The organism is Sphingobium fluviale (assembly GCF_004122115.1).
In the GTDB taxonomy this organism is placed as follows: domain Bacteria; phylum Pseudomonadota; class Alphaproteobacteria; order Sphingomonadales; family Sphingomonadaceae; genus Sphingobium; species Sphingobium fluviale.
The window spans coordinates 1-56,109 of sequence record NZ_SBKP01000005.1 but is presented as its reverse complement, the minus strand read 5'-3'; the positions used below and the strand labels follow the sequence as shown (position 1 = coordinate 56,109).

Genomic DNA, 56,109 nt, shown 5'->3' with positions numbered 1-56,109 from the left:
GCGATGGCGCGATCCCGCCGCTTCACCGCCAGAACGCCGCCGCAGAAACTGCTTCACGATCCGGTCCTCAAGGCTGTGGAACGTCACCACCGCGAGCCGCCCACCGGGCGCAAGGATCGCTTCCGCCGCCTCCAGCCCGCGCTCCAGCTCGTCCAGTTCGCCGTTCAGATGAATTCGTATCGCCTGAAACGCGCGCGTGGCCGGGTCTTTCTTGTCATGCGGCTTGTGGCCGAGCGCCCGGCGGATCACGCCCGCAAGCTCTGCCGTGCGGGTGATGGGCCGCGCGGCTACAATTGCCCGCGCAACCCGGCGCGAGCGCGGCTCCTCGCCATAGCGATAGAGCACATCGGCTATATCCTCTTCCTCGGCGGTATTCACAAACTCGGCGGCGGTCATGCCCTCCTGCGCCATCCGCATATCGAGCGGGCCATCGGCCTGAAACGAAAAGCCGCGCTCCGCCCGGTCAAGCTGCATCGAGGACACGCCGATATCGAGCACCACGCCATCCACTTGGGCTGCGCCTGCCTGTTCCACCAGCGATGCCATGGCGGAAAACGGCCCTTCAACCAGGCGGATATCCTGCCCTTCGCGCGCGATCCGCTCCCGCCCCTCGGCAATTGCATCGGGGTCGCGGTCGATCGCGATCACATGGGCGCCCGCCGCCGCCATCGCGCGGGAATAGCCGCCCGCACCATAGGTGCCATCAACATGCGTCTCTCCGGGCCGGATCGCCAGCGCGGTAATCACATCATCGAGCAGAACAGGGATATGGGGTGCGGATTGAGACGGAGCGAGGGCGGAGGCGCTCATTTGCCCGCCCCTTTGCCTTTGCCTGCGCCGTTGCCTGCAAGGAACTGCTCCACCGCATACACGACGCGGCGGCTGCGGCCCTTATACTCCAGATATTTCTCAGGTGCCCAGATCTGGATATTCCGCCCGGTGCCGACGAACAGCGCGACATCGCCGATGCCCATCATGCCCCTGATATCGTCCGGCAGGAAGAAGCGGCCGCCATCGTCGAAATTCAGGTCTTCCAGATCGGGGAACAGCTTTTCACGCGCTGCCTCATCGTCAAACGCCTCGCCGCGGCTCCGCGCAGACCGCTGCTCCTCTAATATCTGATCTTCCAGCCAATATTTGTGAGAAAGCCCAAAGCCGACCGCGCAGTCATGCTCAGGATGAAGGGTGATGCAGAGCTTGTTGCTGTCGCCGCTGCTTTGCCGGGTGGCCTTGCGCATCTCCAGCGGCAGGGCAAAGCGGCCCTTGCCGTCCGCGACGCTGATGTCGTGCCCTGAAAAGAAGACGCCCTCGGACACAGTTGCACCAATCCCCAATCTCTGCGCTGCCCCAGGCCGCACGACACCGCCCGGAAAAGCGCATTGGGGAACGCCGATCCGCCACGGGAATCACACAGGTTGAACAGCCCCTAGTGAGGATGGTGTATCAAGACTCGATGTGGGAAAAAAGGGGAAAATTTGGGAAAAAGTGGGAATAGAGTCGTTTTCGTCTTATTTCCCTGCTTTTCCGAGGCAGAGAACACCAATCATCCGCCTCCCCCATGCCTACTAAACCCATGATTTTCTTGAGATTTACGCGTAACCCATCGATGCAGCCCAAAATATCCCAGCCCGGCCCAGCCAAAACCCGCCAGCAACGCCCAGCGCAGCGCGGCGATCAGCGCGGCATCGTCCGTCACCCGGCGCGGCGCGGCTTGTGTTGGCGCGGCGAGCGGATCGGCCACCCAGTCTTTCAGCAATGGCACAATGTCCGAGGCATAGGCCTCGCTCCGGGCCGCGTGGCGGGGGTCCGCCAGCCACAGCCGCTCGTCCAGCACGTCAGAGTCCGCAATCAACCGCACCCGCCCCTTGCCGATGCGACACAGCGCCATCAGGCCATCTTCCTCCAGCACGCAAGTCGTCTTGCCATGCGGCAAAAAGCGCGATGCGCCCGCCATCATCAGCATATGGCCGGTGGACAGCATCCGCCGGTCCACCCCGCCCCCGCCCTGCGCCGCCGGCGCCAGCATCAGCCCCCAGTGCAGCATCAGCGGATCGAGCAGGCTCGTAAGCGGCGGTCGGCGCGGGTCGCCCAGCGGCAGTTCACTCGGCCACGCCAGCAGCGGATCGGCAAAGATCACCGCCTTGCCCCCACGCCGGATCCAGTCATCCAGCATCACCAGCTCGGCGGGCTGGAGCAGCCGCGGCTGCGCAAGCACAAGCGCATCCAGCCCACGCAGCGATGCCGCATCGATATGATCGACCGGGCGCGGGTGTAAGTGATCGATGATCGCGGCAGGCCCGCTTTCGCCCGCGCCGGTCATCGCATTGCCCGGCGTAGCACCTTCGGCCCAGAACAAGGGGAGCGCACTCATCAGGCCTATGGTTCGCGGCGTGCTGCCCGCGTCCGTCCCAGCTTCATACTGCGGCTGATCCCGCGCGCCGCGCCAGCCGAACACCAGCACAGCACTCAGCATCCCCGCCAGCAACACGCCCAGCCACCAGCGCCGCGCGCGCGGCTCCATCCGCCAGCTTGCCAGCAGATACAGCCCCAGCGCACCAACACCCGCCAGCCACCAGCGAGAAGGCGCGACCTGCCCCGTTTCCAGCACACCGCCCGCCGCCAGCCCCAGAGGCATGACGAACGGCATCATCCCGGCAAACAGCACAATCACGATCAGCACAAACAAGGCGACGGCCATCGCAAGCCCCCGCCAGCGGCGACGCGCGTATGGGGGTTTTATGGAGATTTGCCACCGCCCGATGCAGGCGCACGGTCCATCGGCTTTTTGAGGTTGGGATCAGGCTTGAGGTCGGCGACAACAGAGCCTTGCGCATCCTCGTCTGCCGCAGGGGCCACGCCCAGCTCAGCCAGTGGCTCGCTCGGCACCGCATTTATGGCATCTTCCGGCGCCGCATTGGTCGCAAGAGATGCATCCGCCTCGGTCACATCATCGCGCCGCACCGTATCGACCACCACGCTGGCAAGGCCAACGAGCAGCGCAATGCCGAACAGCCCGGTCATTCCGGTCTGGATTCGTTGCATGGCTTCCTTGCGGCGTGCGGATGCTTCGGTCATTGGCCTCGTTTACCTCACGACCTGTCTTGCGGTCGCTCAGGCATCTGCCTTGTGCATGAGCCAGGGGAACACCGTCAAGCCCTTCATTTCCAGCCACTCTGCATTGTAAAGCGTGGAGAGATAGCGGAAACCGGTGTCACACAATATGGTGACGATGCGCTTGCCCGGCCCAAGCTGTTTGCCCAGCGCCACCGCACCGGCAACGTTGATGCCGCTGGACAGACCAAGGCACAGCCCTTCCTCGGCGAGCAAGCGGCGCACCCACTCCAGCCCCTCCTCGTCCGAGATGCGGAACTGCGTGTCTATCGGCGCGCCATCGAGGTTGCCGGTGATGCGCCCCTGCCCGATCCCTTCCGCAACCGATGACCCTTCGGCCTTCAGCTCGCCATGCGCGTAGTAATTATAGAGCGCCGCGCCATAGGGATCCGACAGCGCGATCGTGATCCCTTCGTCCTTCGCCTTGAGGCCCAGCCCCACGCCCGCGATCGTCCCGCCCGTGCCCGCCGCGCAGGTAAAGCCATCGATGCGGCCGTCCATCTGCGCCCAGATTTCCTCTGCGGTGCCAACGATATGCGCCTTGCGGTTGGCAATGTTATCGAACTGGTTGGCCCAGATCGCTCCCGGCGTTTCCTCCGCAATGCGGCGCGAGGTATGCACGAAATGGCCGGGGTTGGAATAAGGTGCTGCAGGCACCAGCACCAGCTCCGCACCCAGCGCGCGCAGCGTATCCATCTTTTCCTTGCTCTGCGTCTCCGGCATGACGATGATCGTCTTGTAGCCGCGCGCATTGGCGACAAGCGCGAGGCCGATGCCCGTGTTGCCCGCCGTGCCCTCGACAATCGTTCCGCCGGGCTTCAGCAAGCCGCGCTCCTCCGCATCGCGCACGATGAACAGCGCCGCACGGTCCTTTACAGAAGCACCGGGATTGGCGAACTCGCACTTGCCATAAATCTCGCAGCCGCTCTCCTCGGATGGGCCGACGAGGCGGACGAGAGGCGTGTTGCCGATGAGGGAAAGCGTGTCGGATATCGTTGTCATATCCGCCGAATAGCGCACCCCATGCCTCGTGCCAAGCGAGCGATGCTTTACGCCGCTAAAGCCCCGATGGGGCTTCGCGGGGCGGCCATAAAAATTTGTATAAATTTTTTTCGCGGCGTGGGAACCAACCGCGATGTGCCGTGTTTTACCTTTCGGATGGCGACCCTTTGCCCCCCGCAGAGCCATCCGAAACAAGAGCCCGGAGCGCACACCCCCAAGCCGCGTTCCGGGCTCAACCTTTTTCAGAAACCGCCAATGCCTTGTCTTCCGCGCCCCGTTTGCGATCGGTAAACCACATCGCGATCAGCGCCAGCTCATAGAGCAGCACCAGCGGCACAGCGAGCATGAGCTGAGACACGACATCGGGCGGCGTCAGCACCGCCGCCACGATAAACGCCACCACGATCATATAGCGGCGCAGCCCGACAAGCTGCGTGCGCGTCACCAGCCCGGCGTGATTGAGCAGCATCAAAAGCACCGGCAGCAAAAAGCAGATGCCGAACGCGAGGATGAACTGCATCACAAGGCCGAGATAGGCGTCGGCACTGGGCAACGCTTCCACCTGCAAGCCGCTGCTCGTCCCCTGATATTGAAGGAAAAAGTGAAACGCGGTCGGCATCACCACGAAATAGGCGAGGCTCGCGCCCGCGATGAACAGCACCGGAGTCGCCAGCAAAAATGGCAGCAGCGCCTTCTTCTCCTTGGCGTAAAGACCGGGCGCGACGAACGCCCAGAGCTGGTTGGCGATGATGGGGAACGAGAGGAAGAAAGAGCCGAACAGCGCCACCTTCACCTGCACGAAAAAGGCCTCGTAAAGCTTGGTGTAGACAAGCTTGCCGCCCGCCGGACCAAAGGCGTCTTTCAACGGATGCACCAGAATGGCGAACAGCGTGTCCGAAAAATAAAAGCACAGCGCAAAGCCGAGCACCAGCGCCACCACACACTTGAGCAGGCGGCTGCGCAGCTCGATCAGATGATCGAGCAGCGGCGCCTTGCTGTCATCCAGATCCTTCATGCGGGCTTTTCCGACGCGGTTGCGGGTGCGGCGGGCGTCACGGGCGCATCCCCCACTTCTCCCTCCGGCGCGGGCAGGCTTGCCGATCCGATGACCGTCGATGCGTCATATTCCGGCTCTTGCACAGCTTCTACCTGCGGATGCTGCTCCATAATCCGGCGGTTGTCGGCATCCCATTTTTTTTGCAGATCCTCCATCTCGGCCTCGCGGATCATCGCGTCTATGCCAGAGCGGAAATGGCGCGACATAGACCGCGCCTTGCCGAGCATTTGCCCCACCTTATAAAGCGCGCGCGGCAAGTCCTTCGGGCCAATGACCACGACGGCAACGATGACGATGAGCAACAGCTCGGTGGAGCCAATGTCAAACATGGGTCAAACCGCAGTGCGTAGGAAGCGGCGCGCGCTCAAGCCTGCTTCTGCTCGTCCTTGGTGGTGGAGGCAGTGGCGGAAACATCCGGCGCAGACTGGCCTTCGATACGGGTGGCCGGGCGCGCGGCCGTGGCGCTATCCTCGTCGTCGGCCATGCCCTTCTTGAACGCCTTGATGCCCTTGGCGACATCGCCCATCAGCCCGGAAATCCGGCCGCCGCCAAACAGCAGCACGATAACCAGCACCACCAGAACCCAGTGCATCAGCGAAAACGAACCCATCTAATATCTCCTCAGGGCGAAACCCCCATCAAGCGCCATACACTAGGCGTCTTCGCCTTCGTTTTCCAGCGCGGAATCGCCTTCTTCGCGCTCGAACAGGCCATCTATCGCAAGATCGATGGGATCGAGCAGACCGGCAGCGCGCAGATCGTCTATACCCGGCAAGTCGCGGCGGCTTTCCAGCCCGAAATGCGTCAGGAAATCGGGCGTGGTGGCATAGATGAGCGGCCTGCCCGGCACCTCGCGCCGCCCGGCGGGGCGCACCCAGCCCGCCTCCATCAGCACGTCTATCGTGCCCTTGCCCACCTGCACGCCGCGGATCGCCTCTATCTCCGCGCGGCTCACCGGCTCATGATACGCGATGATCGCGAGCGTCTCCATGCCCGCCCGGCTCAGCTTGCGCGGTTCTTGCCTGTCGCGCCGAAGCAGGTGCGCCATGTCCGGCGCGGTCTGGAAATGCCAGCGCCCGCCCCGCTCCACCAGATTGACGCCCCGCCCGGCATAGTCAGCCGCAAGCGCCGCGAGCGCTCCGGCAATATCCGGCGCATCGCCCAATATCTGCCGCAACTGCGCGATGCTCATCGGCTCGGTCGCGGCAAACAAGGCGGCTTCCAGCGCGCGGGAGAGGTCATCGGGTTCCTCGCGCGCATCCATGCTCATGCCTCCGCCTCCTCCAGCATATCGCCCGCCTCAACCCCATCAGCCCCGGAGGCGCGCAGGAAGATAGGCGCGAACATGCCTTCCTGCCTGATGTCTACCCGGCCCTGCCGCGCCAGCTCCAGCATCGCGACAAAGCTCGATGCCAGTGCCGACCGCCCCAGCGCGCCCACGACGCCATCGGGCAGGAAACTCTCCAGCCGCGCCCAATCGAGCCGCACGCCCACCAGCCTGCCCACCCGCACGATTGCCTCGTCAAGGCTCATCACCGGGCGGCGGGAGACGATATGCACCACCGGTGCGGTGCGCGCCTTCACCTGGCCGTATGCCGCGACCAGATCATAGAGGCTTGCCTGCCACAGCGCCTTTTTGTCGACGCGCAACCCCTCCGGCGCACCACGCGCGAACACATCGCGCCCCAGCCGGTCCCGCCCCAGCAGGCGCGCACCGGCATCACGCATCGCGGAAAGCCTCTGGAGCCTCAGGTGCAGCCTGAGCGCCAGCTCTTCCGGGCTTGGCTCCTCCTGCATCGCCTTGGGCAGCAGCAGCGCGGATTTGAGGTACGCCAGCCACGCCGCCATCACCAGATAGTCGGCGGCCAGCTCCAGCTTCAGCGCCTTCGCGCCGGATATGAACGCCAGATATTGCTCGACCAGCGCGAGGATCGAAATCTGCTTCAGGTCCACCTTCTGCCCGCGCGCGAGGGTGAGCAGCAGGTCGAGCGGCCCTTCCCAGCTATCGAAGCTCAAGGTGAGCACATCCTCCGCAGCGCGGGGCGGCGCGAACAGGTCTTGCGCTTCCTCGCGCCCCGCCATCAGGCCATCACCCCCAGCAGCGCATCCCGCTGCGCGAGCATGTCGTCCAGCGGCACATCGTCTGTCACTTGCCCAGCGCCCGCCATCGCCCGGTCGAGCCGCGCGCGCGAAACCTCGGAAATATCGGACAGCGCATTCGCGATCCCCACCATATCCTCCATCCGCGCCCAGCAATTGAGCGCAAGGTCGCACCCCGCCGCCACGACACCCGCCGCAAGGGATGGGATATCCCCCTGCAATGCCTTCATATCGAGATCGTCGGACATGAGCAGCCCGTCGAACCCGATCCGCTGGCGGATGATCTGCTCGATGACCACCGGAGAGAGACTCGCGGGCCGTTCCGCATCCCAGGCGGTGTAGACGATATGCGCGGTCATCCCCATCGGCGCGCCCTTCAGGCGAATGAACGGCTCCAAGTCGCTCTCCAGCGCCGCCGAGTCGGCGGTGACGGTCGGCAGATCATGATGGCTGTCAACGCTTGCCCGGCCATGCCCCGGCATATGCTTGACGATGCCGATCACGCCGCCCTCGCCCAAGCCTTCCAGCACCGCGCGGCCCAGCGCCGCGACGCGCATCGGCTCCGTACCCAGAGTCCGGTCGCCCATGATGTCGGACGCTCCCTCCTGCCGCACATCGAGGAGGGGGAGCGCATCGACATTGATGCCGACTTCGCGCAAGGTCTGCGCAATCGCCCGCGCATTCCACCGCGCCGCCATCATCGCCGATGAGGGCGCGACATCATAGAGCGCATCGAACCGCTGCATGGCTGGGAAGGCAGGCCAGACGGGCGGCTGCATCCGCGCCACGCGCCCGCCCTCCTGATCGATCATGATAGCCAAGTCGTCGCGCCCGTGCAGCCCGCGCAGATCGTCCGTCAAGGCGCGCACCTGCGCCTTGTCCACGCAGTTGCGCTTGAACAGAATATAGCCCGCAGGCTCCGCCTCGCGAAAAAACGCGCGCTCCTCCGCGCTGAGGCTGTCCCCCGCTATTCCGAAAATCACCGGCTTCATGGGCGGAGACTAGCGGGGGCGGGTGCCGGGGGGAAGGGGGAATGCATCAGTTCGACAAGCGAACCGCGCGCCATCAGGAGTCGTCACCCTGAACTTGTTTCAGGGTCCATCCATCGTCGGGGTCGAATATTTGTGAGGCGAGATGGATGCTGAAACAAGTTCAGCATGACGAATGATTGAAAGCGAAATCCGCGCCTCAGTTCACCACCATACAGCCCTCGCCCGCCACCTTAAGCTTGCCGCACAATATGCCCGCCTGCGGGGTAGCGGCGCGGAGGCGATAATATTGGGTGCCGTTCACCGTCACAGGCTCGATATGATAGGTGAGCGCACCGAGGTAATCGAAGCGCTTGGCAAGGCGCGTCCAGCTCGATTTCGCGAGCGCCTCGCTACCATAAGCGCCGAGCTGGATCATCGGGCCGCCAGCCTTGGCAGGGGCGGGTGCGGCAGGGGCGGATGGCTTGGGCGCCGCCTGCGGCTGACCCAGCTTGGAGACGGGCATGACGACCTTCGGGCCGCTCAAAACCGGCGCGGACGGCTTCGCCCCTGCGGCGGCAGCGCCCGCGCTGGCGGTTGTGGCCATCGGCGCTTCAGGCAGCTTGGTCGGGTCGATCACGCCGCCGCGCTCTTGCCCCTCGCTCGCGGCGAAGCTCTCGTCGCCTTCGCCCTGAAACTTCTTGGCGTCCGCGCTCTTTGCGGGCACCTTGTAATCGCCCTTGGGCGCGGTCAGCACCTGCGGCTCTTCCTGCTCGGTCAGGTGGTTGCGGATCATGTACACCGCGCCCACCAAAAGCCCCAGCAGGGCAAGGCCGGCAAGGATCAGCGCACCCAGCCGCAGCAGCGAAACCTCGTCCTCGCCTTCATCCTCATAGGCTGGCTCCAGCCATGGCAGACGGTCCTCATCGTCAAGCGCGAGGGTGTCGTTCATGCCATTGTTCGCCATCACTGCAACTCCGAAAGCGCCTCCACTCCCATGAGGGCGAGGCCATTGCGGACAATCTGCCCGATTTGACGCGCCAAGAAAAGCCTTACAGATGTAACTTCAGGGTCGTTAACCACGATTATTCGCCGCGCTGCATCATCGTTGCCCATGTTCCACCACCCGTGGAACGCAGCGGCCAAATCTCCTAGAAAAAAGGCGATTCTGTGCGGCTCGCGCGCCTGCGCGGCGGCCTCGACCACGCGCGGATATTGCGCTGCAAGTTTGACGAGCGCCAGCTCCTCCGTCCCAAGGCGGGACAAGTCGGGATCGGTTAGCACCACGCCCGCCTCTGCCGCCCGCCTGCCCAAAGAGGCGATGCGCGCATGGGCATATTGCACATAGAACACCGGATTGTCCTTCGATGCCTCCACCACCTTGGCGAAATCGAAGTCCATCTGCGCATCTGCCTTGCGGGTCAGCATCGTAAAGCGCACCACGTCCTTGCCGACCTCGCGCACCACATCGGCGAGCGTGACGAAGTTGCCCGCGCGCTTGGACATCTTCACCGGCTCCCCATCGCGCAGCAGGCGCACCATCTGCACCAGCTTCACGTCGAAGCGCGCCTTGCCTTCCGTCAGCGCCGCGACCGCCGCCTGGATGCGCTTCACCGTCCCCGCGTGGTCCGCGCCCCAAATGTCGATAAGCTGATCGGCGCTCTGTGCTTTCTGGTAATGATAGGCCATGTCCGCGCCGAAATAGGTCCAGCTGCCGTTGGATTTCTTGATCGGCCGGTCCTGATCGTCGCCGAACTTGGTGGAGCGGAACAAGGGCAGCTCAACCGGCTCCCAATCCTCCGGCGTCTCGCCCTTGGGCGCTTCCAGCACGCCATCATAGACGAGATCATGCGCGCGCAGCCACGCCTCGGCGGCTTCGGGCTTGCCCGCCGCCTGCAATTCCGCCTCTGAGGAAAATACGTTATGATGGATGCCGAGCAGCGCGAGGTCTGAGCGGATCATCTCCATCATCGCCGCCACCGCGCGGGTGCGGAACAGGGCGAGCCAATCGGCTTCCGGGGCGCCGACATAGCGGCACTCAAATTCGGCGGCGAGCGCCTGCCCGACCGGCACCAGATAATCGCCGGGATACAGGCCTTCGGGTATTTCGCCGACATCCTCGCCCAGCGCCTCGCGGTAACGCAGATGCACCGAGCGCGCGAGCACATCGACCTGCCCGCCCGCATCGTTGATATAATATTCGCGGGTCACCTTGTGGCCGACAGCCTCCAGCAGGGTCGCGAGCGCATCGCCCACCACCGCGCCCCGGCAATGCCCCATGTGCATCGGCCCCGTGGGGTTGGCGGAGACATATTCGACATTGACCGTGACGCCCGCGCCGCTGCCCGACTTGCCATAGTCCGCACCTTGCTCTGCAATGGCGCGCAGCTCCTCCGCCCATGTCTCAGGCGTCAGGCTCATGTTGATGAAGCCCGGCCCGGCGATGGACACGCTCTCAACCTCCGGGAGCGCCTCCAGCCGCGCGGCAATCGTTTCGGCCAGCGCGCGCGGGTTCAGCCCGGCAGGCTTGGCGAGCACCATCGCGGCGTTGGTGGCAAGATCGCCGTGGCTCGCATCGCGCGGCGGCTCGACCGTCACGGCCTTGCGGTTAATCTCGGCGGGCAGCTCCCCGGCGGCGATCATGCCATCGAGCAGGGCGTCCATATGCGCGGCAAAACGAACGTAGAGTGTCAAAGCTTAACCCTTACTAACATTTGGTCATCGTCAAGGACGAACATTGAAGCGGTGATGGTCATGCTGAACCTGGTTCAGCATCCATCATGCCTCTTGGCGCCGCACTTAGCGGAGAAATGGACCCTGAAACAAGTTCAGGGTGACGGATCGGAGAACGTCTATCTGGTAGCGTTATATTTGAACTGCTCTGGGCTCAGGTTGAATCCCACCAGCAGCTCAAAGCTGGTTCGCTGCAATGCTGCCTTGACCTCTGGCAGGGTGAAGGGATCGATCGCTGCGTCTTCTTCGCCCGATTTGCGCTTCTGCGTGATCTTGCGTTGCACATCGGCAGGCAGCGCGGCCTGCGCGCGGTCAACATAAGACGCCGCCTTGGCAGACGCCTGCGCGCGAGTTTGCCCGGCGGCAAAGCTCAGGCGCACGGTGCCGACACGCTTGGCGATCACCGCGTTGCCGCCGCGCACGACGACGGAATAATAAGGCAGGTCCACTTCGCGCGCTTGACTGGCATCGCGCCGGCTCGCCTGCACATCGAAGGTCGCCTCGGTGTAAAACTGATCCGCCGTTTCGGAACAGGTCGAGCGCAGATTGGTCATGCTCGCCACCACATCGATCGCGGCGGCATCCGTGCTGCCTGCCGGGTTGAACAGCGTCACATCGCCGGTGTGCGCGGGGATCGCCGCCACCGGGCAGGCGCTCCGCACGGCAATGATGCCGCCGGTTTCATCAAGATCGCCCTTTCTGGAACATGCGCCCAGCGCGAGCAGCGCGACAGCGGCAATCGAGAGGGTCCTCAAGGGGTGGCAAGCTGGTGTCACGGAATTTCCTTCGGCGGTAAGAACCGGCTTCTTATCGACCCTGCGCCAACCGCGCAACACAAAGCGCGCAGATTGCGCAGCATAGCACTAGCCTTCCAACCCAATCCTCCCTAATGGCTCAAGCTATGACCGATGCCGCTTCGACCCTGCCACCGCTTGCTCTGTTGATTGCCGCGCCGCGCGGCTTTTGCGCCGGGGTGGACCGCGCGATCATCATCGTCGAGCGCGCGCTGGAGAAATATGGCGCGCCGGTTTATGTGCGGCACGAGATCGTCCACAATCGTTTCGTGGTCGATAGCCTCAAAGCCAAGGGCGCAGTGTTCGTCGAGGAGCTGGACGAGGTGCCGGACGGCGTACCGGTGGTGTTTTCGGCCCATGGCGTACCCAAGTCGGTTCCGGCAGCGGCCGAGGATCGCGGCCTCGATTATCTCGATGCCACCTGCCCGCTCGTCTCCAAGGTTCACCGGCAGGCGGAGCGGCAGGTAGAGGCCGGGCGGCACATCTTGTTCATCGGGCACAAGGGCCACCCGGAGGTTGTCGGCACCTTCGGCCAGGTGCCGGATGGCAGCATGACCCTGATCGAGACCGAGGACGACGCCCGCGCGATCCAGCCCGCAGACCCCGCCAATCTCGGCTATCTCACCCAGACCACGCTCTCTGTTGATGATACCGCCGCGATCATCGCCATATTGGAAGCGCGCTTCCCCGATATCGTCGCGCCCAAGGGCGAGGATATCTGCTATGCAACATCCAACCGGCAGGCGGCGGTAAAGGCGATGGCGCAGGAGTGCGACGCCGTGCTGGTGATCGGCGCGCCCAACAGCTCCAACTCGCTCCGCCTCGTCGAATGTGCCGAACGCGCCGGTGCGAAGGCACAGCTTATCCAGCGCGGAGCGGAGATCGATTTCGGCTGGCTGGAGGGTGTGCGCACCTTGGGCATCACCGCGGGCGCCTCCGCGCCGGAAGTGCTGGTGCGCGAAGTGGTGGACGCGCTCGGTACGCGCTACGCCGTCACTGAGCGCACCGTGGAAACCGCGCGAGAGAACATCTCCTTCAAGCTGCCCAAGGGATTGGAGGTAGCATAAGGTGGCGGTGTATACCCACGTCCCTTCAGAGGAAATGGCCGCTTTCCTCACCCGCTACGACACCGGCGAGCTCGTCTCCGCCAAGGGCATTGCCGAGGGGGTGGAGAACAGCAACTATATGCTGGAAACCCGCCGGGCGAACGGCGCGTCGGAGCGCTTCATCCTCACCCTCTATGAAAAGCGCGTGGACGAGGCGGACCTGCCCTTCTTCATGGACCTGCTCGATCATCTCGGTGCGAACGGCTGCAAGGTGCCCCGCTTCATCGCGGACCGCGAGGGCCAAAAGCTGCAACAGCTCGCCGGGCGGCCCGCCTGCCTGATCGAGTTCCTCTCCGGCATCTCGGTGACGGAGCCGACCCCCGCCCAGTGCCTCGCCGCAGGCCGCGCGATGGGCGAGCTGCACCGCGCGAGCGAAGGCTTCGCGCAGGAGCGGCGCAACGCGCTCGACCTCCCCGGCTGGCACGATCTTGCCGACAAATGCGGCACGCATCTGGATGACATCGCCCCCGGCCTCGCCGCGCGGGTGACGCAGGAGCTGGCCTTCCTCGATGCGCACTGGCCGAACGCGCTGGAGCGCGGCGTGATCCATGCCGATCTGTTCCCGGACAATGTGCTGATGAGCGGAGACGCCGTCACCGGCCTCATCGACTTCTACTTCAGCTGCACAGACATCCGCGCCTATGATCTGGCGATCATGCACGGCGCGTGGTGCTTTGCGGCGGACGGCGGGGCGTATCACGCGGCGCGGGGCGCTTCGCTGGTGCGCGGCTACACGGTGGCCCACGGGCTTTCGCAAGCCGAGCGCGCTGCCTTCCCGATCCTGTGCCGGGGCGCGGCGCTGCGCTTTTTGCTCACCCGCGCCTATGACTGGATCAACACGCCGGCGGACGCGCTGGTAACGCGCAAGGATCCGCTCGCCTACCTCAGACGCCTCGATTTCTACGCGCAGGCCAACCCGGCGGACCTGCTCGGCGCATGACCGGCCTTACGAAAGTCGAGATTTTCACAGACGGCGCGTGCAAGGGCAACCCCGGCCCCGGCGGCTGGGGCGCGGTGATCCGCTCCGGCCCGCACGAAAAGGAGCTGTCCGGCGGCGAGGCCGATACCACCAACAACCGCATGGAGATGATGGCCGCCGTGCAGGCACTCTCGGCGCTCAAGCGCCCGTGCAAGGTCGTGCTGACGACCGACAGCGTCTATGTGCGCGACGGCATCACCAAATGGGTCCACGGCTGGCAGCGCAACGGCTGGAAAACCGCCGACAAAAAGCCGGTGAAAAACGCCGACCTCTGGCAAGCCCTCCTCACCGCCGCCGCCCCGCATCAAGTGGACTGGCGCTGGGTAAAAGGCCACAACGGCCACCCGGAAAACGAACGCGCCGACGTACTCGCCTGCGCCGCAGCGGAGAAGATGCGGGGGTAATTATAAGAATACGGGGTATAGCCATACCTCAAGTATGTTTAGATTGGCTTCGGCTTGGAGGGGACAATGTCATCAAAATGGTTGGTGCCCTTGGCACTTATCTTGGGGATGTCCGGATGTCAGGATAGAAGGATTGCCCCTACCGTAGATGAGTTGCATTATCAGCAGTTCGGCGGCTCAATGCCTCCCTTTCCAGCAGAGGCATCCAGAAGCAAGGCAAATTGGTCCGCATGGGCCAGAAGTGAGTGGCCAAAAGCTTGCGCTGCTCTTCAGGTTCGGTTCGTTTTCGGCACAGTCGGAAAGCAAGGCCGCATATGCAAGCTTGAACAAGTAGAGGGCATCGTGCCAGTCGCCCGTATGGTTTCGGGAGGCACGCTGATCACACTTGAAGGAGAAAAGCTTCCTGTCGCATGGGGTTGGGCTGAGTACAAAGCCTTTGATGAAAACCAAGCATGCGCTGCTGACCCAGTGGACGAGAAGATCGCTCTTTACAGGATTGTTCGTAGTGAACCCAATAGGGTTTGGCGTTTGACACAACCAGCACACAAAGCATCTAGACTTGAAAGTGATTTTGTTAAATCAACCTGTGAGCACATTGGTGATTATCTGACAGAAATGACGGGTTCATAATCATAATCAGCCCCACCCCCCATTCATCCCCGCTTCATCTCATCCCGCCAATTTGCGTTGCAGCGCTGGCGCGGGCGGCTATGCTCGCGCCTCATCACCATCACCGCACCTGAAAGCTGCTCATGCCCTCTGCTCTTCTCCGCCGCCGCGCACTCCCCCTGCTCCTCGCCCTCGCGCCGCTTGCCCTTGTCCCACTGGCGCTCGCGCCCGCCACGGCGTCCGCGCAGGTGGACCCCGCCACGCTCGTCTCCAAAGTCGATATCCCCTATTCCCAGTTCTCCCTAAAAAACGGCCTGCGCGTCATCGTCCATACCGATCGCAAGGCGCCGGTGGTCGCGGTGGCGGTGTGGTACAATGTCGGCTCCAAGCATGAGCCTGCGGGCAAGACCGGCTTTGCCCATCTGTTCGAGCATCTGATGTTCAACGGGTCCGAGCATGCGCCGGGCGACTATTTCGAGCCGATGCAACAGATCGGCGCGACGGATATGAACGGCACCACATGGTTTGACCGCACGAATTATTACCAGACCGTGCCGACCGGCGCGGTGGAGACCGCGCTGTTCATGGAGAGCGACCGGATGGGCTATCTCTTGGGCGGGGTCGATCAGGCCAAGCTCGATAACCAGCGCGGCGTAGTGCAGAACGAAAAGCGGCAGGGAGATAACCAGCCCTATGGCATGGTCGAATATGCGCAGCTCGCCGGGCTGCTGCCCGCCGATCATCCCTATGGCCACAGCACGATCGGCTCGATGAAGGATCTCGATGGCGCGACGCTCGATGATGTGCGCGCGTGGTTCACCGGCCATTATGGGCCGAACAACGCCGTGCTGGTGCTGGCGGGCGACATTGATGTGAAGACCGCCAAGCGCCTCGTCACCAAATATTTCGGCGCGATCCCGCGCGGGCCGGCGGTGGCGCCGGTCAAGGTCGATATCCCCGCGCTGCCCGCCCGCAAGGACATCACGCTGAAGGACCGCGTCGCCACCACGCGGCTCTATCGCTGGTGGACGGTGCCGGGGCTGAACGATCCCGACGCCACCCCGCTCGCCATCGGCGCGCATGTGCTGGGCGGGCTGGCGTCCTCGCGGCTCGACAATATCCTTGTGAAGGGCGAGCAGCTCGCGGTTTCCGTGACGGCGCAGGTGCAGCAACTCGCGCAGCTCGGATTTTTCGAGGTGACGGCGGACGTGAAGCCGGGCGTCGATCCTGCGGTGCTGGCCAAGCGCCTCGATGAGATTCTCGCCGATTATGCCGCCAAAGGCCCGACCGCAGACGAGGTGCGCCGCGTGGCGATGAGTGATGTTTCGGCACGCATCGGTGCTCTGGAGCAGGTGGGCGACGGCGGCGGCAAGGCGGCGGTGCTGGGACAAGGCTTGCTCTATTCCAACGACCCCGGCCGCTACAAAAAGGAGCTGGCCGAAATCGCCTCCACCACGCCGGAGCGGGTGCGCGCGGCGCTGAGCAAATGGCTCAGCCGCCCGGTGCTGGCGCTCTCTGTCGTGCCCGGCGCACGGGATGAGTATGACGACGCGGGCAGCAGCGATTCCGCATCCAAGACCCGCAGCGGCATCGTCAGCGCCCCGGCCCATTATGTTGCTGAAGGGGAACAACCGGCCCCGACCGCCGTTACCGATGTCGATCGCAGCAAGTTCCCCACCGTGGGCAGCTTCGCCAATGTCGATTTCCCGACGGTAGAAACCGCCACCCTCTCCAACGGCGTAAAGGTTCACCTCGCGCGGCGCACCGGGCTGCCTACGTTGCGCCTCGCGCTCTCGTTTGATGCGGGCAAGGCGGCAGACCCCAAAGACGCGCAGGGCACGCAGGCGCTCACGCTCGCGATGCTGAAGGAAGGCACGGCGCGCCGCACCAGCATCCAGATCGCCGAAGAGCAGGAGCGCCTCGGCGCCAACATCAGCGTCGGCGCGTCATTGGACCGCACCACCGTCTCGCTTTATGCGCTGACGCCTAACCTCGCGCCCTCGCTCGATCTGCTGGCCGATATCGTGCTGAACCCCAGCTTCGATGCGAAAGAGCTGGAGCGGGTGCGCGCCGGGATGCTCAATGCCATCGCGCAGGAGCGCACCGATCCGCGCGGGCTGGCGCGGCGCACCTTCTTCCCCGCGATCTACGGGCCGGATCACCCCTATGGCATCGGCGCGAGCGGCGCGGGCGACCCCGCCGTTGTGGCGAAGCTGACCAGCCAGAACCTCGCCTCCTTCCACCGCAAATGGCTGCGGGCGGACACGGCGGAGATCTTTGCCGTGGGCGATGTCACGTTGGCGGACCTCACCGCCCAGCTCGAAAGCCGCTTCGGCGCGTGGCCGATGACGCGCGACCTGCCCGGCAAAAAGGATTTCAGCGCCGCGCCGCCGCCCGCCCGCCCGCGCATCATCCTGATCGACCGCCCCCAATCGCCGCAGTCTATGATCTATGGCGGCATGGTCCTTTCCGGCACTGGCAAGGATGACCTGCTCGATCTCACCGCCGCGAACGACATTTTGGGCGGCAGCTTCCTAGCCCGCATCAACATGGATTTGCGCGAGAACAAGGGCTGGTCCTATGGTGCCTATTCGGTGCTGGAGCGCAACGCGCAGACCAACGCCTATGTCATCGTCGCGCCGGTGCAGGCAGACAGGACCGGCGACAGCATTGCCGCCATCCGCTCCATCGTCACCGATTTTCTCTCCGCCAAGGGCATCACCGCGCCAGAGCTGGAGCGGACGGTCAACGGCGCGATCCGCGAGCTGCCCGGCGGCTATGAGACATCGGGCGCAGTGCTGGCGCAGATGCAGCGGGATGCGCTGCTGGGCCGCCCGTTCGATTATGTCGAAAGCCTCGCCGCGCGTTACAAGGATCAGAGCGCGCCCGCGCTCGATGCCGCCGCCCGCGCTGCGCTGGACCCGGCGAAAATCATCTGGGTCGTGGTGGGAGATAAAGCCGTCGTGATGCCGCAGCTTGCAAAGCTTGGCCTTCCGGTGGAGATTGTGCCGCAGGCGGACGCGCCCGACTCAGGCGGCGCGGCCAAACCCGCCGCGAACGAAGGAAGGAAATAAGCATGGCATCCGTTGATGGCGCCTATGACTGCATCACCAAGACACCGATGGGCGACCAGTCCAGCGTCTTCACCGTCATCAGCAACGGCGGAACATTCCACGGCACCAATGCCGGGCCACTGGGCTCGCTCGATGTGAAGGGCGGCAAGGTCGATGGCAATATGCTGACATGGACGATGGACATGGTCATCCCGATGCCGATGACACTGGAGTGCGAAGCCATTGTCGAGGGCGATACGCTGACCGGCACGATCCAGGCAGGCGCTTTCGGCGCGATGGCGATGACGGGAACACGCAGGAAGTAAGACGCGCGGCGCGGGGCCGCTTTAGTAAACTGGGGAGCTTGAACATGAACGATCAGGCGTTGGTGAAATATAACGGTGTCGCGCGGATGCTGCACTGGATTATCGGCATCGGCATCATCGTCGCTCTGTTTCTGGGGCTGAACCACGATGCGTGGAAGGCGCAACCGGCAATGGCAGGGGCGCACAAGGCGATCGGTATCACGGTGTTGTTCCTCTCTCTCATCCGCCTCGGCTGGCGGCTGAAGCACACGCCCCCGCCGCTCCCCACCAGCACGCCCGGCTGGCAGGCAGCCATCGCCAAGGGGCTGCATATCCTCTTCTACGTCATGATGATCGGCGTGCCGCTGTCCGGCTGGATCATGTCGTCCGCAGGGCCATATCCGCTCAACTGGTTCGGCCTGTTCGATATTCCCAAGTTCGCGGTGGGCAAGGACAGCCCGCTGGCAGAAGCCGCGCATGAAGGACACGAGATCATGGGCACATTGTTTCTGCCGCTCCTGGTGCTGCATGTTGGCGCGGCGTTTTATCATCACTTCCGCCTTAAAGACAAAGTGTTGCAGCGCATGCTGTGACAAGCCGGCAATGGCTGGAAAATATTACTTGAGTAAACAAGTGTAAATTGGCCCAAACAGCCAATGACAGGAGCGCGAGACACCCATAAACCCACGCTGAAATTCTGCCATTATTGGAGAGGTTGATGCGGGTCGCCATAGCCGACGACGAAGAAACGATCCGGGAATTCATGGTTTCGTTGCTGAGCGATGGCGGGCATAAATGCAGCGTCTTTCGCGACGGGCGCGATCTGATGAACGCGATGGCGCGCGACACGTTCGACCTTGTGATCATCGACTGGATGATGCCCACGGCAAGCGGCCTCGAAATCCTCCGCTGGGCGCGCGAGGCGCTCTCTCCCTGCCCGCCCATCATCATGCTCACCAGCCGGTCAGACAAGGCGGATGTGGCAGAGGCGCTCAACGCCGGGGCAGACGATTATATCATCAAGCCGGAATCGAAGAATGTGATCCTCGCGCGGGTCGAAGCGGTGATGCGCCGCACCACCCATCAGCCGGAGAAACAGAGCCGGGTGGAGGAATTTGGCCGCTACAGCTTTGATCGCATGACCAACAACGTGCTGCTCGATGGCGAGGAGATCGTCCTCACCGCGCGGGAATTCGCGCTGGCGCGGATGTTTTTCCTCAATCCCAACCGCGCTTTTTCGCGCGCCTACATCCTCGAAACCCTGTGGAACAGCGTGCCAGACCTGCCGACCCGCACGCTCGACATGCACATCTCGCGTATCCGATCAAAGCTTCGCTTGGGGCCGGAAAATGGCTATAGGCTGCAAACCATCTTCGGCCATGGCTATCGGCTGGAGGTGTTTGACGAGGAGGAGTGACATGGGCGGACTGAGGATAGCAAGGCGCCGCCTGCTCGCCTTCGCTCCGCTGTTGCTGGCAGCCAGCGCCCCGGCGCAGGCGCAGTCTCCTGCTGAAGACACCATATCTTATGTCTTTCGCAAGGGAGACAATCTCTACACCCTCGCCGGGCGCTATATGGAGCGGCGGAACGACTGGCGCATTGTCCAGAGCCACAACCGTATCGGCAACCCGCACCATATCCCACCGGGCAAGCGGCTGCTCATCCCCACCCGCCTGCTCAAGAGCGAGCCGCTGGCCGCGCGCATCATCGCGTTCAAGGGCGCGGGCAACCTGACGCCCGCCACCGGGCCACGCGCGCCGCTGGCGAAGGATTTGCCTGTTCTCCCCGGCGCACTGCTGGAGACTGGCGCATCGAGCTTCGCCACGCTGGAGCTTTCCAACGGATCGCGCATATCCTTGCCGTCTAACACCCGCATCAGGGTGCGCGCGATGCGCCGCATCCTCCTCACCGGCTCGGTCGACTTTGATTTTCTGGTCGAGCAAGGCCGGATCGAGACGAGCGTTGCGCCGCTGAAAGGCGCGGCGGACCGCTATCGCATCCGCACCCCCATCGCCACCGCCGCGGTGCGCGGCACAAATTTCCGCGTCGGCTATGAAGGCGAAGGCGCACCCTCGCTCACCGAGGTGACGGAAGGCGCGGTCGGCCTCGCGGCGGGCAAGGCAGCGGCAGACATTCCGATCGAGCAGGGCTTCGGCGCGAGCGCCTCGGCGGACGGCACGGTCGAGAAAGAGGCGCTGCTGCCCCCGCCAGAGCTGACCGAGCCGGGCAAGGTACAGACCGATCCGCTGGTCACGTTGCGCCTCGCGCCCATTAGCGGCGCGCGCGGCTATCATATACAGATCGCCCGCGATGCCGGGTTTGTCGAGCTGGAGCGGGAGGCAACCTCCCCCACGCCGGAACTGCGCTTTGCGGACGTTCCCAACGGCCGCTGGTTTGTGCGCGCCACCGCCATCGCGCCGAGCGGGCTGGAGGGCATGCCGCAAAGCTACGCGATGCGCCGGGTGCTGGCTGGCCTCACCGCTTCGGCGGAAGCGGGCGCGGATGGCTGGCGCTTCGCCTGGTCGGGCAGTGGCTCTGGCAAGCGGCTCTATCATTTCATCCTGCGGCCCGAACGCGCAGATGCTCCGGCGCTGGTCGATGAGCCGGGGCTGGAGGCGGACTCGCTCACCCTGTCCGATCTTCCCCCCGGCACCTATGTCTGGCGCGTAGGCGTCAGCCAGTATGAGGGCGGTGAATCTGTGACCAACTGGCTGCCGCCGCAGCGGTTGATCGTTTCCCCGGATACGACCGGCAAGCCGTGAAATTCCGCCGCCTCTGGCTGGAATGGCTACTGATCGGGCTGGTCGCCAGCCTCGCTATATGTTGGGGCGAGCGCGCAGGCCTGTTCGAGCGGGCCGAGCGGCTGATGTACGACGCCGCCGCGCCGCTCCACGCCGCGCCGCCCGATGATGGCATCGTCATCGTCGTGATCGACAATGAATCGCTGGAGCGTATCGGCCGCTGGCCCTGGCCGCGCGATATACATGCTGCGATGCTGGCGCGGCTCAGGGAAGCGGGTGCGCGGGCGATCCTCTATGACGTGCTGTTCATAGAGCCGTCGCCGCAGGACGCGGCACTGGCGCAGGCCATGCGCGATGGCCCGCCGGTCTATCTGCCGGTGCTGTTCGACATTCCCGGCCCAGATGGCGCGCCATATGCGGTCCAGCGGCCCCAGCCCGCACTCACGGCGGCGGCGGCAGGCCTCGGCATCGTCAATCTGGAGCTGGACAGCGATGGCCGCGCCCGGCGCGTGGAGCTGAAGGCGCGGGACGGCGCGCACTGGCTCCCCCACCTCACAGAGCTGGGCTATCGCGCGATGCGCGGCGCGCCCTCCCCCGCTTATGCCCATGCCAGCGCGGACCATCCCTCGGTCTATGTGCCCTTCCACCCCACCGGCAGCTTCCGCACGATCAGCTTCGCGCACCTGCTCTCCGGGGAAACACCGCCCGGCCTGCTGCGCGGCAAGACGGTGATCGTCGGCGCGAGCGCCACGGGCCTTCGCGATCATTACCCCGTGCCGGGCAGTGCGGAGCTGATGCCGGGCGCGGAGGTGCAAGCCAATTTGCTGAACAGCCTGCTTGCCAATCGCTTCATCATGCCGATGGGGCGGGATTGGGTGGCAAGCTGGTCGCTCATCCCCCTCTGGCTGTTGATGATCGCCTTCTGGCGGCTGTCACCCACGCAGGCGCTGATATTGACGCTGGCGATGGCAGGCGCGCTGATCGCGGGCACGGTTGCCGCGCTGGCATGGACCGGCTGCTGGGCCTCGCCGGTAGGCGCGCTGATCGGGCTGGCGATTGTCTATCCGCTCTGGAGCTGGCGGCGCCTGAGCGCGGTGGCCCATTTCATCGATACGCAGATCGACACGCTGCTGGCGCAATCCGCCCTCTCGCCCGCGCTGCTGGAGGGGCATGGCGGAGACAGGATCGCGCGCGGCACAGACCGCCTCGACCAGATCATCGCCCTGATGCGCAAAAGCGCGGCAGAGCGGCAGGAGATGCTGCAATTCCTCAGCCACGACATGCGCGGGCCGCAAGCCGCGATCATCGCCCTGCTCGATAGCGAGAACGAGCGCGAGACGCCGGAGCAGCACCGCATCTCCCGCACCCGCATCCGCCGCTATGCCGAAACCACATTGATGCTGGCGGACAATTTCGTCCAGCTCGCCCGCCTCGAAAGCCAGCCAGCCGAGCGCGCCCCGGTGGATCTGAGCGATGCGATGGCGCAGGCGATCGACATGGTCTGGCCGCAAGCCACCGCAGAGGGCATCCAGATAGACCGCAGCGCCGCGCAAGGCGCAGAGTGCTGGATATTGGGCGAAGACGACGCGCTGGTCCGCGCCTTCACCAACCTGCTCGTCAACGCGGTGCAGGCCTCGCCCAAGGGCGGGGTGATCCGCTGCGCCGTTGCGCGCGAGGGAGAGTTTGCGCTGGCGTCCGTCAGCGATGACGGGCCGGGCCTGCCGCCTGCCCGCAAGGCCGATCCGTTTGCCCGCTTTGGCTATAGCCGCGCGGCGTCGGGCGTGCGCGGGTCTGGGCTGGGGCTGGCGTTTGTCGCGGCGGCGGCGCGGCAATGCGGCGGAGAGGCGCTCTATGCGGAAACGGAGTCAGGCGGCGCGCACTTCACGCTGCGGCTGCCGATCTGGGAGGAAGATTAATCCCTGCCCGCGCTTTGCACCAGGCGCGTGCCTGCCGGGCTTGCCATATCCGCCACCGCCAGCCGCGCGAGCCGGGGCAGCGCTTCTGTGAGCGTGGCGTGGCAATGCGCTTCTTCCGCCGCGCCGCTATAGCGCGTTTCACCGCTCACAGGGTCAACGATGCTCACCCGCAGCCGCAGCATCCTGTCATCGCAGCTTTGCAACGGGCGGTCCTCCTTGGCGGGGGATAGCGCCGCGCCCTGCCCCATCGTCAGGCCGATCCGCGCCGGGCGCTCTGACACGCCCAACGAGAGCGCCAGCGGCGCGTCGTCGACGATGCGATAGCCCTGCGTTTGCAGCGCGCTGGCGAGGGCTGTGCGCGCCTGCTCCACCTCGGCACTCGCGCCAGCGGGCAACGGCGCCCACATCAACGCCTGTTGCGGCGCCACGCCAGCACCCGCAGCATTGATGCGCGTCTCCACCGGCCCGGCACATGCGGCGGGGGCGAGGAGCAGGGCAAGGATCAGGCGTGGATGAGTTCGCATGGGACAGTAACTAACCGCAGATCACACAAGAGGCCACCTTAAACCGTAAAGCTCTCGCCGCAGCCGCAACTTCCCTTGGCATTGGGATTGTCGAACACGAAACCGGCAGCGAAATCATCCTCGCGCCAGTCCATGATGCTGCCGACGAGATAGAGCACCGAGCCGCCGTCGATGTAAAACACCCCGCCGGGCGTCACGATCTTCTCGTCGAACTTGGCTTCCTCAGTCACATAATCGACCGAATAGGCAAGGCCGGAGCAACCCCGGCGCGGGGTGGAAAGCTTGACGCCGATCGCCCCCTCCGGCGCGCGCGCCATCAGGTCCGCAATGCGCTTCTCGGCGGATGGCGTCAGCGTGACGGCGGCAGGCCGTGCGCGCGGGGTCTTGGTCTCTACGGTCATAGCATACCCAGTTCGAGCTTGGCTTCATCCGACATCAATTGCGGGTCCCACGGCGGGTCCCAGACGAGGTTCACCTCCACATCGCCCGCGCCCGGCACAGCGCCTACGCGCAGTTCCACCTCGGCGGGCATGCTCTCCGCCACCGGGCAATGCGGCGTGGTCAGCGTCATCGTCACCACCACATGGCCATCGGTCACGTCGACGCCATAGATCAGGCCGAGGTCATAGATATTGACCGGAATCTCCGGGTCATAAATTTCCTTCAGCGCCGCAATCACGCCCTCATATACGTCTCCGCCCGGCTCGCCCGGCGCCGCTTCGGCAGGCTGCTGGCTCAGGAAGCCTTCGAGATAATCCCGCTTGCGTTCCAGCTTGTCGCCGGCGCTTTCCATCGCTTCGTCCACACGCGCCTTGGGCGGGGGCGCAACCGCGTCCACTTCCTCGGTCATGATCTTGCGTTCCTCGTTCATCTTGTCCTCATTTGGCGAAGATCTTCCTTACTCTCTCTATTCCCCGCACCAGCGCCGCGATGTCGCTTTCGTCGCTATAGATGCCAAAGCTTGCCCGCGCGGTGGCGGGCACGCTTAAGAAATCCATCAGCGGCTGCGCGCAATGATGCCCGGCCCGGATGGCGACGCCTTCCTCATCCAATATGGTGCCGACATCGTGCGGATGCACCCCCTGCACCTCAAAGGAAATGATGCCCGCGCTGTCCTCCGGGCCAAGCAAGCGCACAGAGTTGATCTGCGACAGCGCATCGCGCGCTTGCGCGACCAGCGCCGCCTCATGCGCGTGGATGGCGGAAAGGCCGATGCCCTCCACATAATCCACCGCCGCCGCCAGCGCGACCGCCTCCACGATCGCGGGCGTTCCCGCCTCAAACCGCGTCGGCGCGGGGGCATAGGTGGTCTTCGCGAAGGTCACGCGGTCGATCATCGAGCCTCCACCCTGATAGGGCGGCATCGCGTCGAGCAGCTCTTTCCTGCCCCACAGCACGCCGATGCCGGTCGGCCCATAGAGCTTGTGCCCTGAAAACACATAGAAATCACAGCCCAGCGCACCGACATCTACCGGCACACGCGGCACCGCCTGACAGCCATCGACCAACAGCAGCGCGCCCACCGAATGTGCAATCTCCGCCGCGCGGGCGACATCGAGCGTCGAGCCGAGCACGTTGGACACATGCGCCAGCGCGACCATTTTATGCGCAGGCGTAATCATCGCGGCCATCGCCTCAACGTCAATGCGGCTGTCTTCAGTCAGCGGCACGACATCGATCTGCGCGCCCGCCCGTTCCGCCGCCATCTGCCACGGCACGATATTGCTGTGATGCTCCAGCTGGCTCAGCAATATGCGGTCGCCCGCCTGCAGGTTCGCCCCGCCCCAGCTCTGCGCGACGAGGTTGATCCCCTCGGTCGCCCCGCGCACGAACACGATCTCCTCTGCGCCGCCCGCGCCGATGAACCCCGCCACCCGCCGCCGCGCCGCCTCGAACGCCAGGGTCATGTTGGCCGAGCGCGCATAGACGCCGCGGTGCACGGTGGCATAATCCTCGCCCATCGCCCGCGCCATCGCGTCAATCACCGCGCGGGGCTTCTGCGCGGTCGCGGCGGTGTCAAGATAATGCCACGGCTGGCCATCGGCGGTCAGCAGGCCGGGGAAATCGGCGCGCCGGTCCAGAGCCGCAAGCGCTCCACTCATGCCAACCCCTCCAGCTTCTTGAGCGCCGCCGCCTCGAACCGCTCGCGCTCCGCCTCGTCCGCGATGCCATCAAACACACCCGCCACGAACGCGCGCAAGAGGAGCGTCTGCGCGGTCTGCGGGTCCAGCCCGCGCGCCGCCATGTAAAACAGCGCCTGTTTGTCCAGCTCGCCGATCGCGCAGCCATGCGCGCATTTCACATCGTCGGCGAAAATCTCCAGCTCCGGCTTGGCGTTGGCGCTTGCCTGCCGCGAAAGCAGCATCGCCTTGACCGACTGGCTGGCGTCCGTGCCCTGCGCATGTTTGGCGACGCCGATCTTGCCCAGATAATTGCCCGTCGCCCGCCCGCCCAGCACCGTGCGCACCACCTGCTCGCTCGTCGCATCCGGCTCGGCGTGGCTGACGGTGGTGACGACTTCCAGCGTCTGCTCCCCGCCGCCGATCACAGCCGTATGCAGCCCGAAATGCGCGCCGCGTTCCAGCCGCACGTCGAAGGTCATCCGGCCCAGCCGCCCGCCAATATTCAGCAGATGAAAGTCGAGCCGCGCGCCCTCGGCCAGCGTGATGACATAATCCCGCACCACCACCGCATCGTCCGCCGCATCCTGCAACAGTGCTTGGCTACCCTGCTCGCCCGGCCCCAGCACGATCCGCTCCGGCGCAGGCACCGGCCACACGGATGCCGCCGCCTCAACGTCGCTATAGCGCCAGTCCTCGGCGCGCTTCGTCGGAAGAACGAGAGCCGTCACAGCACATTCCGCGCCGCACAGCGGCTCTCAAAAATCTCTGCGTCCTTTGCGGCCTCTGCGCGAACACATTTTTTCTCGCGCAGAGGCGCAGAGTACGCAGAGAAACAGGGGATTCTGCCTGCGGCGCTCACGCCACCACCTCTGCATAGCCTTCCCGCTCCAGCTCCAGCGCCAGCTCAGGCCCGCCGGTCTTGATGATCCGCCCCTTGGAGAGCACATGCACGAAATCGGGCTTCACATAATCCAAGAGCCGCTGATAGTGGGTGATGAGCAGCACCGCCTTGTCGGGCTTGCGCATGATCGCGTTGATGCCGGCGCCGACGATCTTCAGCGCATCGATGTCCAGCCCGCTGTCCGTCTCGTCGAGGATCGCAAGACGCGGGTCGAGGATGCCCATCTGCACCATCTCGGCGCGCTTCTTCTCGCCGCCCGAAAAGCCGACATTCACCGGCCGCTTCAGCATCTCCATATCAAGGCCGAGCAGCGCCGCCTTCTCTTTGGCAAGCTTGATGAACTCCGCGCCCGAAAGCGGCTCCTCCCCGCGCACGCGGCGCTGGGAGTTGAGGCTCTCGCGCAGGAACTGCAGGTTCGACACGCCCGGAATCTCGACCGGATACTGAAAGCCGAGGAACAACCCCGCCGCCGCGCGCTCATGCGGCGCGAGGGCGAGCAGATCCTGACCGTCAAATGTGACCTCACCCCCCGTCACCTCATACCCCGGCCGCCCGCCGAGCGTATAGGCCAGCGTCGATTTCCCCGCGCCGTTCGGCCCCATGATCGCATGAACCTCCCCCGCGTTGATGCTGAGCGAGAGTCCCTTTAGGATCGGCTTGTCCCCGACGGTGTTCGAGAGGTTATTGATTTGGAGCATTATTTGGCCTCGCAAATTGGGCATCTCTTGCAGCGCGCCGTTCCCGAACGCCCCTGATCCATGCTGGAAACTTAGCAGCCTTGTCAGCGTCAGCAGCATCAAGGGAATCGAGGAAAGGCTTGTTAGATTCTAGGCCAACCACAACTGCCGCGCGGGTTGCTGCACAGTCAGCCTCAGCGATTCCAAAGATGTCCTCATCTTTCGCAGGCGTGCGTGACGCGCGCATCGCTGCCTGCATCATGCATTGATCATAGGCTATATAAGCTTTTTGATCACCTGTAAGGCCGCCTTCAGGTACCTGAGCAACTGCTATTCCTGCCTTCGCTAACAACACTGTGGCGAAGAAAAAGCCAAATCTCATCACCCCACGCTCCCCTCAAGGCTGATCCCCAGCAGCTTCTGCGCCTCCACCGCGAATTCCATCGGCAGCTGCTGCAGCACTTCCTTCGCAAAGCCGTTGACGATCAGCGCCACCGCCTCCTCCTGCCCCAGCCCGCGCTGCATCGCGTAGAACAGCTGGTCGTCGGAAATCTTGGATGTCGTCGCCTCATGCTCGATCGTCGCCGTAGGGTTCTTCACCTCGATGTACGGCACCGTATGCGCGCCGCACTCGCTCCCCAGCAGCAAGCTGTCACACTGCGTAAAATTCCGCACGCCATCCGCCGACGCACCCACGCGCACCAGCCCGCGATAGGTGCCGCTCGATTTGCCCGCGCTGATACCCTTCGACACAATCGTCGAGCGCGATCCCTTGCCATTGTGGATCATCTTGGTGCCGGTGTCGGCCTGCTGATAATTGTTCGTCACCGCGACCGAGTAAAACTCGCCGACCGAATTCTCGCCATTCAGCACGCAGCTCGGATATTTCCAGGTGATGGCAGACCCGGTTTCCACCTGCGTCCAGCTCACCTTGCTGTTGCGGCCCTGGCACAGCGCGCGCTTGGTCACGAAATTATAGATGCCGCCCTTGCCGTTGGCGTCGCCCGGAAACCAGTTTTGCACCGTCGAATATTTGATCTCGGCGTCGTCCAGCGCCACCAGCTCGACCACGGCGGCGTGGAGCTGATTCTCGTCGCGCTGCGGCGCGGTGCAGCCTTCGAGATAAGACACATAGCTGCCCTTGTCGGCAACGATCAACGTGCGCTCGAACTGGCCGGTATTTTCGGCATTGATGCGGAAATAGGTGGAAAGCTCCATCGGGCAGCGCACGCCCTCCGGGATGTAGACAAACGTGCCGTCGCTGAAGACCGCGCAGTTCAGTGTGGCGAAATAATTGTCGTGCATCGGCACGACCTTGCCCAGCCACCTTTTAACCAGATCGGGATATTCGCGGATCGCTTCCGAGATCGAGCGGAAGATGACGCCCGCCTCCTCCAGCTCCTTGCGGAAGGTAGTGGCGACCGACACGCTGTCGAACACCGCGTCGACAGCCACTTTCCGCGCACCCTCGACACCAGCGAGCACCTTCTGCTCCTCCAGCGGGATGCCGAGCTTCTCGTAAACGCGCAGGATTTCCGGGTCGACCTCGTCCAGGCTGCCGAGCTTCGGCTTCGCCTTGGGCGCGGCCCAGTAATAGGCGTTCTGGTAATCGATGGGAGGCACGTTCAGCTTCGCCCAGTCCGGCGGCGTCATCGTCAGCCAGTGGCGATAGGCCTTGAGGCGCCAATCCAGCATCCATTCCGGCTCGTTCTTTTTGGCCGAAATGAAGCGGACGGTATCCTCGGACAAGCCCTTCGGGCCATATTCCTGCTCTATTGGCGATGACCAGCCATGCTCATATTCCGCCACGCGCGCTGCGGCGGCATGGGCGGCGGCATCCTTTACGGGTGCGCTGTTCATTGCACCACCCCCGCCGCGAAGCGGCTCTCAAAACTCTCTGCGCTCTTTGCGGCCTCTGCGCGAACAAAAATTTCTCGCGCAGAGGCGCAGAGGACGCCGAGAGAAAAAGGGTAATGCGCTTCGCGCGGGTTCATATCCGCGCTCCCGCTGAAATGCTGGCAAGGCTGACATCGCCGAGCGCGCCGCGAATGGCGCTGTTCACCGCGTTCCAGTGCGGTTTCACGGTGCAATCGGGCGCGATGGTGCAGCTGCATGTCGTGTGCGTGGTGCAGTTGGTCATCGCGATCGGCCCTTCGATCGCCTCGATAATGTCCGCAAGGCTGATCGCGGCGGAGGGACGCGCGAGCTTGATGCCGCCGCCCGCCCCACGCACGGATTTCAGCAGCCCCGCGCGGGTAAGCAGGCTGACGAGCTTCTGCGCGGTGGGCAGCGGGATGCCGGTCTCGGCGGCGAGCTCGGTCGCGCTGGTGCGCGCGCGCTTTCGACCCTCGGCATCGACAAGCGACGCCGAGCCGCAATGGCGCGCAGCCGCGCCCATCATCACCACCGCATAATCCGCAAGGCTCGAAAGCCGCATAACTCCAAATCCCGACCTAATTCGGAACGAATCACTCCGATTTATGCCATGTGGGCGCGGCGATCCTACAAATCAAGCCTTTGCAGTGCCTTTCCATGTGGAAAAAGCCCTGTAAAGGAGGCTGTGAGGATTCGGCTCAGAGGGAGCCGAAAAGTGGGATTTTCGAGCATCGGAGCGCAGCGTACTTAAAGGTACGTGAGCACCGAAGCGCAGAAAATAGCGCTTTGCAGGCCCCTCTGAGCCAAATCTCCTCAGCCTCCGCGTCAGCTGATCCGGTTGATCTTGGCCAACCCGGTCAGCGCCCGCCGCTGCACCGTCAACCGCGCCACCGCCGTCGGGTCATGCAGCAACTGGTGCGGGGTATGGCCTAGGAACTGCTTGATCTCGCGGATGAAGTGCGACTGGTCATAGAAATTCCCCTCGTCGCACAACTCCGTCCAGTTCTTCTTATCGATCACGATCTGCGACGCACACCGCAGCGCCCGATATTTCCGCGCGAGCAGCTTGGGCGGCGCGCCATAGAGCTTGTTGGTATAACGTGCGAGCTGCCGTGCGGAAAGGCCAGTCGTCTCAACAATGTCCTCGATCTGCGGCGAGTCGGAGTCGCTCAGCCATTCGTCAATCGCCGACACAAGCGCGATCATCTGGCTGCTCACAGGGCTAAGCTCGCTCTCCAGAAAATCCCAAAGGCCTGCCGCAGCCACATCTCTGTCTGGTTCGGCGCGAAGGCGCTCAAGCTCATTCTGGAACCGCTCACCTGCGCGCTGCACGACATCGAATAGCGTATCGACATGCTGGCTCGCATCGGTTCCGCACATGGCAAGCCAGCCCAATGGCAATACGGACACGCCATAAACCTCGGCAGGGCTTTTCAGGAGGAAACGTGTCGCCCCCATAGTAGGGCCGACCAGACAAACTTCGGGCGTGGTAGCAACCCGGCCATCGAAGAACTCATAATCGCCATGCCCCGCCACCATGAACCGCAACTGCGGCATGTCTGCTCTCGTCATGTCTCTATAATTGGGCGTATTAGTGGAAAAGCGATATATAGAACCAAAATAATACCGTAATTTTTCTGATGGTTCCCAATAATGCAGTTCCACCTGCGTTTCTTCGTCTTTCCCCGGAAATAAATGATCCATGACGACGTGCTGCCCTTGCCGTGCGTTCTCTATATATCATCTGGACCGGGATATAATTCCCACCCTGATACCGTTGTCTTTATAGCGGCGTGTCTGTGCGGGCAAGATATTGCTCAGTACCTGATCCGAATTTCCCGCCAGACCGTTTTCAAGATGAACGCAGAACGCTCATCGGCTCGGAAAACGGTCAGACTCCATGACGAGAGCATTTTCAGGGTTCCGCGCAAGCAAATGCCTCTGACCGGCGCAACAAAAAAGGCCCGGCAGCACATAGCTACCGGGCCTAAGGTATAAAGGTCTCTTGGTCGCATGACCAGAGAGCCCTTCGGGTCGCGGCATCTGTTTATGCCAGAGCCACGCGGCATGCTTGTATGAATTGGACATGGATACGTTATGATATACAGTTTCACGGCATTTCGGTCAGAAAGCGAACGCTTTGACGAGCGGTTGCCCGACTGCCATAACGAGACATCATGATTTACCGCCTACTCAGCCCATTGTTATTCCGCCTGAACGCCGAGAAGGCACATCATCTGGCAATGCAAACCATAGGAGCAATGCCCCAAGGCAGCCCGGCTGGGGCCGACCCTATGCTGAGCATACGGATGGCAGGCATCGACTTTCCTAACCCGGTCGGTCTGGCGGCGGGCTTCGACAAGGATGGTTTGGTAGCCCACAAAATGCACCATTTCGGATATGGTTTTGCGGAGCTGGGCACTCTTACTCCGCTGCCACAGAGCGGCAATCCCAAGCCCCGCCTGTTTCGCCTCGCCGAAGACCGCGCCGTCATCAACCGCATGGGCTTCAACAATGGCGGGCAGGCAGACGCCGCGCGGCGCATCGCCGCCATGCCGCGCGCAGGCCGTGTGATAGGCATCAACATCGGCGCCAACAAGGACGCAGCAGACCGCATTGCCGATTATGTCACCGGCATACAGGCAATGGCCCCACTGGCAGACTATCTTACCGTCAACATATCGTCCCCCAACACGCCAGGACTGCGCGCATTGCAGGGGCGCGGGCCGCTGGATGAGCTGCTCGGCGCGGTTATGGCGGCGCGCGGCGAGCAAGGCCCGCCCATTTTCCTCAAGGTGGCGCCGGACCTTGAGCCAGCCGACATAGACGACATCGCGGCAAGCGTGACGGAGCACAAGATCGACGCCCTGATCGTATCGAACACCACGATCAGCCGCCCTGCGTTGCAATCCCGGTACGCGGGTGAGACAGGCGGCCTCTCCGGCGCGCCTTTGCATGACCTCGCGCTCCAGCGGTTGCGGGATTTCCGGGCAGCCTTGGGCACATCGGTGCCGCTGATCGGTGTCGGCGGCATCGCAAACGCGGAGCAAGCCTATGAGCGAATACGCGCTGGCGCATCGCTGGTGCAGATTTATAGTGCGATGGTCTACGAAGGTCCTTGGCTCGCGGCACGGATCAACAAGGGACTGAAGGAATTGCTGATGCGCGACGGGTTTACCAACATATCGCAGGCGGTGGGTGTCGATGCGCCGCGTGGCTGAACTTCGGGCGTTGCTGGTCGCGCTGCTGGCGCTGTTCACCCTCACCGCGCAGGCATGGGCGGCAGGTACGGTCTCCTCGGCCGATCCGCGCGCATCCGAAGCGGGCATGGAAATGCTGCGCAAGGGCGGCAGTGCCACCGATGCCGCGCTCGCGATGATGCTGGCGCTCACCGTAGTCGAGCCGCAATCGAGCGGCATCGGCGGCGGCGGCTTTCTGGTGCATCATGACGAAAAGAGTGGCGCGCTTGCCACGATAGACGGGCGGGAAACAGCGCCCAAATCCGCGACTCCCGCGCTGTTTCTTGGGCCGAACGGCAAGCCCCTGCCCTTCGTACAGGCTGTTCCCGGTGGCAAGTCGGTCGGTGTGCCGGGCAATATCGCGCTGATGAAAAAGGCGCATGAAAAATGGGGCCGGCTGAAATGGGCAGACCTGTTTGCGCCCGCCATCAAGCTGGCGCGCGAGGGGTTCGTCGTGACGAAGCCACTGGCCGACGGGCTTGAGAGAGCAGCCCCGCTCTGGTCGGAAAGCTTTCCCGATGCCCGCGCGATCTACTGGATCGATGGCAGGCCGGCACGAGAGGGAGAGACGCTGCGTAACCCCGCGCTGGCGGACTTTCTGGAGAAGATCGCCGCCAAAGGCCCACGCGCTCTTTATAAGGGAGGCGGCGCGGCGGGCATCAGCGCCGCAGTGGCCAATGCCCCGCGCAACCCCGCCCATCTCACAAAAGCAGATCTTGCGTCCTACCGCGCAAAGTTCCGCCCGCCCGTGTGCGGGCAATACCGCGTCTATAAGATATGCGGCATGGGCCCGCCCTCCTCAGGGGCGGTGGCGGTTGTGCAAATCCTCGGTATGCTGGAGCGGTTCGACATGAAGGCGCTGGGGCCGGACAATCCACAAAGCTGGCACTTGATCGGCGAGGCGATGCGGCTGGCCTTTGCCGACAGGAACGCATATCTGGGGGACAGCGACTTTGTATCCGTGCCGGTTAGCGGTCTGATCGACCGAAGCTATGTACAGGCCCGCTCTGCCCTGATCGCGCCAGACACTCCCCGCGCCAGCTATGAGGCGGGTATTCCGGCAGGCGCGCCACCGCGTATTCCCGCCATGGGGAGCGATACACCCGGCACCACGCACTTCGTCGCCGTAGATGATGCTGGCAATATTGCCGCAATCACCTCCACCGTTGAAGGCCCGTTTGGCAGCCAGCTCATCGCCCACGGTTTTTTTCTCAACAATGAGCTGACCGACTTTGATTTCGCCCCGGAGAAAGACGGCACGCTCGTCGCCAACCGGGTGCAGCCGGGCAAGCGGCCGCGCTCATCAATGGCGCCCACCATCGTCTATGATGCCGACGGCAAGCCTGTCTTCGTCGTTGGCGCGGCGGGCGGCGCGACGATTATCATGCAGGTGGCAAAAGCCCTCATCGCCCATCTAGACTGGGGCATGAGCGCGCGCGACAGTATCGGGCTGGGTCTGATTTTCTTTGATCGCAACGGCCTGACGCTGGAATCCGGCACCAGACTGGACGCAATGAAGCCCGCGCTCGAAGCCATGGGCCATCATGTCGGCACGCTCAATGCGCGGCTCAAGGCCAACGCGGCGGAGCGCCTGCCCGATGGCCGCTGGCAGGGCGCGGCGGACCCGCGCAGCGTGGGGGTGGCCCTTACGGAATGAGAGGGATATGATGGGCCTCAGCACTGGCCCTTTCCCCCGCCCAACCTCCCGTTAGTATAGAGTGTCGGGAGGTTGGGCGGGGGAGAGGGCTGGCACCGCCTGTCCACGGAAGTGGAACAATAAACGGAGAGCAGATGCGTCAGTTCGAGCACTTCCCCAACCTCGTCACCATGTTCTTCACCCGCGCGGCGGAGCGGGGCGAGCGGCCCTTCCTGTGGCACAAGGCCGGGGGCGCATGGCACCCTATCAGCTGGGCCGAAGCCGCGCGCCAGGTAGCTGCCCTCGCTGCCGCCCTGCGCGCGGAGGGGATCAACCCCGGCGACCGGGTGATGATCGTGTCCGAAAACCGGCCGGAATTCTGCATCGCCGATCTTGGCATAATGGCGGCAGGCGCGGTCAGCGTGCCAACCTACACCACAAACACCACGCGCGATCACGATCATATCCTCAACGACAGCGGGGCACGCGCCGTCATCGTCTCCACGGCTAAGCTCGCCAAGGCGCTGATGCCCGCCGTGATCCATTCCAACACTGTCCGCCTCGTCATCGGCATCGAGCCGCTGAAATTTGCCCAAGCGGGCGTGGCGGAGCTGCGCCAGTGGGACGCGCTGATCGCCGCCCATGCCGACGACCCGGCAGCCGATCCCGCCGCCTGCGCCGCCTCCCTCACCGCTAGCCGAGACGACCTCGCCTGCCTCATCTACACCAGCGGCACCGGCGGCGCACCACGCGGGGTAAAGCAGCATCACGGCGCGATCCTATTGAACGTCGAGGGCTGTATCGACGTGATCGCCGGCGATTTCGGCTGGGGCGACGAGATATTTCTCTCCTTCCTCCCCCTCTCCCACGCCTATGAGCATAGCGGCGGCCAGTTCCTCCCCATCGGGCTGGGCGCACAGATTTATTACGCCGAGGGGCTGGACAAGCTTGCCTCCAACATCGAGGAAGTGCGCCCCACGATCATGGTCGTGGTGCCCCGCCTGTTCGAGGTGCTGCGCGCCCGCGTGATGAAGGCGATCGAAAAACAGGGCCGCGTCGCGCAGATCCTGCTCGATCAGGCGCTGCGTATCGGCACACGCGAGGCGGGGGGCAAGCCGCTCGCGCTATGGGATGTGCCGGTTCGCGCCTTCCTCAACCGCACAATCAAGCCCAAGGTTCAGGCGCGCTTTGGCGGGCGGATCAAGGCGCTGGTGTCGGGCGGCGCACCGCTCAACCCCGATGTCGGCGCCTTCTTCCACGCGCTCGGCCTCACGCTGTTGCAGGGCTATGGCCAGACCGAGGCCGGGCCGGTCATCTCCGTCACCCGGCCCCGCACCGGCATGAAGATGGACACGGTGGGCACGCCGCTTAAAGGTGTGGAAGTCAGAATTGCGGAGGATGGCGAGATCCTCGTGCGCGGCGAGCTGGTGATGCACGGCTATTGGCGCAATCCCGAAGAAAGCGCTCGCGTGCTGCGCGATGGCTGGCTCCACACCGGCGACATTGGCGAGTTCGATGCGGGTGGCCGCCTCAAGATCACGGATCGCAAGAAGGACATCATCGTCAACGACAAGGGCGACAATGTCTCGCCGCAAAAGGTCGAGGGCATGCTGACCTTGCAGGACGAGATCGCGCAAGCGATGGTGAGCGGAGACCGGCGGCCCTATCTCGTCGGCGTCATCGTGCCGGAGGCGGAGTGGCTGGCCGAATGGGCGAAGACCAACGGCAAGGGGCAAGCCTCCCTGACCGAACTCGCCGCCGACCCCGCGCTCCACACCGCCTTGCGCGCGGCGGTGGACCGGGTGAACGCTGACCTCTCCGTCACCGAGCGCGTGCGCCAGTTCATCATAGCCGACGCGCCCTTTACAATCGAGAACCAGATGCTCACCCCCTCGATCAAGATCAGGCGGCATGTGATCCGCGGAGTTTATCAGGAAAGGCTGGATGGGTTGTACAAGGGGTGAGCGACGCCCTTCGGCAATAATGTAGTCGGTAACAGTAGAAATTCTCCTATTCTAATGTAGTATCACTGGGGGCAACGGGGGAGAATTTTGCGTGAAGCTTGTGTGGTGCACTTGGCGCTGCTGTTTGGCGCTGTTCGTTTCTCTTTCGCTTTCCATCTCGCTCCACGCGGCGCCGCCCCTCTCGGTTTATGGAAAACAGCCAAGCTTCGAGCGCGCCGCGATTTCCCAGTCAGGCGATCATATCGCGCTCATCGGCACCACAGGCGATCTGCGCCGCCTGATCATCCTCGACAAGAACACCAAGCCCGTCATGGCGGTCAGTATAGGTGCCGCCAAGGTAAGAGGGCTCTATTGGGCCGGCGACGGCATGGTCCTTCTTGAAACTTCAAACACCGCAAATCTTGGAATAGGCTTCACCGCCGACAAGGCGGAACTCTATTCGATGTTGGTCATTCCCATCGGGGGCGGCAAGCCCTGGAGCGTGTTTGACAAGAACCCCTCGATCCGGGGTGGAATCCGCGGCTTTCACGGGCTGAACCAGCGCGATGGCAAATGGTACGGCTATTTTGGCGGCATAACGTTCGAGACCGACGGCAAAGTAGAGCCTTGGCTTAAGAGCGCACGCCCGGTTTTGTATGAGGTCGATTTGCAAACGCGCAAGAACAAGAAGCTTGCTCCGCGCGTTGACGATCAGGAGAACTACCGTACATGGCTGATAGGTCCGGACGGCAAGGTCAGCGTCACTTTCGACTTCCGCTCGATCGATGGCAACTGGCGCCTAACCAATGCACAGGGTGAGAAGATCGCGACCGGTATCGACAAGTTCGGCAATGTCGGTCTGGTAGGTTTCGGACCTAAAGCAGATACCGTCATATATACCCAGGAGGACCAGGAGACTGGTCGCGAGCGATGGATGGAAGTTCCCATAACAGGAGGGAGCGCGTCTGAAATCCTGGCCGATATGCGCATCGGCGGGAGTTTCTTCGACAATCGCACCCGCCAGCTCATGGGATACCGGCATGAGGGTGATGTTCCCACCTATCAATTCTTCAACCGGTTTCACCAAAAAGTCGTCGAAGCAACGCAAAAGGCATTTCCAGGTGTCAGCGTGCGCCTCATCGACTGGAACGACGCTTTCAACAGGCTGATCGTCATGACGGAAGGGGTGAATGATCCGCAGACGTGGTGGCAGGTCGATATCCGGACCGGCAAGGCCGATGTACTGGGCACGTCCTACCCGATTGCAGCAGAAGACGTCGCGCCGATGAAGATGATTCACTACAAGGCGGGCGACGGCAAGGACATCGCAGCTGTTCTGACCCTGCCGCCGCAGCGCGCTGCCAAGAATCTGCCCGTGATCATTTTCCCTCATGGCGGCCCGGCGTCACGTGATTATCCGGGCTTCGACTGGTGGGCGCAGGCGTTTGCCGCACGCGGATATGCCGTCCTCCAGCCAAATTTCCGCGGCTCCACCGGTTATGGTGCGGATTTCGAGCGAGCCGGCCATGGCGAATGGGGCCGCAAGATGCAGACCGACATCTCGGACGGTCTAGCCCAATTGGTGAAAGACGGAATAGCCGATCCCAAGCGCGCCTGTATCATGGGCGCCAGCTATGGCGGTTATGCCGCGCTGGCAGGCGTCACCCTACAACACGGTCTATATCGCTGCGCGGTGTCTTTCGCCGGAGTGAGCGACGTACAGAAAATGGTAAACTCCGACATTAGCGAAAGCGGCGGCAACAACACCCTGCGCCGCACCCTTAAAAGGGAAGTCGGATCGGGCCGGGATCTGCGCGATATATCTCCCATCCGCCATGTCGATAACGTCGATGCGCCGGTTCTGCTCATTCATGGCAAGGATGATACTGTCGTCCTCTACGACCAGAGCACCGACATGGCTGCGGCTCTCCGCAGAGCCGGCAAGACCGTCGAATTCATTACACTGCCGGGCGAAGATCACTGGCTATCAAACAGCGACACCCGCTTGACGATGCTTCAAGCCGCAGTGACGTTTGTCGAAAAATACAATCCGCCCGATCCGCCGAAATAACTTTGGTATGTCGATAAAGGCCCACTTCTTATCAGTGACGCGGCCCTACCAGCGCGAAATGTGCACCTTGGGGGTCTATGCCCTGCAATGCGAAGTCGCCGCCCGGTATTTCCATCGGGCCGTTGAGTACCTTGCCACCGCCGCTATCTATGGCCGCTACCGCTGCATCGATATCGGCTACGCGAAAATAGTGATTCCAGTGTGGAGGCCCCATCTGATCCGTGCCGGTCATGATCGCGCCGATCATGGCTCCGTGACGAATGAAATCATAGGATCCCATCGGTCCCATATCCATCGCTCCGTCCTTCACCCAACCAAATCGGGCCCCATAGAAATGCAGCGCCGCCCCCTGATCAGACGTGATCAGCTCATTCCAGGCGCAGTGGCCGATCCGCGGGCGGTCATGAGCAAAGGCCAGGCTCTCGCCATTGCCGGACGGGGCCATTATGTAAAAGGGCGCGCCCTGTGGATCGGTCACCATGGCGATGCGGCCAACCTCTGCAATGTCCATTCCCGGCATCAGGATATTGCCGCCACCATGAGCAATGCTCTCGGCGCATTTGTCCACGTCATCTACCGCGACATAGCCAACCCAGGCCGGAAATGCGCCGCCCTCAATCATTTGGGGCGTCAGCTGCATCACGCCGCCAACGCTGTGGGCTGGCGCATTGATTATCCGATAATCCATTCCAGGCGTATCGCTGCCCGCAAAAGTCCATTCGAGTAGGGAGCCATAAAAGCTTTGAGCGGCATCCGCCTCTCTCGTCATCAGCTCGTACCAGATGAAATCGCCATGCTTGTTTGCCATCGCTCTGCTCCAAGGTTGCCGGTTGTGTGTTCACATCCTGCGCTCGATACCGCGGGGGAACTTAGAGCATCGTGCGCAAAAATGGGAACCGGTTTTGCGCCAGAACGATGTAACACAACAAAAACATAGAGCGCACTTACTGATCCATATCTAACGCAGCGCGCACTAGGGGCTGTAGTGACAATTTAGTCATTTCCGTCCGGAACCCATGGCCGCGCAAGCCAGCAATCGGCACTTTCGGGGTATCAGGAGCGGTAAACACGATACATGGGTGTGAAGGCGAAGCCGCCAGGCGGCGTACACGCCATCTGCCCTATGCGCCCTCGGCCAGATCCTTGAGCTGTTGCGCACAGGCCTGCCAACCATCGGTGAAGCCCATGTCTGCGTGCTGCTGCCTTGCCTCGGCGGTCCAGTGGCGGGCGGATGCCCGATAGCGCGTGCCTTCGCCTTCCGGCGCCACTTCCCAGATGCCGATCATGAACGCCTCCTGCGGCGCCCATGCCCCCGCCACCCCGCCGGTCTTCACCGCGTCGGTGGTGACGAAGCGCACGCCGGGCGTCACCTCCAGAAATATGCCCTCCAGCATATGCTCCTCGCCCTCATTCGGCCCGCGCATCACCATGGCGGAGCGTCCACCCGCGCGCCAATCCTGCTCGATGATCTCTGTGCGCCATGGCTTCGGGCACCACCATTCCTCCTGACGGGCCGTCATGATGTCCCACACTTTTTGCGGCGGGGCATTGATGAAAATTTCGACGGCCAATTCGTTCGGTTCTTCGGTCATGCTCTCCTCCATTATGCGGGAAATCCCCATTGAGCGCACGCCCTAATCAAATCGCCTTGTGCAGCTCATTGCCATGGTCTTTGTCACAGCCGGGGCGCGGGCGGCCCAGCGTCCAGTTCTGTTGCATCCGCACCTTGGGGTTGGGCGCGCACCAGATTTCGCCTGTGTCATCAATCGCCGTCACCCAGATCAGGTTATGCTCCGGTCCGTAATCGATCATGCCAATTGCGAAGCCCTTGCCCTTGTCGATCACTTCGAGCGGAATAGGCGGGTCTAATTGCGTAAATGCCATATGGCGTGCTCCTTTACTGAAGCTAACGCCCATGTCCGCGCTTTGTTGCGCGCACTCATGCACCCTCGCCCCGTTCAGCCCAGCAGGCCTTCCTTGGCAATCTTGTCCCGCCAGACCAGCGGCGCGAGATAGTGGACATTGTTGCCCTCACTATCCACCGCAACGGTGACGGGCATGTCCTTCACCTCGAACTCGTAAATTGCCTCCATGCCCAGATCCTCGAAGCCGACGACCTTGGCGCCCTTGATCGCGCGCGCAACCAGATAGGCCGCGCCGCCGACCGCCATCAGATATGTCACCTTGTGCTTCTTTATCACCTCTACCGCGCCCATGCCGCGCTCGGCCTTGCCGATCATCGTGAGGAGGCCAAGATCCAGCATCATGTCGGTGAACTTGTCCATACGCGTGGCGGTGGTCGGGCCTGCGGGGCCGACAACCTCGCCCATCACGGGGTCTACCGGGCCGACATAATAGATCGCGCGGCCCTTGAAATCGACCGGCAGCGGCTCGCCACGGCTGAGCATATCCTGGATGCGCTTGTGCGCGGCGTCGCGCCCGGTCAGCATCTTGCCGTTGAGGAGCAGCCGGTCGCCCTGCTTCCAGCTCTGCACGATTTCCGGCGTCAGCGTATCGAGGTCAACCTTGATCGCCGCGGCATCCGGCTCCCAATGCACATCGGGCCACTCGTCGAGGTTCGGCTGTTCCAGATAGGCCGGGCCGGAGCCATCCAGCGTGACATGCGCGTGGCGCGTGGCGGCGCAGTTGGGGATCATCGCCACCGGCTTGCCCGCCGCATGGCAGGGATAGTCATAGATCTTCACATCGAGGATGGTCGAAAGCCCGCCCAGCCCCTGCGCGCCGATGCCGAGCGCATTGACCTTGTCGAATATCTCGATGCGCAGGCGCTCGATGTCGGTCTGCGGCCCGCGCGCCTTCAATTGCGCCATGTCGATGGGGTCCATCAGGCTCTGCTTGGCGAGCAGCACCGCTTTCTCTGCAGTGCCGCCGATGCCGATGCCGAGCATGCCGGGGGGGCACCAGCCCGCGCCCATCTGGGGGAGCATCTCCAGCACCCAATCGACGATGCTGTCAGACGGGTTCATCATCTTGAACTTGGATTTGTTCTCGCTGCCGCCGCCCTTCGCCGCGACGTCGATGGAAACCGTGTTGCCCGGCACCATCTCGACATGCAGCACGCAGGGCGTGTTGTCCTTGGTGTTCTGGCGGGTGAAGGCGGGATCGCGCAGCACCGAGGCGCGCAATCTGTTCTCAGGATGCAGATAGGCGCGGCGCACACCTTCGTCGACAATCTCCTGCAGCGGGCGCGAGGTATCATCGAGCTGGCAATCCATGCCCCATTCGATGAACACATTGACGATGCCGGTATCCTGACAGATCGGCCGATGCCCCTCGGCGCACATGCGGCTGTTGGTGAGGATCTGCGCGATCGCGTCCTTCGCCGCCGGGCCTTGCTCGGCCTTATAGGCCTCGCCCAGCGCGCGGATATAATCCATCGGGTGATAATAGCTGATATATTGCAGCGCGTCGGCGACGCTCTCGATCAGGTCTGCGGCCTTGATGACGGTCATGAGAATGGGTCCGTGGGCTAGGGTTCGATATGCTGTGCCCTATGTCGCCTTATCCGCCCAAAGTCCATATCATAGGGTTTCGTCTGACGCGGGTTGTGCGCTTGTGGTGGCAAAAAGCCGCTTTCTCATGCGCCGCTTCGCCGCTGCTCGCTTCTGACCCAGGCATCAATGGCATCCCCCTACTCCGCAGCAACCCCGGCCCGCGTGAACATATCCTCGCCCTCATCCCCCGCGCTGCTGTCTTCGTTCGCCACCTTGCGCTTGCGCCGGTCAAAGCTGTCCCACACTTCGTTCCAGTTGCCGCGGGTCGCGCCCTTGGAATATTCGGTGGCGCGGGTCTCAAAGAAGTTGGCGTGCTCCACGCCATTGAGCAGCGGCGCGAGCCATGGCAGCGGGTGATCCTCGATCATGTAGATCGGCTGGAAGCCCAGCTGCCCCAGCCGCCAGTCCGCGATATAGCGGATATAGCGCTTGATTTCCTTCGCCGTCATGCCCGGCACCGGCCCCATCTCGAACGCCAGATCGATGAAGGCATCCTCCAGCCGCACCGTCTTCTGGCAGCAGTCGATAATGTCTTCCTTCACCGCCTTCGTCAGGCAGCCGCGCTCTTTCACGAATTCGTGGAACAGGCGCACGATGCCCTCGCAGTGCAGGCTCTCATCCCGCACGGACCATGTGACGATCTGGCCCATGCCCTTCATCTTGTTGAAGCGCGGGAAGTTCATCAGCATCGCGAAGGAGGCGAAGAGCTGCATCCCCTCGGTAAAGCCGCCGAACATCGCGAGGGTGCGGGCGATGTCTTCGTCATTATCGACGCCGAACTGCTGCATATAATCATGCTTGGCGCGCATTTCCTCATATTCGAGGAACATGGAATATTCGCTCTCCGGCATGCCGATGGTGTCGAGCAGGTGCGAATAGGCGGCGATGTGGATCGTCTCCATGTTGCTGAACGCCGTCAGCATCATCTTCACTTCGGTCGGCTTGAACACGCGGCCATATTTGTCGTGATAGCAATCCTGCACCTCAACATCCGCCTGGGTGAAAAAGCGGAAGATCTGGGTCAGCAGGTTGCGCTCATGCTCCGAAAGTTTCTGCGCCCAGTCGCGGCAATCCTCGCCCAGCGGCACTTCCTCCGGCATCCAGTGGACCTGCTGCTGGCGTTTCCAATATTCATAAGCCCAGGGATATTCGAAGGGCTTGTAGACTTTGGAGGCTTTAAGAAGGGACATGGGCTTACTCCGGAATTTTTTGAAAAGGGTGTGAATGGGGTCAGGCGGGCGGCGCGTTAGCCGGGCCGGGGCGCAGAGGGCGGCGCGCAGGCAACGGCTCGGCGCGTCTGTGTGGCAAAGGCGCGATGAGGCGCGGAACGGGCGGGTTGCTGGCGGGTTCTTCTGGCACGGACCACCCAGACAGGAGATATAGCATGTTCGAGAAATGGCGCATCAAGGAGCATATGGAAGTCAGCAATTCCATGGGCCAGCACATCGGCACGGTCGACAAGATCGAGGACGAGACGATCATCCTCACCCGCTCTGACTCTGCCGATGGGCGCCACCACACGGTGCCGCTCGATGCGGTCGACCGGATCGACGACAATCGCGTCTACCTCAAAGAGGGCATGAACGCGAGCATGGCCCGCTAACGCACGAGCCCCCCTTGCCCAGCCGACCGGCCGGGCAACTTTGACCCCGGTATCGCGAGATGCCGGGGTCATTGCATGGCGGGGGGCGGACTTGCGGCTCATTTGAGCGTGGCTCCGTTGCCCACCGGCGCGGCATCGATCATCACGCAGGCAAGCAGCGCGCCTTCCGCGCCATCGTTGCGCCAGCCGTGCATCACGCCGCGATCAACGATCATGTCGCCCACGCGGCACACCGTCTCTCCGCTTTCGGTGATAAGGACGATCTCGCCCTTTACCACCACCAGATAGTCGATCGTGTCCGTGGCGTGCATGCCGGGGCCGAACATCTCACCGGGCGGGGTAGACGGAATCTCCAGCATCAGGAACTTGCTGCCCCCGCGCGGCATGGCGAAGGAGAAGCCGCCGCCCTGATCCGCGCTGCCGCTATTGTCGACCGGAGTTTCCGCGGTTGCCCACGCCACCATCTCCGCCGCGCCATCGATCAGGATGGCGGAGCGCCCGGCGGCATCAAGCCCGGTGACGATGCGGCGGTGGGTCATTGGCTAGGCCTGTCCGGGTATCACTGGCCGACGATCACTGACACGCCAGACATTCGTCATAGTCGGTGCTCTCGCCGATTTCGAATTTGGGCGCTTCCGCCGTATTGTCCGCCTCGACGCCGCCGGCGAAGCCCGCGCGCTGGACCGATTTGGAGCGGAGATAATAGAGCGACTTGATGCCCAGCTCCCACGCGCGGAAGTGGAGCATCAGCAGATCCCATTTCTCGACATCGGCCGGGATGAACAGGTTCAGCGACTGCGCCTGATCGATATAGGGCGTGCGGTCCGCCGCGAGTTCGAGCAGCCAGCGCTGGTCGATCTCGAAGCTGGTCTTGAACGCGTCCTTTTCCTCCTGGCTCAGGAAATCGAGATGCTGGACCGAGCCGCCGCGCTCCAGAATCGAGTTCCAGACGTTGGTGCTGTCCTTCGCCTTCTCGACCAGCAGCTTTTCGAGATAGGGGTTCTTGATCGAGAAGCTGCCCGACAGCGTCTTGTGCGTATAGATATTCGCCGGGATCGGCTCGATGCAGGCGGATGTGCCGCCGCAGATGATGCTGATAGACGCGGTCGGCGCGATCGCCATCTTGCAGCTAAACCGCTCCATCACGCCCATGTCGGCAGCATCGGGGCACGGGCCGCGCTCCTGCGCCAGCATCATCGAGGCTTCGTTGACCTTGGCTGAAATGTGCTTGAATATCTTGAGGTTCCAGCTTTTCGCCATCGCGCTTTCAAACGGGATGAGCCGCGCCTGCAGGAAGCTGTGAAAGCCCATGACGCCAAGGCCGACCGAGCGCTCGCGCTCCGCGCTATATTTGGCGCGGGCCATCTCATCCGGTGCGCGGTCGATATAGTCCTGCAACACATTGTCGAGGAAGCGCATCACGTCTTCCACGAACTGCTTGTCGTCCTTCCACTCATCCCATGTTTCGAGGTTGAGCGAGGAGAGGCAACACACCGCCGTGCGGTCATTGCCCAGATGATCGCGACCCGTGGGCAGGGTAATTTCCGAGCAGAGGTTGGAGGTGGAGACCTTGAGGCCAAGGTCACGGTGATGCTTTGGCATCATCCGGTTCACCTGATCGGAGAAGACGATATAGGGTTCGCCGGTGGCGAGACGCGTCTCGACCAGCTTCTGGAACAGCGCGCGCGCATCGACCGTGGCGCGCACAGAGCCATCCTTGGGCGAAGTGAGCGCAAACTCCGCGCCATCGCGCACCGCCTCCATGAAGGCATCGGTGATGAGCACGCCATGGTGGAGATTGAGCGCCTTGCGGTTGAAATCGCCCGACGGCTTGCGGATTTCGAGGAACTCCTCGATCTCCGGGTGGGAGATGTCGATATAGCAGGCGGCCGAGCCACGGCGCAGCGAGCCTTGGGAAATCGCGAGCGTGAGGCTGTCCATCACCCGCACGAACGGGATGATACCGCTCGTCTTGCCATTCAAGCCCACCGGCTCGCCGATGCCGCGCACATTGCCCCAATAGGTGCCGATGCCGCCGCCGCGCGAGGCGAGCCACACATTCTCGTTCCAGGTGTTGACGATGCCCTCCAGGCTGTCGTCCACGCTGTTGAGATAGCACGAGATCGGCAGGCCGCGCCCGGTGCCGCCGTTGGAGAGGACGGGCGTTGCGGGCATGAACCACAGGCGGCTGATATAGTCATAGATGCGCTGGGCGTGATCTGCGTCGTCGGCATAGGCGGAGGCGACGCGGGCGAACAGATCCTGATAGCTCTCTCCGGGGAGGAGATAGCGGTCCTTCAGCGTCTCCTTGCCGAAATCGGTGAGCAGCGCATCGCGCGAAGGATCGGTCACGACATCGAACCGACGCACCGCGACGCTCTTCGAGTCGGGCACCGCCTCCTTGGCCGGGGCATTGGTGGCCTCGGTCGCCTTGGGTTCTGCCTTGGCCGCTTCGGGCCGCTCCATTTCCATCACTGCCATATCGCCTGCGCTCACTTGCTCGCCATCTCTGAAATCCATCTATTGCCGCCCCTCAAGTGTTCACTGTCTGTTCGATTCGGTCAAGGGTGCCGGGTTAAAGAATTCACCCTACACTCTTTTGACATTCTGGGCATGGGTTTTCACGCAGCTAATGGCTCGAAAAACGGCGCAAAAAGAGCCATTCGCCGAAATCTCCGGCGTTTTCAAACCACAATCTGTTGCGTGACCCCCAGTGTCCCTACACTAGGGATAGTGCCACAGCGGCTGAACGATGCAAGAGGGTAAATGACAATTCAGGGACTCGGTTCGTCGCTGCCGGGATTCGGTTCATCGACAAAAGGCATATGTGCAATGCAGCGACGCGCGGGAAAAGCTGGCTTGCGCAAAAGGCAAGAGAACGGAGCGCGAATGAAAATAAATTTGGGCGATTATACCCGTTAGACGAGCAGGGTGATTTTTGCTGTCCAGCCACACTGCCGCATCGGGCGCCACGGTGTGAGGGTGCCCTGCCGATGCCTACCATCCTGTACATTCGATCGATGGGTTGGCGAGCGGCATCGCGCAGACAAATGATGGCGGAGAGGGTGGGACTATACGCCATTCTTCCATTATGTTTTATTTTCAGATATTTAAATGGATCGATACAAAGCTGTTTTCATGATTTTTGTATCATACAACCGTATCTCTGGCAACCTGTTATGTCAGCTTCGACTTTCATAATATCAGTGGCAGCGCACAATGGTGCGGCACACTAAGGCTAGCAATCTCACAATGCTGTCGCTTATGATCCGCTACCACATATATATCGGCGCAGGAGGGTGACGAATGGACGCCAAGACGGTTGAATGGATCATCTTCGGCCCTGCAATCCTTGCGCTCCTGTTAGTCAGTTGGTGGGCGATGGAGGAAAGCCATAGGCGGTTGAATGATCCAAATGACGACCGAACAGTATATCTCGATCAGTTGCGACATATGTTGAAACTAGCACCCTTTGGCATCTACAGGGTCACTCTCTTCCGTCAGAGCGGCAACATTCATGCTGAGCATATTGTCACGGGCACCGCACAAGACGCCCTAAACGAAGCTGTCACGACATTTCGGCGGGCAAAAATTGATGCCGTGCATGTTGGCGTTAATAGCGAAACGGAACTTCAAATTGGCCGCCTTTACCATGACCATCGCGGACGCAATGAAGGAAGAAAAATTGGAAAAGCCGTCCTCAAATTATTAGAGCGCTTGGAGCCAGCTAACATTCAGGAACCAGTCGCCGAGGCTGTATTGGTATCATCAGTTCAAACTGAGAAACCGAAGGTCACTTTTGAAAATATCAGCATCGCTTGTGATTGTGGGGCGCAGCTTGATGTCCCCTTCGACGCACTCGATCAAACCCGTCTTTGCGTTGTATGCGGGAATGATGCGACACTCACATCTACCCAAGTCACGGAAATCAATGAGGCAGCGCTGAAGCTGAAAAAACAGGCTCTAAAGCGACACCAAGCCGGTGAGACCAACATTCAATTGGAGCACAGTGGCAAATTTTCAGATACAAAGCCTCTGCTAACAGCGGAAAACATCAGGTATGAAGCGGCTCATGAAGCGGTGATGCGCCTTAATTACCTGACGCCGGATGCCATCCCTACCATAATATCACTCATGGAAGGCGGGATGACAGACCACCCCCGCGCTATTACTACTGCCTACCGCAAAAATGGTGTGCAGCTATCCAAAGAGGAGAAGAAAGCTTTGGGCGTTCGCGCAAACGGCTTCCTCTCTCGTAAGGCCCTTGACGAGTTAACAGAGGTAGGTCGTGAGTGCCCTCTCGTTGCGCATGAAAAGACGCTTCTGCGCGCAATGTTCTCGGAAAACCGCTTCAAACAGGCTACATTGTGCAAACTCTCAACCAACCTGAGCGATCATCTTGACGGGTTCAAATACAGCACATTGAACCCTGATTGCCCATTCTGCCGAGATGTGGACGGGACTGTGGTTAGAACCGAAGAGGTGGCCATACTGCCTCACCGAGATTGTATATGCGAAACAGCAAACTACTTAATCAGTGCACATTTCGACTGGCTGAAGGGGGTGTAAAAAGTGTGTTCGATACGACCCAATAAAAATTTAACACCTATAATCAATACCTTAATAAAATTCTCATGAGCGATAGGTCAACAATACGGACCTGTGAAACTGTTGCAGAGAAAACTGACATCGGCCTCTTTACCAGTGGTTGATCACTATTGAGCTTTTGCGGCTCTGTCCGCAGCCTCCATCACATTACGCGCAGCTGCTTCCACCCTAGCCACTTCCTCGGCCCGCGCTTCATTCATTGCTGCGTTCATTGCCTTTTCAGCTGCCTCCAAGTCGTTCGTGGTGCCGGGGTTGTATGCGTTACCTACCACTCCGTCATATTCCTTCACATCCTCGGAACTTTGGCGGATATTCCGCCGCACCTCCGCAATGGCATCGGTTAATTTTGGCGAGGCACAATAATCTCTCTCGAATGGTGACAAGGGTTCGGATGATCCCTGCATGCCCGTGGTCGCCAACTCCTCTGATAGGCATCGGAATGCCGCCGATCGCTCACTCATCATATCGATCGGTGAGCGGCTCCTGTCCTGCCGTGCGATCGGCCCAGCCAGAAGCACAAGAAACTCAGCCCACCCCTTTCGGTTTTCATCGGCGTCACTCTCGCCACTGCCCGCGTCTGGAGCAATGACAATTGATCTGCGGAGGTTGTCGGCCTCACTAAAGTGTCCGATTTCACGCAGCGCATTGGCAGCACGAGCACGCAGCGCGATGGAATTGAAAGAGGTTGCACTGATTGGAAGCGCTTGAACGAGCGACGCAAATTCCTCGTTATAAGCATTCACACGGGCATCTTTCGGGTTCTCATTCTTTGCCTGCCACGTCGCGCTCAGCAATAGCCACGGCGCATCCTCGTCTCCGAGCGCTTTCGCCAGTTGGAAGGCGAGATAATGTTTTGGACTGCCCTTATCCCGCAACTTGCGATATTCGCGACTTTCAATGACCACTTTCAGTTTCTTCAACTCATCGGCATTGAAATCACGATACATGACTAGGCCGTTGCGCGGACATTGCGGAAGGTCTGTAGGGAAATAGCCAGAACCGATGGGCATGCCATCCGGCAAGGCACCCCATGTCGATATGCTCATTAATCCCATGAACTCGAACTTCTCGCCGCCGATGGGGCATGTCCTCTGCTCGGGAAAATACATGCTCGATGGCGCGGGTGCAGCTAGTAACCCAATCGCACCAGCTATTGGAACCATCGCCACCCAGCCAAGCCTACGTGCCTTTGAGGCCAACCGCCGCTTTCTGTCTGCACTTATGAGCTTCATCCCCGCCCCTCTCCTTATCACGTTACAATATCATCCCCGCCAAACATCTGCTGAAAGACAGCACGGTATCTCCGTGCCATGCGATATATACGTCCTCTTTGCCGGTGCCGGGAGCGTTCCAATATTCCTGCTCGGCGCAGTGCTTCGCATAGCTCATTTGTGACAATACCTGCCTCGTCATTAGCTATGAGTGCGCGGTTGGCGGCCAACAAGGTCAGCAACTCGTGTCTCACTGCAACAGGTGCAATTTCGTTGAAGCTGGCAATGAAGTCGATGATCTGCTGCGCCCCGAATTGAGGTGTCAATCTTTCCGCATAATCGCGCCAAAAACGTTGAACACGGGCGGCTGCACCTATTCGAATGTCCATCAATCGCTGAAGCATAGGGCTTGCTACGTTGCAATGGAATGCCTCAAGCTCGCCTTGAATGCCATCTATATAGCGAACTTCGAAGCGTAGCCGGTCCATGCACTTCGCATAGATCACCAGATGAATTTTTTTGGTCAGTTCGATCTTAAGCCAACTGGCATTGGCAGCAGCACCAATAAGGTAATGTATCTCGGCTTCTGGATCACTTGACCGGACGGCGATTGACATATCCCGCAGTATGAGGGGCGCTTGCTCTGCACGAAGCTCCCAGTAGCACTCGACCTGTCTAACGCTTCTGATCTCGAACCCGATGATCTCTGCATCACTACCGGGCGGTGCCAACACATTCACGCAACATTGCTGCACATGGCTCAAATAACCGATGAGGCTTCTTTGCCAATCCGCTGAACGCTGGGAAAACAGCTCGCCTCCGAGATGCAGAGTGCCAACCAGAATGTTGTCCTCAGTATCCAGAGTGGCGTGTTGGAGGTGAATACGTCGATCTGCCGCACGGTGCATGACTTCTAATGTCGGTAGTTGCATCAGCTCTGCCGCGTAAGGGGCATCCTGATACGCTAGAAACCGCGTGGGATTGATTTCAAGATCAAGCGCGCCGTCTAACATTGTTGCGTTAGTTTGCCTCCACAATTTCCCGTGCAGATTGAAGAGCCATTGCTCGCTAATAGTGCTGATCTTGATTTGGCGGCTATCGCGCTGCCGTGCCCTGATTATGTCTGGGCCTGTGCCGTCCTGACTATTTATAAGCTGGCAATACCCATTTGAACTCATGTTCGATGGGATCGCTATCCGCACTGCGACACGCAGCTTAACCCTGTCGTGACGTCCTTCCCCCGCAGGGAATAGAAACTCAGCAGATCGACTTATATCATAGGGTTTTAAGCCAGTGTGTGATCGATATCTTATGTTTGGCTGTGCTGAAGGTGGGTGTGATGCCATCAGTATGCTGTCTGCATGCTTATGTATCGTAAGCGAATTCTGACGGCCGCCTTGCGGGCCGGCCATTTGCCGGGATGATTGCCCCTCTTTGAGCGGGGGTGGCCGGTGTCGGACGAGATTGAGGATTCAGCGAGCGGTGCAGCGACTACTCATACGAGCGGTCGTATGAGTAGTCGGATAGAGGTCATTAGCCGGGTGTCGGGCCGGCGGCGCTGGACGGTGGAGCAGAAGCTGGCCGTGCTGCGGGATGCATTCGGCCCGGAGGGCTGTGTGCGCGCGGCCTGTGAACGCCATGATGTCGGCAGCGGCTCGATCTACACATGGCGGCGACAGGCGATGTCCGGCGAACTGACCGGGGTGCGCACGCCGATCGAGCCTGTTTTTGCGGAGGTGCAGATCAGCGAGCAGCTAGCCTTGCCCGCCCCAACGGTCGCGGCGCGCAGCGGCGGCGTGATCGGGATCGAGTTGCCGTCGGGTATCAGGGTAAGCGTGGATACCACGGTCGATGCTGATGCCCTGTCGCGGGTGATCGGCATCCTGACGCGATGATCCCGCTGCCGCCATCGACGCGGATATTCCTGGCCTGCGGCGCGACAGACATGCGCAAGGGTTTTGACGGCCTTGCCGTGATGACGCAGCAGGTTCTGGAGCAAAGCCCGCATTCCGGCGCGCTGTTCGCCTTTCGCGGAAAGCGAGGCGATCTGGTGAAGCTGCTTTGGTATGACGGCCAGGGCATGTGCCTGTTTTCCAAGCGGATGGACCGGGGCCGGTTCGTGTGGCCATCGACCAAGGCCGGGTCGGTGGTGATGACCGCGGCCCAGCTTTCCATGCTATTGGAAGGCATCGACTGGCGGCGGCCGGAGCGCACTTTTACCCCATCACTCGCGGGATAAAACGCCCATTTTCCGGCGCTTTTTCTGGCATTGCGGCCGCTGTTCCGCTATAGGATCGCGGTGTCGGACGCAGGCCTTTCCACAGCTGACAAAGACGCTCGGATCGCCGAGCTCGAAGCTGCTTTGGCGGCCGCCCACGCCGATATTTCTGCTCGTGACATCCTGATCGACACGCTGCGCGTGCAGATCGCGCGCCTCAAGCGGATGCAGTTTGGCAAGTCGTCCGAGAAGCTCGACGCCCAGATCGCTCAGCTTGAGCTGGCGCTTGAGGAACTGGAAGGCGAAGCCATCGTCACCGCCGCGCGCCGAGGCGAGCCGGTAGCCATCGATCGGCCATCGCCCGTTCGTGCGCTGCCTGCCCATCTGCCGCGGGAGGAACAGCGGATTGAGCCCGAGCAGGGCAACTGCACCTGTCCGGGCTGCGGTGGCGCGCTGCGGCCTCTGGGGCAGGATAGCGACGAGATGCTGGATGCCGTGCCGGTGCAATGGCGTGTCGTTCGGACCATCCGGCCCAAGTATAGCTGCCGGTCCTGCGAGAAGATCGTGCAGGCACCCGCGCCGGTAAAAGCCATTGCCCGGGGCAAGGCGACCTTCGGCACGCTGGCCCACGTTGTCGTCTCCAAGTTCGACCATCATCTACCGCTGTACCGCCAGGCTGAGATCATGGCTGCGCAGGGCATCGAGATCGACCGCTCGACGCTCGCAGGATGGGTCGGGCAAGCATCCGTGCTGCTCGACCCGATCATCAGTCGCATCCGCGAGGTCGGCCTGACCGCCGCGAAGATCCATACCGACGATACGCCGGTTCCCATGCTTGATCCGGGACGCGGCAAGACGGCGACTGGCAGGCTCTGGGCCTACGCCGTCGATGATCGCGGTTCCGGAGCCACCACTCCCTCGCTGGTCTGGTATGAGTTCACCACCGATCGGACCGGCGCCCATCCCCAGCGGCAGCTGGCCAGCTTCAGCGGCTATCTGCAGGCCGATGGCTATGCGGGATACGACAAGCTCTACGACACCAACCGCGTCACCGAGGTCGCCTGCTGGGCGCATTTCCGGCGCAAGATATTCGACATCCACGCCACCAAGCCGACGCCGCTTACCACTGATCTGCTGGAACGCGTCGGCCAGCTCTATGAGATCGAGGCAGAGGTTCGAGGCCAGCAACCCGAGATCCGACGAAGAAGCCGGCAGGACCGCACCCAGCCATTGATCGACAAGCTGCGCCAGGCACTCGACGATGCCCTGCGCCGTCTCTCGCCCAAGTCCGAGATGGCCAAGGCGATCGCCTATGGCCGCAAGCGCTGGGTCGCGCTCACGCGCTTCCTCGACGATGGCCGCCTGGAAATCGACAACAACATCGCGGAGCGCGCCATGCGGTGCGTGGCCTTGGGCCGTAAAAACTGGCTGTTCGCCGGGTCAAAGGCCGGCGGCGATCGCGCCGCCGCCATCTATTCCGTCATCGAAACCGCAAAGCTCAATGGCCTCGAACCACAGGCCTATATCGCTGACGTCATCGCCAAGATCGCTGGCGACTGGCCTGTTGCCCGCTGGGATGAACTTCTGCCCTGGAACTGGCGGCCAGATCAGCAATCGATCGCCGCAGCCGCCTGATCTGCGGCCTCCAGCCCACGCTTACTATGTATCCTACGCTATATGATGCTCTATAGAAGGATGGATGCGTGGCACCCTCGAAACGGAAGCGATTAAGTGCAACGTAATCACGTGCTTCAGTCATTTATGACAAACCCGATTACGAGAAATACAAGCATTTCCGCAAGGCTTTCCTTTCTTGCACTGCTTTCCAAACCCAGAATGCCCGCTTGTTGATCGATCATCGTTACTACGGGTCGGCAGCGCTAACGGAGCCGTCGTTGAAAGCGTTTCGCGGATCGAAGGTTTTTCAGAAGAAACATGCTGTGCTGCTATCCACAGTATTGCACCGTCTTGCATGATCTTGAGCCATTCCCCTGACCGATCAATTACCTGCACAGATGCGCCTGAGGGCAAGCTGGTTACTATCTTTGCAGAAGCTGACGGTTCGTCACGCGCATTGAGCTGAGATGCTGTGACATAGACGGTGTCGCCATTACCGAATTTCATTGCAGCGCCAGAGGCAAAAGGTAGCGCAGCATCATGCTTATCAGGCGTGGAAGAGCACTGACCGATTGTCACGATAGCTACCAGTAGGAGAATGACGCAGCCACAACCGGTCTTGGCGGATTGTGGCTTACCAGAGCTACCTGACGATGTGATTTCACCCTCGCTTCGTTTTGGAGCAAGCGCAGAATATGAAAGTCCCGTCCCCGGCAAACCTGTCGTGTAACGCGTTCCGCGCTTGCTGATATTAACGGTTGCGCCGGGACGACCAAGCGATGTGCTTACGCCAGATTTGCTGAGATTGATCCTGAAGCCGGGAAGGATTTTTACCGATTTCCTAAATCGAAAACCCATACGCTTTGATCCCCCGTCGAATGCGGGATTAAATTGCAAAACTATAAAAGTCGAGAAGGCGTCAAACTCAATCGAATGTTTATTGCTCAGGTTTGATAACTATAATTGTGGTCCGAACGCCCGCCAATCCATTCCGCCATGCGCTATTATTTTCCAACTGAAATGCCATGGCCCGCCGACATGGCCATAGCTATCAGCCACATCTAACGGGGCAAGATAAGCGCCCTCTGCCCACGGCCACAACCGCCCTGCCCAGTAAAGCAGAGGATGCGGCGATATTCGATCTGACCGGAAGAATGCACCGGATGGTATCTGATCGAACGGAATGGCGCGCTGATCGCGCCCACTTCTCCAGCGCATCCGGCGCGCATGGAGATTGGCGTCCATTTCCTCGGAATAGACACGGATGTGGCCTGAGATGCCCTGCATCCGTTTCCATGCGGCGAGGAAGCGCCCATAATCGTCCTGACGACACTGCCCACAGGGGCGATGACCTGCGGCCAGCGCAACGGCATCGTCGGTAAAGAACAGAGGTGTATAGCTGTTGGGGTTGTCCATAGCGACCGGCCCGCCATGCACCTCATCCAATACGCAACTGATCCAACGCTCCCGCTCGAAATGCCGCACTATCTCGCCGCACTGATCCACCAGGCGACCGCGATTGCCCATCAGCCGCCCGCGAGCAGGTATGGCGATGATATCCCCGTCTGGCGTAACTCGATTGCGGCGACAGCTCATGCGAGATCGTTCTGCTCGGCATAGGCCATCACACGCTTTACTTGCATTGGCGTCCATGTGCCCCCGCGAGCCGTCCGAATGCCCAATCGCTCAAGCCCTGATGCAATACCGGACAATGTGCCGGTTCCAGACCTGCGGAGCTGCTCGATAACGGGTGCAACTGTTGCAGAGAATTGACGAGCTGCTCTGATGTTCGCCGCCGCCCCCAGCCGCTGCGCCTCTGCAAGATTGGTCCTGTTGCCCAATGGGACGCCAGCAGCGATCTTGCGCGCCAAGGCATCTTTGGTTCGCTGCGATATCAGCGCCCTCTCCTTCTCGGCCAGCGCCGCAAACAGATGCAGCAGGAACGGGTCTGTGTCTGCGCCCAGCTCGGCAACCATGAACGGCACCCTTTGCGCCATCAGCCCGGAGATGAAATGCACATCACGCGAAAGGCGATCCAGCTTGGAAACGATTATCGGGCATTGTCGCTGCTTGGCCTTTGCCAACGCTTCCCGAAGAACGGGACGCCGATCTAGGGCATCCCAGCCTTTTCCCGTTTCCACCTCCTCGAAGCACTCGATTATCGTTATGCACTCACGTTCAGCAAACTGACTGATCGCTTCACGCTGCGCTTCTAGCCCAAGCCCGGAGCGCCCTTGCTTTGAAGTCGAAACACGGACGTAGCCAATCGCCTCTGAATACTCTTCGAATTTACCAAAATACTTTGCCTGACGCATGAAATATCGAACTCTATACCAACACTTAGTGATGATAACGTGGCAATGTGTAATGTAAAGAATTGAAATTATGTTATATTTTTTATTGCTTAATGCGCTTATGGTCGGGGTTCAGGTCTATGGTATATGCCCGTAACGGTGGGGCTGAGGCGAATGAGTATACTCGGATATATTCGGCTGCACATGGCACCAAGATGCTGGAGTTAAAGTGCGTAGTTGCTGGTCAGGGGTGTTATGCCTTTTAGGTAAAGTCAGGAAACATCGCCACGTATACGTCAACACCAGTCGCGGCAGTTGCCTGAAACAGCCATGTCTCGCTCCATTCGGTTCCGAATACGTCATCCCAAATGGCCTTGATGCTTACAGTGATACGTGCCTCCGGCTCGAGCAGAAGGTCAGACAAATTGCCTTGCGAAATTGGCTTCTCGTCGACGATGGCCAACTCAACTGTCTCCTCCTGCTGGGCGGGAATGTCACGGCCACCGCCCGGCTCTCTGGGCTGATTTTCCCAGTCCCAGCCATCTGGCATCACCTTCACTCGAACTTGGAACACCCAGCGGAAATTGCGTGCCGGTGATTGCCCTGAATTGAGGAAGTTCATACGAACATGCGGGATGGCGAGATTGTCTATGCAGAATTGCACCTCCTTTGGCGAGAGGTAGCAACGGACCTGAGCTTCTCCTGTCTGGCGAGCGATAGCATTCGCTTCTCGAGTGGCTTCGGTTCCGGCGACAGCCTCTTCCACGGCTTTGCGGGTAAGTCGGACTTGTCCCCAGATAAAAAAGGTGCCGAGGGACGTGATCACTAAAGTGAGCACCGCCGCCGCCGCCATCCAGACGGATGCGTTAGCCGTCAACTCTTGAGCCGACAGCTCGCGGAGCTGATATTTATCTGGGTGGAGTGTGAGAGGTATAGATGCAGCCGGAGTATACGCAGCTGTAACATGCTCAGTCACTGGCGCGGCAGCCTGATCCTTAGTCGGCGCGCTTGTTATTTCTGTCGCGCTCACCCGAATGTCGCCTTGCAGGGGGACTGTCAGGATTTCCGTGTGTGGGCGGGCGGTTGAACATTACGCCGCCATGGCTCTGATGAAGCGCTCGCCGAAGATCACGGCGAACTGAGCCTTGGCCATGGACCACTCACGCGGTGGCATTT

57 protein-coding genes (1 of these 57 only partly in view) are annotated in these 56,109 nt (G+C 61.8%); 19 read left to right on the top strand and 38 right to left on the bottom strand.

Going from position 1 to position 56,109, the window contains the following annotated elements:
* The 14 genes from rsmH to EQG66_RS06770 form a co-directional block, all read right to left on the bottom strand.
* Positions 1-810, bottom strand: partial view of a 16S rRNA (cytosine(1402)-N(4))-methyltransferase RsmH gene (gene rsmH / locus EQG66_RS06835; protein ID WP_129403847.1) — the 5' portion only. 177 nt of this gene lie to the left of the window's left edge; 810 of the gene's 987 nt are visible here — the first part of the coding sequence; it begins with the start codon at positions 808-810; the stop codon falls past the left edge of the window.
* Positions 807-1,316, bottom strand: coding sequence for a division/cell wall cluster transcriptional repressor MraZ (locus EQG66_RS06830; RefSeq protein WP_129403846.1), 510 nt, complete (start codon positions 1,314-1,316; stop codon positions 807-809). Before EQG66_RS06830 ends, rsmH begins: the two co-directional genes overlap by 4 nt.
* Before the next feature lie 227 nt (positions 1,317-1,543).
* Positions 1,544-2,698 (bottom strand): Gldg family protein, encoded by a 1,155-nt coding sequence (locus EQG66_RS06825; protein WP_129403845.1) that lies wholly within the window; start codon positions 2,696-2,698, stop codon positions 1,544-1,546.
* A gap of 38 nt (positions 2,699-2,736) precedes the next feature.
* Positions 2,737-3,075: a hypothetical protein gene (locus tag EQG66_RS06820; RefSeq protein ID WP_129403844.1), complete on the bottom strand. Its 339-nt coding sequence runs from the start codon at positions 3,073-3,075 to the stop codon at positions 2,737-2,739.
* A gap of 36 nt (positions 3,076-3,111) precedes the next feature.
* The gene (locus tag EQG66_RS06815; protein WP_129403843.1) at positions 3,112-4,113 is read right to left on the bottom strand and encodes a cysteine synthase A; all 1,002 of its coding nucleotides are present in this window, start codon (positions 4,111-4,113) and stop codon (positions 3,112-3,114) included.
* 232 nt (positions 4,114-4,345) lie between these two features.
* Positions 4,346-5,128, bottom strand: coding sequence for a twin-arginine translocase subunit TatC (gene tatC, locus EQG66_RS06810; RefSeq protein WP_129403842.1), 783 nt, complete (start codon positions 5,126-5,128; stop codon positions 4,346-4,348).
* Complete coding sequence (tatB, locus tag EQG66_RS06805) at positions 5,125-5,499, bottom strand: Sec-independent protein translocase protein TatB (protein WP_129403841.1); 375 nt, start codon at positions 5,497-5,499, stop codon at positions 5,125-5,127. Before tatB ends, tatC begins: the two co-directional genes overlap by 4 nt.
* A gap of 35 nt (positions 5,500-5,534) precedes the next feature.
* A complete protein-coding gene (locus EQG66_RS06800) occupies positions 5,535-5,780 on the bottom strand; it encodes a twin-arginine translocase TatA/TatE family subunit (RefSeq protein WP_129403840.1) in 246 nt (81 codons plus the stop codon).
* 42 nt (positions 5,781-5,822) lie between these two features.
* Positions 5,823-6,434 carry an SMC-Scp complex subunit ScpB gene (scpB, locus tag EQG66_RS06795; RefSeq protein ID WP_129403968.1) on the bottom strand — a complete coding sequence of 204 codons (612 nt, stop codon included), beginning with the start codon at positions 6,432-6,434 and terminating at the stop codon, positions 5,823-5,825.
* Positions 6,435-6,436: 2 nt separating this feature from the next.
* The gene (locus tag EQG66_RS06790; RefSeq protein WP_129403839.1) at positions 6,437-7,252 is read right to left on the bottom strand and encodes a segregation and condensation protein A; all 816 of its coding nucleotides are present in this window, start codon (positions 7,250-7,252) and stop codon (positions 6,437-6,439) included.
* Positions 7,252-8,262: a beta-N-acetylhexosaminidase gene (gene nagZ / locus EQG66_RS06785; protein WP_129403838.1), complete on the bottom strand. Its 1,011-nt coding sequence runs from the start codon at positions 8,260-8,262 to the stop codon at positions 7,252-7,254. Before nagZ ends, EQG66_RS06790 begins: the two co-directional genes overlap by 1 nt.
* Before the next feature lie 196 nt (positions 8,263-8,458).
* Positions 8,459-9,190 carry an SPOR domain-containing protein gene (locus EQG66_RS06780; protein WP_129403837.1) on the bottom strand — a complete coding sequence of 244 codons (732 nt, stop codon included), beginning with the start codon at positions 9,188-9,190 and terminating at the stop codon, positions 8,459-8,461.
* Between the two features lie 14 nt (positions 9,191-9,204).
* Positions 9,205-10,932 carry an arginine--tRNA ligase gene (argS, locus tag EQG66_RS06775; protein WP_129403836.1) on the bottom strand — a complete coding sequence of 576 codons (1,728 nt, stop codon included), beginning with the start codon at positions 10,930-10,932 and terminating at the stop codon, positions 9,205-9,207.
* 158 nt (positions 10,933-11,090) lie between these two features.
* The gene (locus EQG66_RS06770) at positions 11,091-11,747 is read right to left on the bottom strand and encodes a hypothetical protein (RefSeq protein ID WP_245987919.1); all 657 of its coding nucleotides are present in this window, start codon (positions 11,745-11,747) and stop codon (positions 11,091-11,093) included.
* Between the two features lie 125 nt (positions 11,748-11,872).
* On the opposite strand from EQG66_RS06770, the gene ispH reads away from it, so the two are divergent.
* The 10 genes from ispH (at position 11,873) to EQG66_RS06720 (ending at position 22,878) form a co-directional block, all read left to right on the top strand.
* Positions 11,873-12,832 (top strand): 4-hydroxy-3-methylbut-2-enyl diphosphate reductase, encoded by a 960-nt coding sequence (gene ispH, locus EQG66_RS06765; RefSeq protein WP_129403835.1) that lies wholly within the window; start codon positions 11,873-11,875, stop codon positions 12,830-12,832.
* A gap of 1 nt (position 12,833) precedes the next feature.
* On the top strand, positions 12,834-13,811 hold the full coding sequence (thrB, locus tag EQG66_RS06760; RefSeq protein ID WP_129403834.1) for a homoserine kinase: 978 nt from the start codon (positions 12,834-12,836) through the stop codon (positions 13,809-13,811).
* Positions 13,808-14,254: a ribonuclease HI gene (rnhA, locus tag EQG66_RS06755; RefSeq protein WP_129403833.1), complete on the top strand. Its 447-nt coding sequence runs from the start codon at positions 13,808-13,810 to the stop codon at positions 14,252-14,254. The genes thrB and rnhA overlap by 4 nt, the downstream gene beginning before the upstream one ends.
* Before the next feature lie 66 nt (positions 14,255-14,320).
* Positions 14,321-14,884: a hypothetical protein gene (locus tag EQG66_RS06750; protein WP_129403832.1), complete on the top strand. Its 564-nt coding sequence runs from the start codon at positions 14,321-14,323 to the stop codon at positions 14,882-14,884.
* A gap of 122 nt (positions 14,885-15,006) precedes the next feature.
* On the top strand, positions 15,007-17,937 hold the full coding sequence (locus tag EQG66_RS06745; RefSeq protein ID WP_129403831.1) for a M16 family metallopeptidase: 2,931 nt from the start codon (positions 15,007-15,009) through the stop codon (positions 17,935-17,937).
* A 2-nt stretch (positions 17,938-17,939) separates the two neighbouring features.
* The gene (locus EQG66_RS06740) at positions 17,940-18,242 is read left to right on the top strand and encodes a hypothetical protein (RefSeq protein WP_129403830.1); all 303 of its coding nucleotides are present in this window, start codon (positions 17,940-17,942) and stop codon (positions 18,240-18,242) included.
* 44 nt (positions 18,243-18,286) lie between these two features.
* Complete coding sequence (locus EQG66_RS06735) at positions 18,287-18,814, top strand: cytochrome b (protein ID WP_245987918.1); 528 nt, start codon at positions 18,287-18,289, stop codon at positions 18,812-18,814.
* Between the two features lie 125 nt (positions 18,815-18,939).
* Complete coding sequence (locus tag EQG66_RS06730; protein ID WP_129403829.1) at positions 18,940-19,638, top strand: response regulator transcription factor; 699 nt, start codon at positions 18,940-18,942, stop codon at positions 19,636-19,638.
* Position 19,639: 1 nt separating this feature from the next.
* Entirely contained in the window at positions 19,640-20,983 is a 1,344-nt protein-coding gene (locus tag EQG66_RS06725) for a FecR family protein (protein ID WP_164975617.1), read from the top strand.
* Positions 20,980-22,878, top strand: coding sequence for a CHASE2 domain-containing protein (locus tag EQG66_RS06720; RefSeq protein WP_129403827.1), 1,899 nt, complete (start codon positions 20,980-20,982; stop codon positions 22,876-22,878). Before EQG66_RS06725 ends, EQG66_RS06720 begins: the two co-directional genes overlap by 4 nt.
* Here the strand turns inward: EQG66_RS06720 and EQG66_RS06715 are convergent.
* From EQG66_RS06715 to EQG66_RS06670, 11 genes are all read right to left on the bottom strand, one after another.
* A complete protein-coding gene (locus EQG66_RS06715; RefSeq protein WP_129403826.1) occupies positions 22,875-23,402 on the bottom strand; it encodes a hypothetical protein in 528 nt (175 codons plus the stop codon). The genes EQG66_RS06720 and EQG66_RS06715 overlap by 4 nt on opposite strands.
* 38 nt (positions 23,403-23,440) lie before the next feature.
* Positions 23,441-23,803, bottom strand: a complete 363-nt coding sequence (locus tag EQG66_RS06710; RefSeq protein WP_129403825.1) for a HesB/IscA family protein — start codon at positions 23,801-23,803, stop codon at positions 23,441-23,443.
* Positions 23,800-24,273 carry an SUF system Fe-S cluster assembly protein gene (locus EQG66_RS06705; protein WP_129403824.1) on the bottom strand — a complete coding sequence of 158 codons (474 nt, stop codon included), beginning with the start codon at positions 24,271-24,273 and terminating at the stop codon, positions 23,800-23,802. Before EQG66_RS06705 ends, EQG66_RS06710 begins: the two co-directional genes overlap by 4 nt.
* A 7-nt stretch (positions 24,274-24,280) precedes the next feature.
* Complete coding sequence (locus EQG66_RS06700; RefSeq protein ID WP_129403823.1) at positions 24,281-25,504, bottom strand: aminotransferase class V-fold PLP-dependent enzyme; 1,224 nt, start codon at positions 25,502-25,504, stop codon at positions 24,281-24,283.
* The gene (locus tag EQG66_RS06695; RefSeq protein WP_129403822.1) at positions 25,501-26,253 is read right to left on the bottom strand and encodes a SufD family Fe-S cluster assembly protein; all 753 of its coding nucleotides are present in this window, start codon (positions 26,251-26,253) and stop codon (positions 25,501-25,503) included. Before EQG66_RS06695 ends, EQG66_RS06700 begins: the two co-directional genes overlap by 4 nt.
* Before the next feature lie 127 nt (positions 26,254-26,380).
* Positions 26,381-27,124, bottom strand: a complete 744-nt coding sequence (gene sufC / locus EQG66_RS06690; protein ID WP_129403821.1) for a Fe-S cluster assembly ATPase SufC — start codon at positions 27,122-27,124, stop codon at positions 26,381-26,383.
* The gene (locus tag EQG66_RS06685) at positions 27,108-27,488 is read right to left on the bottom strand and encodes a hypothetical protein (protein WP_129403820.1); all 381 of its coding nucleotides are present in this window, start codon (positions 27,486-27,488) and stop codon (positions 27,108-27,110) included. The genes sufC and EQG66_RS06685 overlap by 17 nt, the downstream gene beginning before the upstream one ends.
* Positions 27,485-28,963, bottom strand: a complete 1,479-nt coding sequence (gene sufB / locus EQG66_RS06680; protein WP_129403819.1) for a Fe-S cluster assembly protein SufB — start codon at positions 28,961-28,963, stop codon at positions 27,485-27,487. Before sufB ends, EQG66_RS06685 begins: the two co-directional genes overlap by 4 nt.
* Entirely contained in the window at positions 28,960-29,097 is a 138-nt protein-coding gene (locus tag EQG66_RS15295) for a hypothetical protein (protein WP_164975616.1), read from the bottom strand. Before EQG66_RS15295 ends, sufB begins: the two co-directional genes overlap by 4 nt.
* Positions 29,094-29,540: an RrF2 family transcriptional regulator gene (locus EQG66_RS06675; protein WP_129403818.1), complete on the bottom strand. Its 447-nt coding sequence runs from the start codon at positions 29,538-29,540 to the stop codon at positions 29,094-29,096. Before EQG66_RS06675 ends, EQG66_RS15295 begins: the two co-directional genes overlap by 4 nt.
* A 263-nt stretch (positions 29,541-29,803) precedes the next feature.
* On the bottom strand, positions 29,804-30,550 hold the full coding sequence (locus EQG66_RS06670) for a helix-turn-helix domain-containing protein (protein ID WP_245987916.1): 747 nt from the start codon (positions 30,548-30,550) through the stop codon (positions 29,804-29,806).
* A gap of 605 nt (positions 30,551-31,155) precedes the next feature.
* Between EQG66_RS06670 and EQG66_RS06665 the strand changes: the two genes are divergently transcribed.
* From EQG66_RS06665 to EQG66_RS06650, 4 genes are all read left to right on the top strand, one after another.
* Entirely contained in the window at positions 31,156-32,199 is a 1,044-nt protein-coding gene (locus EQG66_RS06665) for a quinone-dependent dihydroorotate dehydrogenase (RefSeq protein ID WP_129403817.1), read from the top strand.
* On the top strand, positions 32,183-33,874 hold the full coding sequence (gene ggt, locus EQG66_RS06660; RefSeq protein WP_129403816.1) for a gamma-glutamyltransferase: 1,692 nt from the start codon (positions 32,183-32,185) through the stop codon (positions 33,872-33,874). Before EQG66_RS06665 ends, ggt begins: the two co-directional genes overlap by 17 nt.
* A gap of 134 nt (positions 33,875-34,008) precedes the next feature.
* A complete protein-coding gene (locus EQG66_RS06655; protein WP_129403815.1) occupies positions 34,009-35,817 on the top strand; it encodes an AMP-dependent synthetase/ligase in 1,809 nt (602 codons plus the stop codon).
* A gap of 124 nt (positions 35,818-35,941) precedes the next feature.
* Positions 35,942-37,867, top strand: coding sequence for an alpha/beta hydrolase family protein (locus tag EQG66_RS06650; protein ID WP_129403814.1), 1,926 nt, complete (start codon positions 35,942-35,944; stop codon positions 37,865-37,867).
* A 31-nt stretch (positions 37,868-37,898) separates the two neighbouring features.
* Here the strand turns inward: EQG66_RS06650 and EQG66_RS06645 are convergent, their stop codons facing one another.
* From EQG66_RS06645 to EQG66_RS06625, 5 genes are all read right to left on the bottom strand, one after another.
* Complete coding sequence (locus EQG66_RS06645; protein ID WP_129403813.1) at positions 37,899-38,675, bottom strand: VOC family protein; 777 nt, start codon at positions 38,673-38,675, stop codon at positions 37,899-37,901.
* Positions 38,676-38,988: 313 nt separating this feature from the next.
* On the bottom strand, positions 38,989-39,459 hold the full coding sequence (locus EQG66_RS06640; RefSeq protein WP_129403812.1) for an SRPBCC domain-containing protein: 471 nt from the start codon (positions 39,457-39,459) through the stop codon (positions 38,989-38,991).
* A 46-nt stretch (positions 39,460-39,505) separates the two neighbouring features.
* Positions 39,506-39,751, bottom strand: coding sequence for a hypothetical protein (locus EQG66_RS06635; protein WP_129403811.1), 246 nt, complete (start codon positions 39,749-39,751; stop codon positions 39,506-39,508).
* 74 nt (positions 39,752-39,825) lie between these two features.
* Positions 39,826-41,340 (bottom strand): fumarate hydratase, encoded by a 1,515-nt coding sequence (locus tag EQG66_RS06630; protein ID WP_129403810.1) that lies wholly within the window; start codon positions 41,338-41,340, stop codon positions 39,826-39,828.
* Positions 41,341-41,519: 179 nt separating this feature from the next.
* Positions 41,520-42,572, bottom strand: coding sequence for a ribonucleotide-diphosphate reductase subunit beta (locus tag EQG66_RS06625; RefSeq protein ID WP_129403809.1), 1,053 nt, complete (start codon positions 42,570-42,572; stop codon positions 41,520-41,522).
* Positions 42,573-42,766: 194 nt separating this feature from the next.
* Between EQG66_RS06625 and EQG66_RS06620 the strand changes: the two genes are divergently transcribed.
* Complete coding sequence (locus EQG66_RS06620) at positions 42,767-42,985, top strand: DUF2171 domain-containing protein (RefSeq protein WP_129403808.1); 219 nt, start codon at positions 42,767-42,769, stop codon at positions 42,983-42,985.
* Positions 42,986-43,083: 98 nt separating this feature from the next.
* On the opposite strand, the gene EQG66_RS06615 is transcribed toward EQG66_RS06620, so the two are convergent.
* Together EQG66_RS06615 and EQG66_RS06610 are read right to left on the bottom strand one after the other, a co-directional pair.
* Positions 43,084-43,524 (bottom strand): cupin domain-containing protein, encoded by a 441-nt coding sequence (locus EQG66_RS06615; RefSeq protein WP_129403807.1) that lies wholly within the window; start codon positions 43,522-43,524, stop codon positions 43,084-43,086.
* A 34-nt stretch (positions 43,525-43,558) separates the two neighbouring features.
* Positions 43,559-45,505: a ribonucleoside-diphosphate reductase subunit alpha gene (locus EQG66_RS06610; protein WP_181951788.1), complete on the bottom strand. Its 1,947-nt coding sequence runs from the start codon at positions 45,503-45,505 to the stop codon at positions 43,559-43,561.
* Between the two features lie 786 nt (positions 45,506-46,291).
* Between EQG66_RS06610 and EQG66_RS06605 the strand changes: the two genes are divergently transcribed.
* Positions 46,292-47,554 carry a hypothetical protein gene (locus tag EQG66_RS06605; RefSeq protein ID WP_129403806.1) on the top strand — a complete coding sequence of 421 codons (1,263 nt, stop codon included), beginning with the start codon at positions 46,292-46,294 and terminating at the stop codon, positions 47,552-47,554.
* A 146-nt stretch (positions 47,555-47,700) separates the two neighbouring features.
* On the opposite strand, the gene EQG66_RS06600 is transcribed toward EQG66_RS06605, so the two are convergent.
* Entirely contained in the window at positions 47,701-48,825 is a 1,125-nt protein-coding gene (locus EQG66_RS06600) for a hypothetical protein (RefSeq protein ID WP_129403805.1), read from the bottom strand.
* A 17-nt stretch (positions 48,826-48,842) separates the two neighbouring features.
* Entirely contained in the window at positions 48,843-49,982 is a 1,140-nt protein-coding gene (locus tag EQG66_RS06595; RefSeq protein ID WP_129403804.1) for a hypothetical protein, read from the bottom strand.
* Positions 49,983-50,315: 333 nt separating this feature from the next.
* Here EQG66_RS06595 and tnpA point away from each other — a divergent pair, with 333 nt between their 5' ends.
* The 3 genes from tnpA to tnpC are packed head-to-tail and all read left to right on the top strand — an operon-like array spanning position 50,316 to position 52,657.
* Positions 50,316-50,699 carry an IS66-like element accessory protein TnpA gene (tnpA, locus tag EQG66_RS06590; protein WP_065846414.1) on the top strand — a complete coding sequence of 128 codons (384 nt, stop codon included), beginning with the start codon at positions 50,316-50,318 and terminating at the stop codon, positions 50,697-50,699.
* Positions 50,696-51,043: an IS66 family insertion sequence element accessory protein TnpB gene (tnpB, locus tag EQG66_RS06585; protein WP_009823147.1), complete on the top strand. Its 348-nt coding sequence runs from the start codon at positions 50,696-50,698 to the stop codon at positions 51,041-51,043. The genes tnpA and tnpB overlap by 4 nt, the downstream gene beginning before the upstream one ends.
* 24 nt (positions 51,044-51,067) lie before the next feature.
* Entirely contained in the window at positions 51,068-52,657 is a 1,590-nt protein-coding gene (tnpC, locus tag EQG66_RS06580; protein WP_425470230.1) for an IS66 family transposase, read from the top strand.
* 120 nt (positions 52,658-52,777) lie between these two features.
* On the opposite strand, the gene EQG66_RS06575 is transcribed toward tnpC, so the two are convergent.
* The 4 genes from EQG66_RS06575 to EQG66_RS06560 form a co-directional block, all read right to left on the bottom strand.
* Entirely contained in the window at positions 52,778-53,497 is a 720-nt protein-coding gene (locus EQG66_RS06575; RefSeq protein ID WP_129403803.1) for a DUF4236 domain-containing protein, read from the bottom strand.
* A gap of 99 nt (positions 53,498-53,596) precedes the next feature.
* On the bottom strand, positions 53,597-54,235 hold the full coding sequence (locus EQG66_RS06570; protein ID WP_129403802.1) for a hypothetical protein: 639 nt from the start codon (positions 54,233-54,235) through the stop codon (positions 53,597-53,599).
* Entirely contained in the window at positions 54,232-54,954 is a 723-nt protein-coding gene (locus tag EQG66_RS06565; RefSeq protein ID WP_129403801.1) for a recombinase family protein, read from the bottom strand. The genes EQG66_RS06570 and EQG66_RS06565 overlap by 4 nt, the downstream gene beginning before the upstream one ends.
* A 241-nt stretch (positions 54,955-55,195) precedes the next feature.
* On the bottom strand, positions 55,196-55,963 hold the full coding sequence (locus EQG66_RS06560; RefSeq protein ID WP_129403800.1) for a hypothetical protein: 768 nt from the start codon (positions 55,961-55,963) through the stop codon (positions 55,196-55,198).
* Positions 55,964-56,109: the final 146 nt, after the last annotated feature.

Excerpts from the sequence above, each read along its gene's own strand:
- EQG66_RS06825 (WP_129403845.1), bottom strand. The coding sequence starts at position 2,698 with ATGGCCGTCGCCTTGTTTGTGCTGATCGTGATTGTGCTGTTTGCCGGG.
- EQG66_RS06820 (WP_129403844.1), bottom strand. The coding sequence starts at position 3,075 with ATGACCGAAGCATCCGCACGCCGCAAGGAAGCCATGCAACGAATCCAG.
- EQG66_RS06815 (WP_129403843.1), bottom strand. The coding sequence starts at position 4,113 with ATGACAACGATATCCGACACGCTTTCCCTCATCGGCAACACGCCTCTC.
- tatC (WP_129403842.1), bottom strand. The coding sequence starts at position 5,128 with ATGAAGGATCTGGATGACAGCAAGGCGCCGCTGCTCGATCATCTGATC.
- tatB (WP_129403841.1), bottom strand. The coding sequence starts at position 5,499 with ATGTTTGACATTGGCTCCACCGAGCTGTTGCTCATCGTCATCGTTGCC.
- EQG66_RS06800 (WP_129403840.1), bottom strand. The coding sequence starts at position 5,780 with ATGGGTTCGTTTTCGCTGATGCACTGGGTTCTGGTGGTGCTGGTTATC.
- scpB (WP_129403968.1), bottom strand. The coding sequence starts at position 6,434 with ATGGATGCGCGCGAGGAACCCGATGACCTCTCCCGCGCGCTGGAAGCC.
- EQG66_RS06790 (WP_129403839.1), bottom strand. The coding sequence starts at position 7,252 with ATGGCGGGGCGCGAGGAAGCGCAAGACCTGTTCGCGCCGCCCCGCGCT.
- nagZ (WP_129403838.1), bottom strand. The coding sequence starts at position 8,262 with ATGAAGCCGGTGATTTTCGGAATAGCGGGGGACAGCCTCAGCGCGGAG.
- EQG66_RS06780 (WP_129403837.1), bottom strand. The coding sequence starts at position 9,190 with ATGAACGACACCCTCGCGCTTGACGATGAGGACCGTCTGCCATGGCTG.
- ispH (WP_129403835.1), top strand. The coding sequence starts at position 11,873 with ATGACCGATGCCGCTTCGACCCTGCCACCGCTTGCTCTGTTGATTGCC.
- rnhA (WP_129403833.1), top strand. The coding sequence starts at position 13,808 with ATGACCGGCCTTACGAAAGTCGAGATTTTCACAGACGGCGCGTGCAAG.
- EQG66_RS06750 (WP_129403832.1), top strand. The coding sequence starts at position 14,321 with ATGTCATCAAAATGGTTGGTGCCCTTGGCACTTATCTTGGGGATGTCC.
- EQG66_RS06745 (WP_129403831.1), top strand. The coding sequence starts at position 15,007 with ATGCCCTCTGCTCTTCTCCGCCGCCGCGCACTCCCCCTGCTCCTCGCC.
- EQG66_RS06740 (WP_129403830.1), top strand. The coding sequence starts at position 17,940 with ATGGCATCCGTTGATGGCGCCTATGACTGCATCACCAAGACACCGATG.
- EQG66_RS06735 (WP_245987918.1), top strand. The coding sequence starts at position 18,287 with ATGAACGATCAGGCGTTGGTGAAATATAACGGTGTCGCGCGGATGCTG.
- EQG66_RS06730 (WP_129403829.1), top strand. The coding sequence starts at position 18,940 with ATGCGGGTCGCCATAGCCGACGACGAAGAAACGATCCGGGAATTCATG.
- EQG66_RS06725 (WP_164975617.1), top strand. The coding sequence starts at position 19,640 with ATGGGCGGACTGAGGATAGCAAGGCGCCGCCTGCTCGCCTTCGCTCCG.
- EQG66_RS06715 (WP_129403826.1), bottom strand. The coding sequence starts at position 23,402 with ATGCGAACTCATCCACGCCTGATCCTTGCCCTGCTCCTCGCCCCCGCC.
- EQG66_RS06710 (WP_129403825.1), bottom strand. The coding sequence starts at position 23,803 with ATGACCGTAGAGACCAAGACCCCGCGCGCACGGCCTGCCGCCGTCACG.
- EQG66_RS06705 (WP_129403824.1), bottom strand. The coding sequence starts at position 24,273 with ATGAACGAGGAACGCAAGATCATGACCGAGGAAGTGGACGCGGTTGCG.
- EQG66_RS06700 (WP_129403823.1), bottom strand. The coding sequence starts at position 25,504 with ATGAGTGGAGCGCTTGCGGCTCTGGACCGGCGCGCCGATTTCCCCGGC.
- sufC (WP_129403821.1), bottom strand. The coding sequence starts at position 27,124 with ATGCTCCAAATCAATAACCTCTCGAACACCGTCGGGGACAAGCCGATC.
- sufB (WP_129403819.1), bottom strand. The coding sequence starts at position 28,963 with ATGAACAGCGCACCCGTAAAGGATGCCGCCGCCCATGCCGCCGCAGCG.
- EQG66_RS15295 (WP_164975616.1), bottom strand. The coding sequence starts at position 29,097 with ATGAACCCGCGCGAAGCGCATTACCCTTTTTCTCTCGGCGTCCTCTGC.
- EQG66_RS06675 (WP_129403818.1), bottom strand. The coding sequence starts at position 29,540 with ATGCGGCTTTCGAGCCTTGCGGATTATGCGGTGGTGATGATGGGCGCG.
- EQG66_RS06670 (WP_245987916.1), bottom strand. The coding sequence starts at position 30,550 with ATGACGAGAGCAGACATGCCGCAGTTGCGGTTCATGGTGGCGGGGCAT.
- EQG66_RS06665 (WP_129403817.1), top strand. The coding sequence starts at position 31,156 with ATGATTTACCGCCTACTCAGCCCATTGTTATTCCGCCTGAACGCCGAG.
- ggt (WP_129403816.1), top strand. The coding sequence starts at position 32,183 with ATGCGCCGCGTGGCTGAACTTCGGGCGTTGCTGGTCGCGCTGCTGGCG.
- EQG66_RS06655 (WP_129403815.1), top strand. The coding sequence starts at position 34,009 with ATGCGTCAGTTCGAGCACTTCCCCAACCTCGTCACCATGTTCTTCACC.
- EQG66_RS06645 (WP_129403813.1), bottom strand. The coding sequence starts at position 38,675 with ATGGCAAACAAGCATGGCGATTTCATCTGGTACGAGCTGATGACGAGA.
- EQG66_RS06640 (WP_129403812.1), bottom strand. The coding sequence starts at position 39,459 with ATGACCGAAGAACCGAACGAATTGGCCGTCGAAATTTTCATCAATGCC.
- EQG66_RS06635 (WP_129403811.1), bottom strand. The coding sequence starts at position 39,751 with ATGGCATTTACGCAATTAGACCCGCCTATTCCGCTCGAAGTGATCGAC.
- EQG66_RS06630 (WP_129403810.1), bottom strand. The coding sequence starts at position 41,340 with ATGACCGTCATCAAGGCCGCAGACCTGATCGAGAGCGTCGCCGACGCG.
- EQG66_RS06625 (WP_129403809.1), bottom strand. The coding sequence starts at position 42,572 with ATGTCCCTTCTTAAAGCCTCCAAAGTCTACAAGCCCTTCGAATATCCC.
- EQG66_RS06620 (WP_129403808.1), top strand. The coding sequence starts at position 42,767 with ATGTTCGAGAAATGGCGCATCAAGGAGCATATGGAAGTCAGCAATTCC.
- EQG66_RS06615 (WP_129403807.1), bottom strand. The coding sequence starts at position 43,524 with ATGACCCACCGCCGCATCGTCACCGGGCTTGATGCCGCCGGGCGCTCC.
- EQG66_RS06610 (WP_181951788.1), bottom strand. The coding sequence starts at position 45,505 with ATGGATTTCAGAGATGGCGAGCAAGTGAGCGCAGGCGATATGGCAGTG.
- EQG66_RS06605 (WP_129403806.1), top strand. The coding sequence starts at position 46,292 with ATGGACGCCAAGACGGTTGAATGGATCATCTTCGGCCCTGCAATCCTT.
- EQG66_RS06600 (WP_129403805.1), bottom strand. The coding sequence starts at position 48,825 with ATGAAGCTCATAAGTGCAGACAGAAAGCGGCGGTTGGCCTCAAAGGCA.
- EQG66_RS06595 (WP_129403804.1), bottom strand. The coding sequence starts at position 49,982 with ATGAGTTCAAATGGGTATTGCCAGCTTATAAATAGTCAGGACGGCACA.
- tnpA (WP_065846414.1), top strand. The coding sequence starts at position 50,316 with ATGAGTAGTCGGATAGAGGTCATTAGCCGGGTGTCGGGCCGGCGGCGC.
- tnpB (WP_009823147.1), top strand. The coding sequence starts at position 50,696 with ATGATCCCGCTGCCGCCATCGACGCGGATATTCCTGGCCTGCGGCGCG.
- EQG66_RS06575 (WP_129403803.1), bottom strand. The coding sequence starts at position 53,497 with ATGGGTTTTCGATTTAGGAAATCGGTAAAAATCCTTCCCGGCTTCAGG.
- EQG66_RS06570 (WP_129403802.1), bottom strand. The coding sequence starts at position 54,235 with ATGAGCTGTCGCCGCAATCGAGTTACGCCAGACGGGGATATCATCGCC.
- EQG66_RS06565 (WP_129403801.1), bottom strand. The coding sequence starts at position 54,954 with ATGCGTCAGGCAAAGTATTTTGGTAAATTCGAAGAGTATTCAGAGGCG.